Source organism: Paenibacillus sp. S25, from assembly GCF_019454085.1.
GTDB classification, from domain to species: domain Bacteria; phylum Bacillota; class Bacilli; order Paenibacillales; family Paenibacillaceae; genus Paenibacillus; species Paenibacillus polymyxa_B.
The window spans coordinates 3,203,873-3,259,459 of the sequence record NZ_CP073683.1 but is presented as its reverse complement, the minus strand read 5'-3'; the positions used below and the strand labels follow the sequence as shown (position 1 = coordinate 3,259,459).

Here is a 55,587-nt window from a genome sequence, read left to right as displayed (position 1 = left end):
TGAATGCGCGTTTATCTTCCATATCTTTTAGGATTATAAACATTCTCCATTCTTTAGCTCTTATTGCATCCATTTCGTGCAAAAGTAGGAGAGCAAAATTAATTGAAAAAATCATTAGTAAAATTGATGACAAAGTTACACCTCACTTATTGAATATACTTAGAGTTAATCATATCTCACTTTAAGTGAGTTCTGGTACAAACATTAAATAATTACGTTTCGAAACATGGAGAGTTCCATTAAATTGCCCGTTAGCTTAACGTCGCCGTTCAGTCTACAACTTTTCAGCAGACCGCCGTAAGATACTCACTATGAAGGATATGGAGAGAAAGACGGGGAGGCGCACAGAGGACATAAAGGCAGGTCTGCTAGCTCTTGAGAGTCTATGGGAAAACAAGAGTGACATGTGCCATATCGTAATCATAGAGGGCTGGGATAGGGGACCAAAAGATAGTCACGCCCCCGGGTGCAGCGAATAGATACTACAAAGAATATTAAAACCCCGGATTGCTCCGGGGCGTTTTTCAAGAATCGCGTTTCCGACTGTACTTAGTTAACAGTATTTGCTATAACGAGTTATTTACCTTTAATTCAATATTATAACAAGGTTTTTTTTGAAGTGTCTAGATGGACGTAACTTAGATGGTTTCCTCACTGTTTTTATCCATCTACAAATTAATCATCCAATATAGATCCTTATTGTCACTAATATTGATGCTGCCCCGTTTTTGTTCGTATAAAACCACTTTTAATGTCAATAACGTTGTTCCAGGAAAAGGCCATTATGCTATAAAATCTCTTGCTAACGCAATACACCGCTATCTTCTTTTCACGTAAGGAGGACAGGGAAGATGCTAGAAAGATTCTCGCGGCATATCGCGAGCGAAATAAAAAGAACTGATCGGGTGGATACTGGGTGATATTTTAAACGATGGCCCACACATTGAACTTAAAGGAGTTCTTTGAACAAGACTGATGTAGAGTTTTGAGATTAAACCATAATAGCGGCAAACTAAGGAACGGAGTAAATATCTTAGTTTGCCGCTATTTTCAAATTAACATATACCCGGTACCTTTTTTGAAGAGATTTTGATGCGCTTATCTATGACTTACTCTACGCCTAAATTTTTTCTTTTTTCATTCTATTTTGTAATATCTTATGAATGTTACTTAAGCCCCATTCTCGCATATACAAGATAACAGATCCTAAGGATTTTCCTAGCTCTGTTAGTGAATACTCAACCTTTGGTGGTATCTGTTTATAAACTTCTCTATGCACCAATCCATCCATCTCAAGTTCGCGTAATTGTAAAGTTAACATTCTTTGTGTCACATTTCCCATTAGCTTCTTTAATTCACTATGTCGTTTCACCCCGCTCATTAAATAATAAATAATAACTCCTTTCCACTTACCTCCAATAATGTCCATGGTAGCTTCAACGGAACAAGAATATTTATCAGAACAAGAATACTTCTCATAGAGTGCTTTTATTTCTATATCTTTTTTATCCATAGAGGAACCTCCTTTTCTTTATAAGAAAGTAGCTATATTTATTTCCTAAAACCTTATTCTAACACAACAATAACACACAAGAGGCCTTGATCTAGTTTAGTTACTCATTCATTGTTAGTTAAGCAAAGTATAAAAAAACATACTATGTATATAAAGTGTACCCATAGAACAAAATTGTACTTTTAGATCAAAAATGTGCTTACTTCTCAATAAGAACATACTCTTATATATTATTGTTAAAGCTTTAAAGGAGGAATAAAGTATATGGAAAAAAGTCGTTATCAAAAAGGCATAGACAAATTAATGGAATTTACTGTAAAGGAGAACAAGGAAGTATCGACGCACTTAAAAATCACTGATAGCTTTAAAAATATAGCTCCAGATTTAAGTAGATATATGATTGAGTTTACTTATGGTGACATTTATACTCGTCCCGAGCTAGACAACAAACAACGCGCCTTAATTACAATTGCATCCCTTGTAACACTAGGAACAGAACCACAACTTGAATTACACATAAATACAGGATTAACAGCTGGGTTAACCCCAGAAGAGATTATTGAGACCTTCATACACTTACTTTCATACACTGGTTTTCCCCGTGTTATTAATGCAATTGAAGTGGCTAAAAAAGTTTTTGAGCAACGGGGAGTGACTGTTGAATTACCTGAACAAAATGATTTAATTTGACATCGACTCCGGAAGAATTTGACTGTAACTAAACACAAAACGACCCTAACGCAAACCTAAACTGAACACCATCTGACGGATTTTCCATGTTACTATGATAGCGTGGAAATGAAGGGGACAGACGAAGGGCTGGCGAATGCGCCGGTCTTTTTTTTGTTACCTTTTTTTTCTAGCACACCACTTTAGGAGGACATTAATCATGTCTACAGAAGCAAGCGCAGTAAGACACGATGGGTACGCATATCTGAATCGGTTTAGAATCTTGCACTTCGAAATACATAGGAGGCAGCAGAGTCCAAGAGCGAGTATGGTACCGCCATTAAATTTGAATGCCAACACGCATACGGTCATCCGATTATTCCATCGAGTGGCAGCGAGTACTAGCAGTCGCAGTAACCATGCATACTGATGACGGAAAAGGACGGATTCACCATCCCAGCTCACGTTAAGGCAGCAGCTCTGGCGCTCAAGTAATTTTGCATCACCCAACATCATTCCCCAGACATTATTTAGGGATTTACGGCATGTGCAGGCAGCAAGACATCAGTTAACCAGCCGAAACATTAACAGCCTGGTCTGGTCGGACACCGTGCGCGGTTCAATTTCGTAGCGTGCCACGAGCCGGTACGTCTTTCTAATGTTGCAACACATTATTCTAAATCGTAAAGTACGTTTGCACGAGAAATGTCTATTGGTTCGTTTACAGGTATGTTAAGAAAATACTTTAACTGCCATGTTTGAGTTTTTTGAGCCTGAAGGTTTGTAGGCGTGTCCCATGGTGGATAAATACGTATTGCTCTTTTACCACCTTCACCTTTGTTAGATAATATTTTATGTTTAATCAGAATGGATTTTGGGAATACAAATTGCCCCAAGCTACTGTCTTTACGTGCACTAATAACCAAAAAGTCGATTGGATCTGATACGTCATAGGGTTGTATTGGTCTATCTCCAATTCTCTTATATACAGTCACAAATTGCCCGATCTTTTTTGGAGTTGTCTTTGCAATACGGAATCGTATAGAGTGGGCATTTAAATTAAAGAAGTAGGCCCCATAGTCAGCGTTTTGTTTTTCTAAAATTGGTCCAGTACATTTAAAATTGCATGGATTATAAACTGAAACTTTAGCGGCAAGCAGGTCGGTATGAATCTTATCAGATGCTGTCCAAGAATTTCGGTCACCAGAAGATATTTCTTTGTTAACCATTGTTATTTATTCTCCCCCATATATAAAACCGTTGTTTAACGTAGCATTCACTATATTAATGTAACCGCAGATGGTTCACAAGTTTGGTGTATATTCTGCCTAGTATAAATAAAAAGGGAGACGCGTAAACGTCTCCCCAATGACAATGGGAACAGACAACGAATAGCAAGAGACACTACTACAGCGCGAAATAGAGATCGTCGAGGGTATCATTGATCAATGGCGTAGTACCGAAAGATTGTTAAGGCTGGCATAGCTCAGTGGGTCAAAGACCTACAGGCTAGAAATATAAAAATGCAGATAGTGCAGAATCTGGATCGGTTGATTGAACTGGATTTTAAGCTACAGAAGGATGAGCTGTAATAATGCTAACACGATAGAGTCAGACCTATGCCTATTTTCCCAAGATGAAGTCAACAGCCCAATCTTTTTGGTTAATTGCACAATAAGCTACTTTGACTAGACTTTGGAGGTGATCATTAATTATGTTTCGACATTATTATTGGCAAAAGAAAATGCATCGGAGAAAATTTAGAAGATGTGTAGTTAAAAAAGTCAAAGTTTTACCGAAAGTTATTGTTAAAGGGATCCGAGGACCTCAAGGACCTCAAGGACCTCAGGGAGCACAGGGAGCACAGGGACTGCCGGGACCACAGGGAGTTCCAGGCGCTCAAGGACAGCAAGGGCTACAAGGTTTTCAAGGAATTCCTGGACCAACAGGACCTGCAGGAGCAGTAGGGCCAGCAGGAGCGATAGGACCAGCAGGACCAGCGGGAACGGTAGGGGCGGTAGGACCAGCAGGAGCAACGGGGGCAGCAGGGCCTGCTGGCGCCGGGATATCAGACTTCTTAAGTGTTTTCCGAGCAGATCCTGGTACGGGAACTGACACAGTTCCGGGTAACTCACCAATTACCTTTACTGGAGTTTTGGCTAATGTTGGTGGTGCATTTACTTTCACTCCTCCATCTCCAACGATAACAATCAACGAAACGGGGAGCTATCTAATAGATTTTACAATTCATAACCAAGGCAATGCTGACTTTAACCTTACCGTAAATGGATTCCCTGTTACCCCTGTTCCTTTCACGGGTAACGGTGGCGGACCAACTTCGGCAGAAGTCATTATTACTGTAGGGGTCGTTCCTACAACTATTCAATTAGTAAATGCAAATGCAACCCCAGCCCAACTTCATAACTTTACCAATACTACTCTTACTATATTAAAGTTGACTATTTAAGCCATTCTTAATGATATATAGAACATTATATGTAGCCGCTTTAGAAAAGACTGTACGATTTCATATCGTCAGTTTGTCTAATTACACTCATAGTAAGCAGACGTATTTATGGAGGGGATTGTGTAGCATGGCAAGAGAACGTAGTGGCAGTAATAAGATCCATTTAACATTACCACTACTCCAAAGCCTATCTTTAAAGTTAAAATGGAAAATCTGTAGTAACATGGTGAAAAGCAATGATATTATTCAGACATAGAAATATGAATGCTAAGAAGGTCAGGAAACTTTTCCTACCTTCTTTTTTGTTGTGACAAAATAGGAACTATTGCTTTGATCCGTCAGATACGACAACTCATGAGCGGCAATCAATATAAATTTTCTTTTTCGATTGGTCGCGAAAAATGGGAAGCTACAGAAGAACGGGCCGAGGTCGATTGGCCTAAAGTTTAGGCAATGCATAAGGAAGCCTTTAATCTTGTGTTGGTAGAAAGACTTTAGAATGGCAAAATATGACCATTCCAAAGATTAGAGCGCTCATGAAGGGCAAGAACAGAAACCGGGAATTCGAAATCTACATGCCTCGTCCCAGCAGTACCCTTTTTGAGGTACAGATCCACGGTCTTTTTAATCGTTTTGTCTGGCAGTTGAAATCATTTTTACAGCTAAGACAGGTCGAAGAATTGTAGTTGATTCAGCGGACTTGTGGCTTATGCCTTAACAGGACAAGAGACCATTTCTTTAGGTCGAAGTGGTTCGGGTAGTAGCTTAATGCTCTTGAATTTGTGGAAATCCTATAGGTGGAGGTAGCAGTTCATGTTCAACATAAATATTCACGACAATGTCTGCCAATAGTAATATTAGAACGAATAGACCATTAGCAGAGGCATTTAGATGAATAAAAAGATGTATATGTTTATAGGTGCTTTACTCGGGGTACTGCTGGCTACTTCTGGTGGAGCTGCGGCAGATCAAGTGAAATCACTAGTTGGGAAGACTGTTGCAGGAGAATACAATGTGAGAGTAAATGGAACAACACTGTCTGAAAACGCTATTGTCATCAATGGTACAGCGTATGTGCCTTTGCGCTTGATGTCAGACTCTTTGGGGGCGAACCTTGCGGTGAAAGGAAAAACTATTGTAATTGTAACAGGAACTCCTTCTTCTAATGTGGTTATTAAAGAGCAGTCACAAGCAATATCCTTGAAAGATAACACATATGCCAATTGGCCAAGGAACTAATTGTGAAGCATATTGGAACCTTGGAGGAATTGATCGGAATACTTAATAGTGATATTAAAAAAAATGAAAAGTCATTGACTGACACCGATAGAAGAATAGGTGTCAGTCAATGACCAAAGACTTCTTGAACGCATTGAAAAAAGCGTCACTGAGACGGAGAAAGAATTACAAGAATCCAAAGACAGCTTATTTGAGCACAAAAAAGAGCTAGAACTACTTAAAGCAGCATTGGCTACTAAATAAATATGTAGTAATCTAGTAACAAACAAATTATATACTATATACACAAAAGCCCTCTTAAACAGAGGGCTTTTACTCTTATATAAGTGAATAAGTTTAGACTGTCTTCAATAATCGAAACAACCTATATCTTAATACGTCTATTGAATCGGAACACAAATTTCGCAACAATGATTATTAATAAGTTTAACTGTATATCGCTCCAAGATAGGTCTGGTTTCATCTAAGCTGAATCTTTGATTTTCCAACTCCAGGAATATTTCAGCCCAAGCCCTTTGAACAGCTTTTGCTGTATGATTTATCTTAAAAACAGCGTATCTTCCTCCACTAATGTTGCTCAGGCCTACTTCATCAGCATTAACACAATAATCATCAGGAACAACCAAACACGTATCGTAGCGACAATTTTCCGGTTTTACAAATGCGGGATTATCTTGGGCAATACCGAGGATAATAGACGTACTATTAAATAATTTATTAGTTTCAACCCAGCATTTAAATTTCTCCATTAGTTGTGAATTTGCAATTCCATAAGGACCAATCTGTCTCATGTATGCAATTCTAAAAGACGGTATTTTTTCAATTTCAGCCTTCATATTTTCTTCTCTTTCTTTTTAAAGTACATCGATGTCTGAAACCATATTATAATGCTTTAAAATGATAAACAACTCAATTTTAAAAAAAGTCAAATTAGCGCCTAATGCACAAAGAATAGACTTATAGCGCCTACTGAACAATCATGCTTGTATTTGAATAGCCTTCGCCGTTTATACTCTGGTTAAGTAAAGTACAGAAAGTGATCATGCATAAAACGAGTCAAGGTATCCTTGATGTTTCTATGCCGTCTCATATACTGTAATAAGATATCCAAGTTGAGCACGGTTTTAGATTCCTTAATACTAATTGTCCAGGTTGGTGGCTCTTCAGGATTAACCTCCATATACCCGTTGATTAAGTCAACACGATAATCCGATTAACCCATTCTTTTAGGTGGTAGAAGATTTGTTGTCGAACCTGAAAGCCTAGACGGTTGCTAAATCAATTATCCTAACTGCAAAAATTGCCTTAGATGACTATCTATAACGAATGAATCCGGTTCGTTTGCTCCGATTCCAAAGCAATGTCCCCACTTGGATTCTATGGGTTGAAAAACAGCATTCGGCATATGTTGTACATCATACGCACTGTCCTCTGGAGTGAAAAACAAATCACTTGACCCCGGCATAACGAGTGCAGGAGAGGTGATTTTGCTTAACGCCTGTTCGAAGTTGCAGCGGTCCACAGGATTATCGCTAATGTCTCCATGTATTCCTGTACGCAACATGGCAATCAAGTCATTAGCATCAAAGGACAAAAATACCTGATCCCAGTAATCTTCTACATAAGACTTCAAGGAATAGTATCCCTCGGATTGATATAAATTCTCCATGTAATACGCCTGCGAAAAACCCCAGGGTGCATAGGCTCTTCCCATCGCTGCGAGACCGACAACCGGTGAATGCTCATACCTTCCTTTTTTAAAATTTGTATCCGCTTGTAACGCCGCGATCATTCCTTCAAATACCAGCTGTGCATGCGGTCTGGTCTTTGCCGTCCCGCCAAATGGTGCAATACGTTCGACCATTTCAGGATAACTCGTTCCCCATTGAAAAACTTGCAGGGCTCCTAGAGACCAACCCACAACTAGTTTGATTTTTGTGATACCGAATTTTTGAGTGATTAGTTGATGTTGAAAACGTACATTGTCATACATAGAGATGAGAGGGAAATTGGCCTTATCAAATGGAGCGGGAGTATTGCTGGGAGAGGTCGATAATCCGTTGCCCAACATGTTGGGCACGATGATAAAATACCGATTGGGATCGAGTGCCTTATTCTCTCCAATTAACCATTCGTTATCTGTGTGACGACCAGCAAACCAAGTTGGATATACAATAACATTGTTCTTTGCGATATTTAAGGTTCCGTAGGTCTTATATGCAATAAATGCTTGAGGGAGTTGCTGACCTGATTGAAGCAATATATCTCCAAGGGGAAATGTTTCATAATCGTTCATTGACGGATGCTCCTTCAAAGTAAAATTAGTGATAACTTGATTTTTACTCTACAATACGCATATCATCAAATCAACGAAACGTTTTTGAATATTACATTCAATTTTTTTGAACGAAGAAGGTGCTTAGTTAATGGAAATACGCCAACTAAAAACGTTTTGGACTCTTGCTTCTACATGCAGCTTTAGTCGCACTGCTGAACTATTGAACTATGTACCGTCTACCATTACCATGCAAATCAAAGCGTTGGAAGAAGAACTAGGCGTGAAATTGCTAGATCGATTAGGCAAGAATGTTGTGTTAACGGATGCCGGCCAACAATTTTTGCCGTATGCCACTAAAATTTTGAACGATGTAGAAGAAGCAAAATGTGTATCTAGTCAGCACGGAGAAACGACGGGAACCGTTATTATAGGGGCAGACGAAGTTCTTTGCGCATACCTTCTTCCCTCCTTGTTTAGACGGTTTCGTGAACACTATCCAGACGTTCGTCTTTTGTTCCGTCCATTGTCCGGCCAAGAGCTTAGACATAGTCTAAGAGAAGGGCTTGCGGATGTCGTTTTTGTATTGGATGAATTCGTTGTAGCCAAAGACCTTCATTCAGAGTTTTTGAAAGATGAGTCATTTCGAATGGTGGTATCTCCAGATCATCTGCTGGCATCTCGTTCCTCATTGATCATTGATGACTTTCACAAAGAACATTTTTTGTTGACCGAGAAGAGTTGTTCTTATCGCACTCTTTTTCACCAGTCCATTTTGAAAAAAGGAGCCGATGCCTTGACAGAACTAGAGTTTCTTAGCGTAGAAGCAATTAAACAATGTGCAGTTGCTGGCCTTGGGATTGCTCTGTTGCCTGAGATGGCGTTGAAGGAAGATTTGAGAGAGGGAAATTTGGTTGCTTTACCATGGGATTTATCGGATATATCATTTTCTGCGCAAATGCTCTGGCATCGGGAGAAGTGGATTTCCCCATCGATGGCTGCCTTAATACATGTTGCAAAGAGTGAATTAAAATCAAATGAAGCATCTGGCTCATAAGAGGAGCGCTTGCGCAGTTGTTTAAAGCACAAAAAGTTCCTCCGGAAATCAACGTTTAAAGACATTCATGCCAGATGTCATTTTTCGTTGTCTACCGTGAGAGAGGCAGAGCACTTAAATATTGCTTTTTGATAGCTGTCCACTTGACGGGGGAGCCAATTATAGTGAGAAATGCGTTAGTAGTTAATAGCGGGTACAATGGCGCGAAGGAAGCACTTTGAAGTTTTATCATCTGACTTGTGAATTTGAAGACCTCGAAGGTGAAGAAGTAAGTGTACCCGAAGAAAAGTATGGTCTATTTGTTGTTGGGCGATGAGGTTAAAGTTACAAAGCAGGGAGACTAGGTACAGGCAGAACGGATCTTAAAGTGAAGTGATAAGAATTAACCACACATAAAGTGTTAAAGTCGGATATCGAATTATTTGCAGCTGCGTTAAGTCTGGTAAGAGTATATGTAGTTCAGCCATTGGGAGAGGATTTAATATCGGTTATAGACTATGGTGGTACCCAGGAGAAGTTTTCTCCTGAGTTAATTAAGATTAACGGATCTTATTTCTTTCGTGAGCAGTTTGAATTTAGAGTGGACGCGAAAAAGAAGACTTAATCAAATGTGTATTTTTCATGTCAGACAAAGCTCCCCTTACTTTGACAGTCATTAAGCTGTATGTTTATTAATGAGTATTAAAAGAAGGAGAGGACAAAAAAATGAGAATGAAATTAGGAAGGAAAGCTACTTTATGTTTTTCCACAATCGCTCTCTTGTTTTCAGTTATTGCTCCGTTGTCAGCTTCTGCAGATGCAGCAACTGTAACGTTTGACACTTACAAAAATTTTACAAATAAAGAAATAGTTTTATCACAATCAGTAATATTTAAAGATGACACGGCATATACAGATGTATCAGTTACAGGGAAAAGAGTGAAATTTTCAATTAATGGTTTGGAGAATCCTTTTAATGCTAATTATTATAATCGTTTGGTCTGGACAAGTGATGAAAATACACCGAGTATAGAAAATACGTTATCAGTAAAAATTGCACCAAAAACAGGGAGTCTTTACGGTTCCAGTAGCTATGAGAACCTTTCTCTGATAAAACAAAAGATCAACTCTGATTCAAAAGTATATGGATGGATTCAATTAGAATCAAAAGAGTGGGCTAAAGCAGGATCAGCTATAATTAAATATTAAAAAATCCTTAACGTTTGAGGTAAGTGAATGCTCAAATAAAACAGAAATCTCTGCTAACCACAATTGGTCGGCAGAGATTTTTCGTTGAACAGTTTGAATTAGAGTAGATGTGAAAGGCTCAACCGGAACTGGTTGAGTCTTTTTTTATACCCAATAAAAAATAAATATACAAATATTTAGAATAAATTCATAGATAAGCAAGTTTGTGTTTATACAGGTTTTTAAGAATGATTTATCTTCGTAATAGTTCAATATATTGCTAGGAGGAGATCAAGTGATAAGTAAAATTAAAGCATTATGGAGTATTTTAATTGTAGTGATAGTGTTCTTGAATATGTCAGCATTAGAGGTAAAAGCAGAAGTTGTAAGCGATGAATGGTCGATTAAAACGACTACAGAAAATCCTAAGGCGGTAAGTGCTGTTTCTGAATTGAATGGCAAGATATATATTTTCGGTGGTTCTTCAGGATCAAACCCATATAAGGATGTTCAAATTTATGAGCCGAAAAATAATATATGGGCCTCAGGAAGTAGCATGCCTACGGCTCGTTCTACAGCAACTTCCGTTGTTTATGGAAATGATATTATGTTATTGGTGGCTATACAGGTAATGCCTTTAGCTGGACAGGAGGCTCCTCAGTAAATAATGTTGAAGTTTACAATACTCAGACAGATACATGGAGTGTTAGGAAAGCTATGCCGCAGGCTTTAGGTTCGTTGACAAGTGTTTTGCATAAGGGAAAGATTTATGTGTTTGGTGGGATGACAACAAATACGCGTTCAGTTGCTACTGTCCAAGTATATGATCCGGCTTCCGACAGCTGGTCAACGAAGAAACCTATGCCGAATACACTTCATGGTTCCTCTGCAGTTGTACATAAGGACAAAATCTATCTTGTAGCAGGTAGACATATTGATAATAATTCAAATGTTTCACTAAACACATTTCTTGAATATGATCTCGATAACGATAACTGGTCAACTTAACCCAATCTTTTGACAGCACGTGGAGGGGCCCAAGCTGTCATTTATTCCAATAAAGTATTTGCTATTGCTGGAAAAACTGAAGCAGGTGGACGTAGTTATGAACTTAATACAGTAGAATCCTTTGATTTTGAACAGAATAAATGGTCTCCTGAGGCTAGCTTAAAGCAAGCCAGAAGTGGGGCAGGGGCTATAACATTAGGTGGACAAATTTACGTTATTGGAGGAAGTCAGAGTACATTGGCTAATTCTCCGGTTAATACTATAGAGATATTCGGGAAGATTGACGGTTCCACACCTGAGCCGACACCAACTCCCGAACCAACTGATCCATCTCTACCAACTGGGGACCGTGCAATTCTGGTGGTTACTATGACAACTGGTTTGGAAAAGGAGTTTGACCTAAGCATGAAAGAGGTCAATGACTTTATCTCATGGTATGAGGGCAAGCAGGCTGGTTCTGGATCGGCTTCATACGCCATTAATAAACACGATAATAATAAAGGTCCATTCAGCAGCCGAAAGGATTACATGCTATATGATCGTATCCTAACATTTGAAGTAAGTGAATATTCTAAATAAATTTAAAAGCTCTGCTAACCTTAATTGGTCGGTAGAGCTTTTAACTGTTCACGCCTCTTATAATGTATCAAGGTATTCTTTCTGGAATTTGATAAAATCTTCCACACCATCATGATAGGTAAATCTACCGCCATTTTTATCAATAATCCAGTTGATCTTCTCGTCATTTAATAAGACTCCATACATGCAGTGATGAAGCAGTTCAATTTGTTTTTCATCCCTAATTCGGATCAAGTGTTTTTCTTGTTCGTCTATGAGGTACCATTTCGTTTCTGTTTTATCTACATCCGCATCCACATACAGTATTGATACCGACAAGGGAAATGGCCAGTCAAACCAATGTTCTCGCTCGTCTTCTCTATAGCCTTCAAATGCCATGGTTATTTCCTCCTACTTGGATAATTTCCTGATTAGTTAAATGTATCTAACGTGGTGCGATTGTACGCTTTATTGAAAACTGTTTTTTGGGAACTCGCAGCTATCCTCAGCCTTTGGTATCTTGGCACCAATGCGGTGAATGACCTGCCGTTTAAGGCTGGCACGAACTGCGATGCGTCTGTTTAGGCTGGGTTAATGGGGGGGGAGGTCCGAACTTTATTGTAAATCCCTCATTTGCTCAATTTGTAAAGGCGATGCTGGTTCAAGGGAGAATTTTCGGCAGCAGCTCCTTTGGACAATGGACGACGTAGGCTTTTAGGAATACACACATTAAATTTACTGCTATTCTTGTCTTATCCTATTGGCTCAGGAATATCGCCCCCATATTCTTTCCATGGCTTTACGTGCGCCATCGTAAACTTCCGCAAAAGTTTAGTGTAACTTTGGCAACCGTCTATTCCGCTATTGTTGCATAATAGTTGTGCCCGCTTTCGTCGTTCATTGTTCTGATCTGTAATAGTATACGGAAACGCCGGGTAACAAAGAAGTTGAACGCTTTGTTACCTGATATCGAACGCTACTACCAATACTCTACAATAATTCTGCTGAGCGAAGACGGGTGCCCAACATGAACGAACTGGAGATAAAGACAGGTAGCAGTGTAGTGGGGACATAAAGGCACGTGTTTGCTGGCTTTGGGAAGAAGGGGACAACAAAGCGATATGCGCTCTATATTGTAATCATAGAGGGCTGGGATGGTGACCAAAAGATCATTACATTTTCCTCGTCTAGAAATAGGCATTATACGGTATTAAACCTCCAATGATCTAGAGTTTATTTTTTGTACGCAGAATATAATTTGTGCATAACACATCAGGAGGCTACATACATGTCAAAAAGACTCGAAGGTAATGGATTATGGGTAAGCAGCCGCATCAACATACCGGAACATAAGGAAGCGTATCTAAAACTCATGAAAGACCGTCAAAATACGGCCTTTTTATCGTTGGGGATAAGATCAAAGTAACAAGCCAAGGTACTTGGAACTGGACAGAACGTTTAATATCGTAAGGCGAGCAGCCTGACCTTACATAAATTCTTTTGAAATATCACCAAATCGTTGCATAATCCGAAAGAATGGGTGATACCCTAATGGCATGCACTGACGGGGTGTTTATTGTTTTGGAATATAGTAGAATTCATTAATTGAATCTTGAGGAGTGAAAAATATATACTCGAAGCCATAACTCAATGCAATTAAATTGAATTAAGGCAGATATAAAGAAGGACTCTATCAGCTAAGTGCTGTAGGAGTCCTTCTTGTTGTTCTTTAGTTGTGGCAATAGTAAAAGTTCTTATCATTGGCACCTTGCTGGATACGCTGATAAGGTGTTTTTTTATTTTCCTAGAAGTCCATCCCATAAACAAAACCTCGCATAGCCTGTGGAGTAAACAAAGGAGGCGTTACGTGTGAGAGGAGTAGAAAGAGGCTACGAAGAAACGGCCGGGAAGATTTGGACATCGATAGCTGCTGTCTTGGCACTCTTCATTTTGTTGGTAATCATCTTGAAATTAATTCTTTTATAAAGATTATTAGGCTCTACCGGTTTATCTGGGTGTGAGCCTTTATTTTGTTTACCTGCATGCCCTATCACTGAACGTATTTATACATATATTAAGGTGAACGACAAATAAAGGAGGTTTAAGACATGGGTGCATATGAAGGTGCAGGTGGCGGCGGTGTATGGACTTCTACAGCGGCAATTTTAGTGCTCTTTATTCTCTTAGTTATCATCACTAAATCACTTTGGGTTTAATTCGTGAAAAGAACTGTTGGATAATACCACTTCACTCATGGATGGCAAATAGTTGAACTCAATGAGCGCATAAGCTATTTGGCAATAGCCACAGTATTCGCTTCTCTTTTGGCGAATACTTGGTGGATTTCCTGCCATAATAGATTTGCGCTTATTGTATTTTGTAAGAAGGGGAATGTTTCATAGAATGGGTACAATCCTTCCTAATACCTAAATCTAATCTCAGATAGGGCCTTATTAGTTTGCAACAATAACTGGTAAAAGTCTTTTATTTGGATAATACGCACGATACTTTGCATATCTTTCAGTATAGTATTAAGAAGATTCAATATACTTTTCCAGCGGTCATTTCTTAGCTTTTGTTTATATGGCAAATTTACATAACATTTTTCCCATTAGTGAGTTTATTATTAAAATTGATTCTTGAGATGGGGTTATAATTACGGCGATACAATTTTAGTAGGATTATTCATCCAAAACAAAAAGACTCTATCCAGATATCGACAGAGTCTTTTGTATGAATATTTGTTTTTAGGATGGAAAAAGTGTTTCGGAATCTGCGGAACCGCCGTCACCAAGCCAACGGTTAGGACCTGCAAATGAGAAAGTTTTCCCGTTTCCAGATATTTTGACATTAGCGATTTTCCAACCTGGTTTATACCCAGATCCATCAGTTCTAATAGTAATTTTTCTGATGTCACCTAGGTTACTAGTGCTGATTCTTGTTGTATCGGAATCTCCTTGTTCAAAGCTACCATTGAGTGTAGCGGTAGCATAATCTCCATTAGAACCATACAGAGTTATAGAGATGTTCGAGTCTGTTCCCGCATCTTTGAGATTGGCCGTATTTACAGTAACGACATATTCAACATTAGCAAAAGGCGTAACAGACTCTAAACTTCTATTTGAGTCTTGTAATGAACTATAAGTGTCACTTGTGACCTGATCTGCAAAAGAAGGTGCAGCAAAAGCTACAGAAGTGTTGATCGAATATCGAATTGTTTTCAGCTGCATTAAGTCAGATAAGAGCATCTGTAGTCCAGCCGCTGAGTAGGATATGATGGAGGTTGTGGAATACGGTGGTGGGCAAGTGGGGCCTTATAAAATTTAAAAATAAAAAATTGAGCAAACAATGCAGCAACGTACAAATCCTGGACGGATTTACAGCCAGAATACTTAAGTGAAAAAAGCTGAAGCAAGTTTGAGGGCTATAGGTGTGGTCAGTTGTACACAAAGTTTTTGAGTCAAGAATTTTGCTGCTTTGACTGGGTACTATTTCGCTTCTGTTTTAACTAGTGGAAGCATAGTTGAATATGTCGATGGTATTTAAAGGAAGGCAACTGAATTTAGCAGTTCTATGGAATTTAGGAGTTGGGTGTATCGTTTAACACAAAAAAAGCAGGAAGAATCCTTCCCGCTTTTGCTTGAAAACGATTATTAGCGTCTGCGTTGTCTATCATTTACGCTAAACAGATTAACAGCCAGTGCGTTACCTCTTGCACGCGCAATGGCTCTTTGAGTGGAACGGATGTTTAATCTTCTTCTTCTCAAATCACGTTTGCAATGTCTTCTGCTCATATTATCACCTCCCTTCAAAGAAATGAAGGTGCGGTTAAATCTTAGTGGCGTTTATGCTTACGCTTGGAAATTTTGATATTCAAGGCATTGGTTGCTAGTGCATTTCCGCTTCCTGTTTTAGCAGCTGCGGCTTGAAAGACTTTAACGACCAGATATCTGTTTTTCCCGATGCGATGCTTATACGTTTTAACTCTATTTCTGATCATCTGCATATCTCCTTTGCTTAGTTCTGCTATATACATATGTCAATTGTGATAGTAATGTATCAGCATAAATCTATTAAAAGCAAAAAGAAGCTAGTACCTATATTCCTAATGGTTAATAAAAAACTCATGCGAACCTGTCTTCGCCTTTTCAACTTTACGTTGCAGGAGAATGTTACAGGCAGGTCGGCATGAGTCTAATAGTATAGATAAAGATAATAGGCAGTTAGTATGAAAATGATTTACTATTAAGAGTGTTAAGTTTTTTCTCGTAGTACGCCTCTTGAGCAAGAATATGATTCAGTTGTTCAGAGAGCTGTTTATATTCTTGGCTGTCTTCTGGATAATTATTTCTTTCGAAAATTACAGCTTCGAGTTGCTTTTCTAAATACCTGAAATGGATAAGTATTTGTATGTACTGAATACGGTCGTAGGTTGTTATGTGGGAGTTCTCTTTTGCATACAAATGATCCATTGTTGGAACTACACAGCTTATGGCAATAAATATCACAACAAACGCTGAAATTACAAGTTTTTTCATTTAATTCCTCCTACAGAGCTATGAGTAATTAATATACCATATTTATCTAAAACAAAAAAAGATCTATTAGTTTTGCCCATGACAGTATAGCTGCTCAAGATCAGTGGGGGATTATTTGAGATGAGGAGGCTGATTTTATAGTAGAAAAAATAGGAATAGGTTGCTGAAATGAAAAAATAGTTGTGAGATACATAATAGCAATACAAAACCGGCTTGCCCTAGGCAGCCGGTTTTGTATTAGTGGAAAGAATAACGGGGAAGAAAGAACGAGAAATCAGTGGAAGTCCCGGAAGAGTCCTACAACCTTGCCCAAAATGCTGACGTGTGTCAGGCGAAGCGGTTCAAAGGCTGGATTTTCAGGTTGAAGCCGGATATGATCTTTTTCTTTGTAGAAGGTTTTAACTGTAGCTTCGTCTTCATCTGTCATAGCTACAACAATATCACCATTATCAGCGGTCTGCTGCTGACGTACGATTACATAGTCTCCGTTAGCAATCCCAGCCTCAATCATGCTTTCGCCTACAACAGATAACATGAATATTTTATCCTCACCAACAAAGTGTTGGGGAAGAGGAAAGTAATCTTCAATATTTTCTGTCGCCGTAATAGGAAGACCAGCGGTTACTTTGCCGACGACGGGGACACGACTAATGGAGTAATTAATCAAGTTGCTGTTATCCGATTCGTCTTGACCGAGTAACTCAATAGCCCGTGGTTTTGTAGGATCGCGGCGAATGAGTCCTTTTTTCTCTAAACGATCCAAATGACCATGAACCGTAGAACTGGAGGCTAATCCGACAGCCTCGCCTATTTCGCGTACAGAAGGGGGGTATCCCTTTAGACGCACTTCATTGCGGATAAATTCAAGAATGGCCTGCTGGCGGCTCGAAATCTTAGACATACCGTATCAACCCCATTTAGTAACGTTTGGGAAAATTATAGCATAGAACCTCCGTTCGTACAAACATAAGTTCTAAATAATCCCTGAAAATAATTGCGAACTTTTGTTCTCTTTTCTATTGAACAAAACAAATGTTCGTGTTATATTGTGAAAACATAAGAACAAACGTTTGGAGGACACAGCCAATGATGAAATATAGCACTTATCAAAGTATTTTTCCGATGAATTTAGAAAATTTACAGGAGACCCGAAAAGAGGGGAGAGCGCGTTTTATGCAGATTATTACCAATACTCTTTTACTTAAGCTTCTTATTATAATGATTGTTGCTTGGATTGCAGGGGCAGGTGTACTTACGGTTTTCGCAGCACCTTCAGCTTCCAAAGAAGAAGTGACTAAACTGACCGTACAACCTGGGGATACGTTGTGGGAGATTGCCGCAAATCATAAACCGGAACGAATGGATACACGGGTATATATAGAAGGAATTGTGCGGATTAACAGTTTGGAGGATCGGGGAGTGCAGGCAGGTCAGGTACTCAAGCTTCCTAACTTCTGATCTATAGACTATTAGAGCTTGTCAGGGAGCGCAATACGGGAGCCTTGACAAGCTCTTTTCTACATGTCAAAGTGTATTATATCTTTGCTTTTATGGAGGGGACACAATTTGGATATAGACAGCTTGGTACAGCGCATTAATGAATTAGCGCGCAAAGCAAAATCCGAGGGTTTGACGGAAGTGGAAGCCACAGAGCGCGCCAATCTTCGGGAAATTTATTTAGGTAACATTCGCCGTAATTTTAGGCAGCAGCTTGAGACGATTGAATTTGTGGACGATGATACATCGAAAGGGAATGACGGGCTGAAGCATTAATGTTGTTAAAGCGCCCAAGCCTGCAATTTGCCTTTTGTTTTAGGTACCTTTCATGGTATCTATATAGATCAGCTTTGAGGCAATTGTTTTAATGTAATATATCTGGGAAGGAATTGAGAGATGGCCCGATCATTTGAAAGAAAAGTACGCAAAAACACAGCGCATTTAAATAAATCGCGCAAAAAGCAAGGTATTCAAACCATTAGCGGCACAGGTTCTGCAATGGATATTTTCCGTGGCCGTAACATTACTGTGCCAATTATGCTGGCTGGTCTTTCTGTATTGTACATGCTTATGAGTTACTTTTTGACTAAGACCGGTATGCGAGGGATGGATTGGCTTGTATTCGGCCTGTACTTGATGCTGGCTGTTATCTTTTTTATCCGTCGTCCTTATCTGAAAGTGGGAAAGGATACTCTCTATATGCTGAAAGGTGGTAGAGAACGTCCAATGACGGCAGGGGACATGAAAGCCATCAAGATTGAAAAGGGTTACGTAACTGTTGAAAGAAAAGGTAAGGGCGGTAATTTTATTTTCACAAAATCATTAGGTCGCTATGACACGGATGCCATTGCAGAGCGACTTGAGAAGTTTGCGCTATCCAATCAGATACAGGTAGACAAGAAATAACTGATTTAGCCTGTAGCTCTGTAACAAAGGCCGTATGATGTTATTTCATATAACATGCTGCGGCCGCTTGCTTAATATGGGCACACATAACGATTCAAATGCTTAATCAAGCAAATAGGCGTACATATACTGTGGAAAGAGAGTGGATAATTCAGATGACGATTCAGGCGGTAATGTTTGATCTTGATGATACCCTTTTGTGGGATGAACGTAGTGTAGAAGAGGCATTTGATGCAGCGTGTCAAACAGGCTCCCGTGAAGCAGGTGTTGATCCAAAAACTCTGGAGGAAGCCGTACGTAAAGAAGCACGCGCTTTGTATGAATCCTATGAAACCTTTAGTTTTACTCAAATGATCGGCATTAATCCGTTTGAAGGATTGTGGGCGAATTTTACAGCAGGTGAGCAACCTGAATTCCGCCAATTGGAACAGTTGGCCCCTGTTTATCGAAAGGAATCATGGCGCAGAGGACTCCAGCAACTAGGGATAGATAATGAGAAGTTGGCGGAAAAGCTGGCAGCCCAATTTGCTTCGGAAAGACGTGCGCGTCCACATGTATATGAAGAAACGTTTGAAATTCTAGAACAATTGAAGGGACATTACAAGCTGTTATTGCTGACAAATGGCTCCCCTGATCTACAACAGGAGAAACTGGATGGAGTTCCTCAATTAGCTCCTTTCTTTGATCATGTTGTCATTTCAGGTTCATTTGGTCGAGGCAAGCCTGATCCGTCTATATTCCAGCATGCTTTGGGGCTTCTTGGTATTGAGCCTGAACATGCTTTAATGGTAGGAGATAAACTGACGACTGATATTCAAGGAGCGTTGGCAGCAGGTGTACACTCAGTCTGGGTGAACCGAAACGCTAAAACCAATACCACAGAGATCAAGCCGAAGTTCCAGATCAAGCATCTGTCTGAATTGGACGGAATTATTCAATCGTTAAAATAAGAAATCCATAGTCTTTAGAAACAAGTATTAAGAAAACTCCCTTCGCTCGATTGTTACAGAGCAGAGGGAGTTTTTTTATTCACACAAGGATAAATTCGTAATCATGCTTTAATGAAGGTTGGATCTTCATACGGTTCGGCAATCCAGCCATTTTCTTCGATGAACAAGCGGATTGCGACGATCTTTTGATTCTCCATTAAAGTGAAGAAGTGAGGTATATTTTCAGGTACGGAGATAACGTCCCCCGGTGAAAGCTCTACGTTAAAATAGCCGATCTCTTCAGGGCCTTTAATGATGAAGATGCCTTTACCAGCGACAATGGCACGGATCTCATCCTCGGTATGGGTGTGAATTTGCTCAAACTTGGCCAGTAGCTCGTCCAAATTCGGTGTTGCTTCAGATAAAGTGATAACGTCCCATATTTTATATCCGCGACGTGCGGCTAAATCCTTGATTTCGGGTTCAAATGTTTTGAGAACAGCGGCCTTTTGATCATCTGTTAAGGTAAAGTTTTCTTGCAGCTCCCCAGACAATTTGGAAGCATCCCAATGTTCATACAATATCTCGTGACTCTCCAGAAATTCACGTACTTGTTCTTCACCGCTAATTCGTTTGTTTGTATTACGTATTAAGATTTCGGCCATATATTTATTCCCTCTTTTCCACTTGGATTAATGTTGTATAAAGAATACCATGTCTTGAAACGTTGTACAATACAGGATTTCAACATTTTATAATGCAAATGACTATAGCTAAAGGTTGCAGGGTTAAGTGCGTTCTTTAATGCTACAAACTGTAAAAATGGATTAGAGAAGTCGTTTTTACAAAGAACAACCTGTATAAAACGTATGTTTTTACTTCAATCTATCTAAATGATACGGTTTCTGCTAAACTAGGATTTAACGTTTTGCGGGGGTGAAGAAATTTGGATAAAGTTAGCTTGCAGGATGCATTACAACGAAGAATACTCCTTCTTGATGGGGCCATGGGCACCATGATTCAACAGGAAGACCTTTCCCCCGATGATTTTGGTGGGGAAGAGTTGGAGGGCTGTAATGAAATGCTGGTCTTAACGAGACCGGATGTCATTCAAGGGATTCATGAAGCATACTTGAAGGCCGGAGCAGACCTAATTGAAACGAATACATTTGGAGCAACATCCGTCGTTTTGGCGGATTACGATATACCCGAACGTGCCCGTGAAATTAATCTGGTGGCGGCCAAACTGGCGCGTAACGCGGTGGATAAATACAGCACTGCGGACAAGCCACGTTTTGTAGTAGGAGCTATGGGCCCAACCACGAAAACCTTGTCTGTCACAGGTGGGGTTACATTTGCTGAGCTGATTGAAAGCTATCAAGAGCAGGCCTTGGCGCTTATTGAAGGCGGGGTCGATGTACTGCTATTGGAGACCTCACAGGATACGCTTAACGTCAAAGCTGGAAGCATCGGAATTCGGCAAGCTTTTGAGCAGACAGGTATCGAGCTTCCGCTAATGATTTCAGGCACGATTGAGCCTATGGGAACGACGTTGGCCGGACAAAATATCGAATCCTTTTCCATATCACTGGAACACTTACATCCAATTTCGATTGGGTTGAATTGTGCTACAGGTCCAGAGTTTATGCGTGATCATATTCGCTCTCTGTCTGAAATGTCCTCTGCAGCTATTAGCTGTTATCCAAATGCGGGCTTGCCCGATGAAAATGGCCAATACCATGAATCGCCTGATTCATTAGCACGTAAAATGGCTGCTTTCGCTGAAAAAGGTTGGTTGAATATTGCTGGGGGATGTTGTGGTACCACGCCTGAGCATATTCGAGTTATGAGTGAAAGTATGGCGCAGTTTGAGCCGCGTCCGCTGGTAGGTCATCATCCTCCTGCCGTATCGGGCATTGAGCCTGTATATATTGAACAGGACAATCGTCCGTATATGGTTGGTGAGCGAACGAATGTTCTGGGCTCCCGCAAATTCAAGCGTTTGATCGTGGAAGGCAAATATGAAGAGGCATCTGAAATTGCCCGTGCTCAGGTAAAAAGCGGAGCGCATGTCATTGATATTTGTGTGCAGGACCCGGATCGCGATGAAATGACGGATATGGAAGCATTTTTGAAACTGGTTGTAAACAAGGTAAAGGTACCTTTAGTGATTGATACTACGGATATTAAAGTCATTGATAAAGCACTTCAATATTCGCAAGGCAAGGCAATAATTAACTCCATTAATTTGGAGGATGGTGAAGAGAAATTTGAGAAAATGGCTCCTCTTATTCATAAGTACGGCGCCGCTGTTGTTGTTGGAACAATTGATGAACGTGGACAGGCTATTTCACGTGAGGATAAGCTTGAGGTAGCTAAACGTTCTTATGATCTGTTGGTGAACCGTTACGGTTTGGCAGCGGAGGATCTAATTTTTGATACACTCGTATTTCCAGTAGGAACAGGTGATGAGCAATATATCGGTTCAGCTAAGGAAACCATTGAGGGCATTCGCATTATTAAAGAAGCGCTTCCCGGGGTACATACCATCCTGGGCATCAGTAACGTATCTTTTGGTTTGCCGGAAGCGGGTCGTGAAGTGCTCAATTCCGTCTATTTATATGAATGCACCAAAGCAGGTCTGGACTATGCGATTGTAAACACTGAGAAGCTTGAACGTTATGCATCCATTCCAGAGCATGAGCGGAAACTTGCGGAAGACTTGATCTATAAAACAAATGACGATACTTTATCCGCTTTTGTAGCAGCTTTCCGTAACAAGAAAGTGGAGAAAAAAGAAAAGATATCAAACCTTTCGCTTGAAGAACGACTGGCTTCCTATGTAGTCGAGGGAAGTAAGGAGGGACTCATTCCGGATCTGGAGCAAGCGCTCGTGAAATATTCTTCGCTGGAGATTATTAACGGCCCGCTGATGAAGGGGATGGAGGAAGTAGGACGACTGTTTAACAATAACGAATTGATTGTTGCGGAGGTGCTGCAAAGCGCTGAAGTGATGAAGGCGTCCGTGGCTTATTTAGAGCCGTTCATGGAGAAGAATGAATCCTCAGTAAAAGGTAAGATTTTGTTGGCTACAGTCAAAGGTGATGTGCATGACATTGGTAAGAATCTGGTGGAGATTATTCTATCCAACAATGGTTACCATATCGTGAATCTGGGTATAAAAGTACCACCAGAACGCATTATTGAGGCTTACCGTGAAGAAAAGGCCGATATGATTGGCTTATCCGGACTGCTTGTTAAATCGGCACAACAAATGGTGCTGACCGCACAGGATTTGAAAAATGCGAATATTGATATTCCAATAATGGTTGGTGGAGCTGCTTTAACACGTAAGTTCACTAAAAATCGTATCCGTCCTGAGTATGATGGTCTGGTTGCCTATGCAAAAGATGCTATGGATGGTCTGGATATTGCCAACAAGCTAATGAATCCTGAGTCCCGCAAAAAAATGGCTGAGGACATGGAGGCTGAGCGGGAGGCTGAAGCGGCAATAGTCGTGGAAGCCAAGCCGCTCCCTAAGCTCACTCGGGCTGTGCGCTCTAACATTGCTCAGGATCTGCCCGTCTATATTCCACCAGATACGGATCGTCATGTACTGCGTAATTATCCACTGAATTATATTTTGCCTTACGTGAATATGCAGATGCTAATGGGGCATCATCTTGGTTTAAAAGGAAATGTTGAGCAGCTGCTGGCTTCGGAAGATCCGAAAGCGATTCAGTTGAAGGAAACCGTGGACAGCATCATGTTTGAAGCTGTGACAGACGGAATCATCCAGGCACATGCTATGTATCGTTTCTTTCCAGCGCAGTCCCAAGGAGACCAAATTCTGATCTATGATCCGTCGGATGTGAGCAAGGTACTGCACACATTTACATTCCCGCGTCAGCAGGTAGAGCCTTATCTATGTCTGGCTGATTTTTTGAAATCAGTGGAATCCGGGGTTATGGACTATGTAGGTTTCATGGTCGTTACAGCTGGTCATGGGATTCAGCAGATTTCTACCCGGTGGAAAGATAAAGGGGATTATCTGCGCTCGCATGCACTTCAAGCGGTAGCACTCGAAGTAGCAGAAGGGTTAGCGGAACGGCTTCACCATATTATCAGGGATAGCTGGGGGTTCCCAGACCCTGCCGATATGACAATGAAACAGCGACACGGTGCCAGATATCAAGGCATACGGGTATCCTTTGGCTATCCAGCATGTCCAGATCTGGAGGATCAGGGACCGTTGTTCCAGTTGTTAAAACCTGAGGATATTGGCGTTGAGCTGACGGAAGGGTTTATGATGGAACCGGAGGCTTCTGTATCAGCCATGGTGTTCAGCCACCCTCAGGCGCAGTATTTTAACGTCGAAAAGGTTTAACACCTTTATCAGATGGGATAGCAAATACCCTCCGAGCTTCGGAGGTTTTTTGCTGGTCAGCAGGAAGAAGGTTAATGTTATGGAATTTTATTTTCTCGGTACAAATGCAGGAGTGCCTACGATTCAGCGAAATGTAACGTCCATCGCTCTTCGTTTGCTGGAAGAACGAAGAAGCATGTGGCTGTTCGACTGCGGGGAAGGCACTCAACAAGAGGTATTGCGTTCGCCGCTCAAACTAAGCAGACTTGAAAAAATATTTATCACCCATTTGCATGGGGATCATCTTTTTGGTCTGCCGGGACTGCTGTCGAGCAGGGCGTATCAGGGGGGAACGACACCACTGACGGTATATGGACCGCCTGGAATCCAGCAATATATCGAGCTATCTTTAGGGATCAGCCAATCGCGTATCAATTACCAACTACATATTGTGGAGCATACGGGCGGGGTTCTGTTTGATGACGGTCAATTCCGGGTGGAATCAGCTTTGCTGGATCATCGGATCGACAGCTATGGCTACCGAGTTATAGAGATGGATAAGCCCGGTAAGCTTAACCAAGAGCTGTTGGAGCGATATGGTATTAAGCCCGGCCCGGTGTACGGTAAGTTAAAGCGTGGGGAAAGCGTGGAGGTAGAAGGTGGAGTTATTTTGCATCCTCAGGATGTACTGGGTTCGCCGAAAAAAGGGCGTATCATCACGATTTTAGGGGATACGAGACCTTGTCCGAATACGGTAGTGCTGGCTCAAGATGCAACTGTTGTCGTGCATGAAGCCACTTTTCTGCATGAACTGGCAGATACAGCATACGAGTATCATCATAGTACGGCGCTTCAAGCAGCGGAAGCTGCAAAAGCCGCAGGTGCGGGTCAGCTAATCATGACGCATTTTAGTTCTAGGTATAAAGATCAGGAGCAGCTTCAGCCATTGCTGGAGGAAGCGCGAAGCATATTTCCCAATTCATTGCTTGCAGAGCAGCATGTGTTGTTACCGGTACCCGATATCGGTTAATAAACGATTGGAGGAGATATGTTCATGGGTGCCGGGGCTTGCCCCGGTGCCTTTGTTTTTCACCCAAATTATTTTCCGGGAAAGCGCAGGATGCGACAAGAGATGAGAACCCGTACACGGTGGTGGGGGATGAATTTGTTCTACCACATATAGAGGCGTGTCATATTCGAGTTTCTATATATCGAATTTAAAGGATTCTATTTCTTAAGCATGACCAGGAAATACAGGAGATTTCCTTTGAGGAAATAGCTCCTTCGATGGATTTCGACGAAGAAGTGAACTTATGTCATGTGAAAGCGACGGCTTTTAGCGAGGAATGGCGCCATTTTGGAGGGTTTACCAGCAATTCATGGACTTCATAAGCATTTTTGACTTAAGATAGATGAGATGAATGGAGACGGCCGATTATTTTATGACCTGAATAATTAAGGTGGTTAAATAAGAAGGAGAACATCGTTCATGGGATGAATTATAATTTTCAATGCTATGATGTGAATGGATTTGAAGTGGGGGAGGGGATTGCGATAAAATCGTTACTAATTGATCTGGATGGAACACTTTATCATGGAAATCGGATGATCAAGGGTGCGGATCTGTTCATATCCCGATTGCGTACAGACCAGATACCTTATGCTTATGTTACAAACAATGCTTCACGTACACCCGAATCGGTGGCTGAGCATTTGGTTGGTATGGGAATTGAAGCGGCCAGCCATGAAGTATATACTTCGGCGTTAGCAGCTGCACAATATGTTGCACAGCAAAGTCCTGGAGCTCGTGTATATTGTATTGGTGAAACAGGATTACGCGATGCACTCACAGGAGCCGGTTTGCAGCTTGTTGAGAACCATCCTGATTATGTGGTGCAGGGGATAGATCGTCAATTTACATATGATGCGCTGGCCGCTGCCATGCGTTGGATTCGGGAAGGAGCAACTTTTATTTTGACAAACCCGGATCTCCAATTGCCTTCACATGATGGGCTAACGCCAGGTGCAGGTACGATTGGAGCTGCAATTGAAGCGGCTTCACAGGTAAAGCCTATTGTCATCGGCAAGCCTTCAAGCGTATTAATGAACTATGCGCTGAACCGCTTAAACATTAGGGCGGATGAAGCTCTGGTTGTGGGCGATAATATGCTTACAGATATTGCGGCAGGTGCAGCAGCAGGTTGTAAAACAGCTCTGATCCTGTCGGGCGTGACGACCCGCGCTAATATGGACGAACATGTGCGTACCGTTGGAGTGAAACCTGACCTGATGTTTGAAAATCTCGCTGAACTGCAGGACTGGATGAAAGAAGAGCTGAAATAATAGAAAGTATATGTCTTACAAAACTTGCGAGAATTAAAAGCTATGTAGCTACGAAAGGAAAGATGTTGATATGCCGGAACTTCCTGAAATGGAAAACTACAGAATCTTATTATCAAAACAAATTTTGGACATTCCGATTACTGGAGTGACGGTTAGCCGTGAAAAGTCCATTAATACTGAAGTGGAAACATTTGAGAAGCAATTGCTGGGAACGACTGTTGTATATTTAGAACGTCGAGGCAAGCATTTGATTTTTCATTTAAACACGGGCGGGCGGCTTGTACTTCATCTGATGTTGGGAGGGCTGTTATTTCTGGGAACGGAGGAGCAGCGTCCAGATCGTACAGTACAGATCGAATTAGATTTTAGTGGAGTAAAGCTTTATTTTATCGGACTGCGCTTAGGTTATCTGCACTTGCTAACGGCTAAAGAAACAGAAGAAGCTTTGTCAGACCTGGGACCTGATCCGTTAGACCGACGCATGACGTTGGAAAAGTTTACAGCGCGGCTGAAGGGACGCCGGGGGATTTTGAAAACAACACTGGTGAATCAGCAGATTTTCTCGGGTATTGGCAATTGTTATTCGGACGAAATTGCTTATATCGCCGGATTTACACCGGGTTCCAAAGTACAAAACATTGTGCAGTCGCCAGAAAAAGTGGAAAAGCTATATCATGCCACTCAATCCGTACTACGTGAAGCTACTGCGGAAGGCGGGTACATGGAAATGCCTCTAATGGAGGGGGACACGCTAACAGGTGGATTTGATCATCAGTGTCGAGTATATGACCGCGAAGGAGAAGAATCTCCAAGTGGCGGAAAAATTGTAAGGGTTGAACTGGCGGGGAAAAAAGCATTTTATTGCCCGGTACAGCAGCATGATGCCTAAATTGCTCATCGGCTCCCATGTGAGTACGCGTGGTGGCTTTTCCAAAGCCGCTATGCGTGCGCGAGAGCAGGGGGGACGTTCATTTCAATATTTCCCGAAAAATCCTCGTAGTCTTAGGCTGAAGGAATGGAGTGCTACTGATGCTGCTGCTTGCAACGCTTACTGTTTAGAGCACCAGCTTCAATCCATTGCTCATTCACCATATCCCGTTAACCCGGCTCATGGGTCCGAGCGTGGTCAGGAACTTTATGAGTTGACGATTGCTTCATTACGCAATGATCTGGATATTGCTGAAGCCTGTGGGTCAAAAGGGATCGTCGTTCATTTTGGGCATATGCATTCGTCGGACCCACTAGAGGGCTATCGTAACATTATTAACTGTTTTAATGATGTGCTGGAAGGCTGGCAAGGAAAAGCTAAAATATTGATTGAAAATCAGGCGGGGGATCACGGGCCTATGGGAACCACGCTTGAGGAAATGGTGCAAATCCGTCAGTTGTGCCAGAATCCTGACAGTATCGGCTTTTGCTTGGACACTTGTCATGCGTATGCAGCGGGATTATGGAACGGTGGAATGGACGAGGCTTTGATCGAAAAAGGAGATCGTCTCGGCTATTGGTCAGCTCTGTGCGGAGTTCATTTGAACGATTCTAAATACCATTATGGCTCTAAAAAAGACAGACACGCCCGTGTGGGTCAAGGCTACATTGGTACTGAGGGTATGCGTTGGATGACAAATCAGGAGGCTGTAAGAGGTATTCCTATCGTTTTGGAGAGTGAGACGGGACCTGATGGGACACATCAGGAGGATATTCAAATGATTCTAAGCTGGGAGTAAATCGGTCTAATTGATAATAACTATCTTTGAGGCTTGTGAGCTTGCATTTATGGGAAAAAGGAGGAGAAGTTGATGTATTTGTTTATGGACGACTATCGGCCTTGTCCTCCGGGCTTTAAGCTGGCAAGAGATGCGGATGAGTGTCTGCTGCTACTTCATGAATACCCTATTTCAATACTATCGCTAGATTATGATTTGGGTCCAGGTCAGCCTACGGGAAAGGATGTGGCTGCTGCTATCGCAGGGAAACGGTTATATCCACGTGAAATTTACTTGCATTCCTCCAGTCCAGAGGGGCGGCGAGCCATGTACGAGCTACTCTATGCGAATAAGCCAGAGGGAGTCACCGTGCATAATGGGCCCATACCCGAGGAGCGTATGCGAGAGATCAGAAATGGGTCTGAACGATGAAAGAGATCGGACAAAAAGAGGTGCGCCGTGCCATATGGGAGGGATGCAAGCTGGCTTTGTTTGTGTACACTCCCATGTGCGGAACATGCGCGGCTGCCCGTAAAATGCTGGAGGTAGCAGAGCATTTGCTTCCTGAAGAAGCAGTGGTGCAGAGCAACATTAATTATATTCCTGAACTGGTACAGGAGTACCGGATATCCAGTGTTCCCGCGCTTCTTATATATAATGGTGAAAACAAAAATCCTGAAATCATCTACAAAATGGAATCTGTAGAACACTTGCTGAGCAAAATAAGGAGCGTGATGGAATGATATCCATGAAGAGCATTACGTTGCAACGGGAAGAAAGACGGATTTTGGACGATGTAAGCCTGGACATACGAGAAGGTGAACATTGGGCTATTCTGGGTCGCAATGGTTCCGGTAAAACAACATTGCTGGAAATGATGACAGGATATATGTTTCCAAGTCGTGGTACGGTTGAAGTGCTTGGGCAAATGTATGGTCAATGTGATGTGCGGGAAGTTCGCAAACAAATCGGATATATCAGCCAGACTTTGTTGGAAAAGCTGGCGCTAAAAGATCCCGTTTGGGAAGTGGTCGCTACAGGTGCGTATGCTTTTTTGCGCTTTTATCAGGAAATTCCGACTGAGGCAAAAGAAAAGGCCATATCTTTGCTGGAGGGTATGAATTTAGGCGACTTGATTCATCACCCACTGGGGACGTTATCTCAAGGAGAACGTAAAAAGGTGATGCTGGCCCGCTCACTGATGGCAGAACCTCGTCTGTTAATTATGGACGAGCCTTGTGCTGGTTTGGATCTATTTGAGCGGGAAAAAATGCTGGTCGAGATTGATCGGCTCCGCAAGCGGGATTTATCAGTGGTCTATGTGACTCATCACATTGAGGAGATTGTTCCCCTCTTTACGCATGTTGCATTGATTCGTGATGGTAAGGTCGCGGCAGCTGGACCGAAAAAAGAAGTTTTAACGAAAGAATTGATTATGCACACATATGAAGTTCCGGTTGAGCTGGATTGGGATGGAGAACGCCCCTGGATTCGGGTGTGCACTGGAGGGTAATGTTATTTTGGAGGAACTATATATGAGTACAGATGAACAAAGTGAATCTACTTTGTCATCATCAAGATTTGTTTGTACAGCTAATCACGGTTTTGCACCCTATGCTCAAGAGGAGCTTAGAAGAATATTTGGCTCTGTTAAAAGCACGATGCTTTTACCTGGTGAAATTTTTCTGGCTACATTACCAGCGGAAGAAATTGAGGCAGTGAGGACAATTACAAGTCAGCCGCCAATGTTTTTACGTCACTTGTTTCCTGTTCATTTTCAGGAAGAAGGAACGGACCTGGTTCAGGTGCAGGAGCGTCTGGTTGCATTCATCCGTAACCGCAAGGAACTGATTGATCAACGTGTTTCTTTACAAGTGCGCAAAGGATCTAATAGCAGTTGGACTGAAAGCGCAGGTGCGCTCAAGCAGGCATTGAGTGAACAATTAAGTGATCTACCTATGGAGCAGACAGTACAAGGCGCCGATGTTATTGTGTCCGTTTTTGCAGATACAGATACGTGGTATGCAGGTGTATCGCGTCCTGAGGACAATCTATCGGATTGGAGCGGAGGCGCGGTTCGTTTTCAAAAAGAAGATGGACAAATTTCTCGTGCCAAATTCAAGCTATTGGAAGCAGAAGCAACGTTCGGCATAGATTTTGGCGCTTTCCATCAGGGACTGGATATTGGGGCAGCACCGGGTGGATGGACTTCCTTCTTACTGGAACGGGGATTGAAAGTTACAGCGGTTGATCCGGCAAAGATGGAGCCATCACTGATGAAGTACGCCAATCTGACTTTTTTGCGTAAAAATGCAAGTGAAGTCAAATTTAAAGAGAATTCGTTCGATCTGCTGGTTTGTGATATGAGCTGGAGTCCTAAGCAAATGGCAAGGCTCGTTACTGATTTACTATATAGTTTGCGAAGTGGTGGTACTGCTATCGTTACGGTCAAGCTAATGCATAAAAAGCCCTTGGCGCTCATTCATGATGTAATTGCTTCATTTGAGGAGTCCGGCATGCAGATTCAGCGAGCTAAGCAGTTATTCCATAACCGAGATGAGATCACCCTGTACATGATCAAGTATGGAAAATAATACTTTACAATGGATACAGGTGTGCTATATAATAAATCCAAATTGTTCCTTAAAAAATAATAATCACGTTTAAATCAAGGGAAAGCATCCCGCGAAAACGATTTTCATGGCGACATGGAAATTTGATTTTGCGGTAGCTTTCCCTTTTTTGCGTTGTCTGCTTAAGAAAGGAGGTAGGAGAAAATGAAGCAACCAACACAGTTGGAATTCGGATCAATTGTCGGTGAGCGTTACCGCATTGTTCGCACATTGGGTTCGGGAGGAATGAGCCGCGTGTTCATGGCAGAGGATTTAAAACTGCCAGGCAAGCAATGGGCGGTGAAGGAATCGGTTGCCGGGCCACAAGTGATGAAGCTTGTACGCACGGAGGCAGAGATGCTGATTTCGCTAAGTCATCCACGTTTACCGAGAATTGTTGATTTTTTTGAGCATCCCCCATCTGGTGCGGTATACCTGGTCATGGATTACATCGAAGGAATTACGCTGGAAGCATACATGAAGGGCTACCAAGGCTATATTCCACATGAGCAAATCGTCCCATTCGCTTTGCAGGTACTGGATGTGTTGGATTATTTGCATACCCGTCAACCGCCAGTCATTTACCGGGATCTGAAACCAACGAATATTATGCTGACACCGGAAATGGAATTTATACTGATTGATTTTGGAATAGCGAGGAGCTATAAGGCTGAACTGGATCAAGATACGGTAAAGCTGGGCACAGTGGGCTTCGCTGCTCCGGAGCAATATGGAGCTGGTCAGACGGATGCTCGTTCAGACTTATACAGTTTGGGAGCGCTGCTATTGTATCTCTGTACAGGAGGCAAATATAGCGAGTGGACTGCGGGAGTAGAAGGGTATATACGGGGGGAATTGCCTCGCCATTTGATTCCGGTGATTCGAAAACTGCTGCGTCAGCATCCTGAGGAACGATTTCAATCTGCCGGGGAGGTCATTGGAGAACTGCGGCGCAGTGCTGATTTTCAGCCTGCTCTACAAGGAATATCCGTTAATGATGCCTCAATGGATTATGCAGGTACAAGGGTAGTGGCTGTACTGGGTGTATCTGCTGGCTCCGGTGCTACTCATACAGCAATTGCGGTGAGCCACTATCTGGCTCGAAGGTCCCGCTCCGTAGCTTTGGTTGAGCTACACTGCACAGCCAAAGCATTTGCTCGACTTCAAGAAGTCGTAGAAGGCACATCCGTTGGACAATCGAGTTCAAGTCGGCGTTTTGAAGTTGATGGAGTACATTACTGGCGACAAACATCTCGTGCGGATGTCATTTCTTTGTTGGGTGGTTCCTACAAATTTATCGTACTGGATCTGGGGAGTGGGCAGGACAATGAACGACTGGAAGAATTCTTGAGAGCTGATTATCCGCTTGTCGTTGGTTCAGGGGCCGAATGGAGAGTTCAGGATATAGCAGGGCTAGCCCGATCTCTTCAGCGCCACCCACAGCACAAATGGAATTACTGCTTGCCATTGGCAACCTCGGAGGCGGTCCGCAGGCTTCGTAAGGAGCTGGATCACGATAAAGTATTTGCTCTACCGTTTCACTCAGATCCCTTCGAACGGGATGATGAGATGGATCAGGTACTGGACGAGCTGTTTCGCGGAGTCATTCCAGATACCCGGATAAGACGCTTTGCATTCCTTAAGCGACGGCGCTAAATAGAAGGTATATATCAAAAAGAGGCAGGGGAGAAGTTGTGTGTCCAAGCTAAGAAAAAGCAGTAAACAAAAACTATACGCCGGATGCATTGGCGCTGGGATTGTTGGCATTATCTTTGTCGGCTACCTTATGGTTAATATCCATCAAATGAATGAGGTCAGGAAACAGGCTGAGGTAGAGGCAGAACTGAAATGGAAAGTGTATGAACAGGAGCAACGAACCGCGAAAAAAGGCTGGGTGGTTGTCCGTGACATTTCTCCAGGTGAACAGATTGCATCTAATGATTTGAAGGGAATTAAAGTTCCCGGTTCTCAGGCTCCATCAAATTTGCTGGCAAATAAAAGTGAAGTTCCCGGAACCATAGCCAAGATTGAGCTTAAAAAAGGATCTGTACTTACATCGGCTATGATTACTGCTGATGAACCTACACCTAAAGATTTACGCAACCGTGAGCTGAAGGTGGTGGTACTACCCAACAGCCTGAAGTCGGGGGACGAAGTGGATATCCGCATTCAATTTCCAACAGGTCAGGATTACATTCTATTATCCAAAAAGAAGATTTCCCGACTGGAAGGTCCGATTGTCTGGGTCACTTTGAATGAGCAGGAAATTTTATCGCTTTCGAGCGCGATTGTTGATGCCTATCTGCATAAAGCATCCATTTATGCTCTGACATATGTCGATCCCCAATTTCAGCCCAAGGCAATCCCGACCTATCCGCCTAATGCTCAGGTGTTAGCGTTAATGAATAGTGATCCGAATTTGATACACATTGCTGAACAAAAGCTGTCCAAGCAGCTGCGGGATTCGCTTGAAAATGCAATTAATTCATCAAACAATGTGATTTCAACGCCCGTGGAAAGGAGTCTGAGTGAGGAAATTGCAGCTCAGCATGCGGGTGTTACTATAGAAAACCCAGCAAGCGGAATTGATGATACAAGAAATGAATATGAGAACGAGCAGGATCATCAAGAACAAACAAAGATTCTGACGCATGACGGAAGCTCTGATCCGTATGCCAAATAAATGAGAGAAAAGGAACGGAAGTATGAAAACATGGATATTTGCCGGGCTTTGTGACAAAAGCGATACCTTGTTATACATCAGCAGCATATTAGCAGCTTCCGGCCAACAGGTACTGCTTGTGGATGCTACGTTGCGGGGACGGTATCGGTATAGCATAGGGATGCTTGACAAACCACTTCCCATTACGCAGTTTAGTGGTTTTGATGTAGCAATTGGATTTACAGCATGGGAAGACCTGCATATAGGTATGACGGCTGATCAGAAGGCAGAGCAGGCTTATGACATTGTTATTTTGGATGTAGAGTTACCTGATTTTTGCCCAATTTCTGTTTGGAAAAGGGCAGAACTGCGAGTTTGGGTCAGTGATTATAGCCGCATGCTAATGCATAACGGACAGAATTGGCTTGAGCATTTATTCAGTCAACCTGAATTTCCTAAAGATCTTGTATTTCACAAGCTATTTTTACAGGCTGTGGATTGTGGTGTGGAGGAGCCGTACCTGTGGGAATACATGAACCATTTCCCAGCTTCTTGGCAGCAAGAGCCATATGTACTGCCATGGGATGAGGGGCTGCTTGCTCTGAAACTGGAAAATGAGCATAAAAAACAGCTACTACTAAAACCGCTATCCAGAATGTATAAGAAACAATTATGCCTTTGTATTGGGGAATGGATGAGTTGGGAATTAAAAGTGAGTCGTCGTGCGCTAAAGCGTGCGGAAAGGAGTAGAGCATGAGTACCATTTTGTTTTGGAGCCCCATTAAGGGGGCTAGTGGAAGCAGCTCTTTGGCGGCAGCAATAGCAATTACCATAGGCAATCTATATCGAGGAAGGCTATTATTGACTCATTTGGGTCGTAAATATACCGGTATTGAATCAGGATTACCTATACAAGAGTATGGTATGGACGATCCAACCCTACAGCTTCAGGAAGGAGGCTGGGATGCTGCCGCACGTTTAGTTCTGCGAGGGACACTTTCTAAAGAAAATATTCGTAATTATACGACGCCTGTACTCGAACATGCTTTGGATGTACTTGAGGGAACCTCCAGCTTTGGAGCTGCACCGCCGTTACTATCTCCAGGACTTGTAAGGGCTGTAATGGATACAGCGAATCAATATTATGATTTAACGCTGATTGATGCAGGAAGTGGAGCAGGGTGGGGGGCTGTACAGCATGAAGCATGTGCACGAGCCAAACTGGCCGTTCTTTCACTCACTCAGAATATGCGAGAGTTAGACGCTTATTTTGAATCTGTGTCTCCGTTATCTACCTATTCATCGTTACCCTTATTGATAGTACTTGGGAAATATGATGTGCATTCTCAAGTGAATGAAACGAATATTCGCAGGAGATATGGCTACAAAGGTGCTTTGTATACAGTCCCTTATAGCACCGAATTTATGGACGCATGGAACCGCAGGGATGTGATCGGCCATGTGCAGCGTGAGGTGCGAAGTGGAAAAGAGCAGCACCGCAAGCTTTTTATGCCCGTGGGATGGGCACAGAGTATACGGCATATCAGCAAAGCTATTCTGGAGGCGGCAGAGTCCGATCTTCGGCTCAAGGCTTTGGAGAGGGGCGCTTAAATGCTGTCCGCTCAAATGATCAACGGATTGATTCTTACCTGTATAGTACTGATGTGCATCGTACTGATTATTGTTAAATACCGAGGGAATCTTCGCTCGCGACATTCAACCCTTCGGGTAGAAAAAAAGAACGAAGATGCCACATTCGAAACATTAATAGAGTATATCAAAAATGCACTTCATGAACTAAGTCATAGCCAGATGGCGGATGCCGGATTGCATGAAGAGGAATATAGACGGCGTATCCATCAAAGGGCGGAACTACGCAGGGTGTTAAAGGACTGTGCCAATGGCAGCATTGGTGATAAACGTTTTGTTAAAAATCTGATGGCTGAGCTTCTGATTAACGGTTACGGCTTAAACGAGAAAATCGTCGATACTGTTATGCCATTCTCCAGACCTGAGTTGTTTAGCATACAGGATCAATTCGAAATTATATTTTACCAATACCAGCAGAAGTTTGGCGCTGATGCACTATCACGTTTACTGGATACTTATGACTTGGCCGAAATGAGGTACTCACAACAAGGTGAAGAAGATGGAAGTTATCTCGTTACCGCAGTGGATATTCGTTATATCTATGACTGTGAGTACCGCCCTCTTTCCTTTTTGGAGAAAGTGGATATTATTGTCCAGCGGATTTATCAGCATTATAAAGGTTATACGTTGAAAATCCCTTATACCGTAAGGGATATAAGGGATGAGATTCATTGAAATCACAGAAAAAATCACTTTTCTTGCAATTCTGTTGAACTTAGTATGTCTGCATAATGTATTTTAATTTTACTTGATGTATCTCTTTTCATTTTATTTGTAACGTGAGTGTATACCTGTAGAGTTGTCTTTGCATTTGTATGTCCGACTCTACTCATTGTTGATTTAAGATCAGCACCCGCTTCTGCTAGCATACTAATGTGAGTATGGCGAAAAATATGTGGAGTAGCAGGTTTCGATATAGATGTATTTACAAGAATTTTTTTCATACGGCCAAGTAAGATTTTTGGAAAAAAAGGAGAGCCATCGATCCTACAAAAAACAAAGTTCTGATCTTGGTAATTTGTTGTCCTTGTTGTCTTTTTTTGAAATTCTCTATGTTCCTCTAATAATTTCATGATGTTAATATCAATGTCAATAGTTCTTATGGAACCCACTGTTTTTGGTGGCGTTAAAATATACGTCCCGCGATTGTCATTCCTACTATAGATGGTTTTTGTAATTCGAATTTCATTTGTTGCAAAATCAACGTCTGTCCACTTCAGGGCACAAATTTCTCCAGGTCTTATTCCTGAAAAAGTCAACAAGTAGAACATTTCAGTATCTTGATACTGTCCATATTTTTTGGTTGCTTCTAAAAATTCTATCAATTCATTCTTTTCGAAGTATTTCTCTGCAATAACATCGTTCTCTATTTCTTCAACAGTTCTAACTTTTTTAGGAATTACTACTCCGAAGCAAGGATTATCAAGTCTGTATTTATTTTTTATTGCGTACTTAAAAATCATATTGGCTACACTGTTCATAGTAATAATTGCACTTGTTGAATATCCTTTATTGTCGTAATCGATAAGCATGTTTTGATACTGTTGATGTGTAACTTTATCTATCCTTACCTGTCCAAGGTACTTACAGATTGAATTAATAGTAGTTACTCTTTGATCAATTGTACGTTGCTTTACTTTCCTTTTTGAATAAATAGATAGCCATTCAGCTGCTACCATTGCAAAAGTAAGCTTTTTATTTTTCTGTACATCAACTCCATAAGATGTAATATCAGAAATAACCTTGTTAACACGCTTTTCTGCTTCCTTTTTTGTATCCGCTCGTCGGGAAATTTGTTTTCTTTTCCCTGTGGAAGGATCAGGAGGGGCATCACCCACACAGACCCATTTATAGCCTTGTTTATTGTTAGATGCAACTTTGTAGAAATATGCCAATGAAATCACCTCATGCAATTGTCTTGTTTCACTTGATTTCGTAGCTGTAGTGGTAATCGTTCTGTTTCAAATGATGTCTGTATTGATTTGGGTTGATACAGCGAAGCAGAAATTTTTAAGGCTGACCTAGTTGCATGTAAACCTTCACGAAAATAGGTGAGCCCTGAATAAATTTGCTCATTATTCTTGTTTGCTGTTTGCTTTAATTTTAGTGAAAGATGCCATACATTCTGTCTCTTTATATAGGTACAAACGTTCGCTTTAATGGTGAAAAGAAAAGCCCAGAAGGGCTTTAGCTGTGAATGATTTGAAATTAATGTTATTGTACCAAAACTTAAAACGTTTGAGAATTACTCAGCTCTGCTTGCTCTAAAAATAACTCCATAATTGGTCATCATAATTTTATACTCAATATTATTCTTTGTAATTTTCTTCTGGTCTTCGGAAGTTTTATTAGAAAGAGAACTTATCAAATCTGAATTGATGTCTACTACTTCGTCTCGAGTTAAATTCTGATTTGTAAGAATAGTTACAATGCCCATTACATTTGAAAAGTCATCTAAACCATCCCCATTTTTCCCTGGTACCATTAAAGCCTCGATAAATGATAGCTTTTTGTTCTCCTTACTAACTGCGCCCATGATACCAACACGATCAGTGAACTGATACTTAAACATATCAATATTAGCCTGACCATTCTCAATGCGAAACTGATTAATTTCATAATCTAAGTTTTCATATTTAGCTACAGAGTTGAATTTATTCAGAAATTCTTGGGCTGTAATGTCTAACCCGCTCAAAGAATTTATTGATTCGGAAGAATTAGTTTTTACTTCTGATGCATTTGTTACCTCTGTTTCTTGTTCTGTAATTTGATTGTTCGCTGGTGTAGAAGTTACTTCACCTTCTTTGCTCGGTGTAACAATAAACAATACTACTAAGCTTAATAATGAGGCGAGGAGTTTCCACCTTGATTTCTTCTTTTGGATCTTAGAGACTATACCCCAAATCAAGAACATAACAAAAGCAGTAAAGCTGACAACAAAAATGAATGCCATTATTCGTTTCATCCTTCATGTGACCCCATCGGTTGAGGGAGTTGCTCATTTCGTCTTGCTAAAACTATTATCGAATAATGAATTTAATTATACAATACTTTGTAGGTTGTTACATGCTGTTCTATGATGAAATAAAAACAACAGGAGTAGTCAGCATGATAGTAACGTGCGTAAAAATTCATGATCGTGACGGAACTGACTCAGATTTTGTCGAAATTTCGCTATACGATGTGAATTACATTGATTTGTGGCGGCCAACGAAGAGTAGGGAATCCTGTCCTGCCTACCATACCTCAACGGGTTCATACATAGGTTTGAGAACATTAAAAGACATTTCGAAGGCATATGCAAAGTATGGCTTCAAATCATATGATCGCTCAACGGTTGTGAATGAGAATATGATTAAACGAACTGAAACGGACGATCGGGGCAGTAAAGTATTCTTTGATGATGGGAGTTTTGTACGAATAAGAACAAAACTATAGGCTTGTCAATCCCCTTAAACATGGTTTAACCCCCCTTAAAACAGCCTGATCGGTGCTACATTTCGACAGACTCCGACCATTCAGTCATGTTAAAGTTAACTCTATAAACGTTTGTACAACATAATGTCTTAAAATTCGACAATCAGTGGCTTTAAATGAACCTGAGGGGAAGATCGGCAAGGGGAGTTCGCTCAACAGCGAACTTTTACCCGGCCGGAGTGACATAGTGTCACTCCGTGCTGCTGAATTCGTTTCGCTTATAAAGATCATCAATGTGACAGCCGATTGATGCAGCAAAATTCATAGCAGTTGTCAGGAACATCAGCCGCCTATTGTTGACGCATTTGGAGATCTGAGACTTGGTAATCCCAGTAATGTCACTCAACCATTGTTGATCTTTTCGTATTTCGCGCAACCTTTGTTTCAGCAGGCAACGACCAGGTTTTATGGACATGATCATGACTCGCAGAGTTATTTTTAAAGTTGACTCTAAATTTAATACAAGGAATTTAGGTATATGGGTATATACTTGAAGAGATGTTATGCATAATAGTTAGATTTATTGAGTATTGAACAATGAAGTTTGTGAATTAATCTTAAAATTGAACGGAAGTGACCATCATGAATGATGAAGATAGAATAAAACAACAGAGACTCGAAAACTTGCGTCCTGATTTAATTCTTATCCTTTCCGCGTGCGACACGGATGATTTCCATGCTATCCTTTACCATCTCGATGAACTTAGGATCAGAGAGGGTTAAGCCCACTTTTTGGGCTTCTTCTTCCAAAAGACGAATAGTTTCATCAACATTATTACGCGGCTGTCCGACCTCTATATAGCCTACCGCTTGCATTAAATCATCGTAGTCAACATCCTTTAAAAAAGGAGCTAGAATCTTTAAATTTTCTGGGGAAACTTTATGCGAGCCCGACTCAATACGATTAATTGTTGAATGGCTTACCCCAGATCTCTCCGCAAGTTCCCTTTGGCTTCTATATCCGCTTCGCTCTCTTAATTTGGCGAAGTAAATCCCAAACTCTTTTAAGTTCATTAACGATCACCCATCTTTAGTTTAACAGAATGTGTTTCATCTATGAAACAAATTATGTATCACAAATGAAATTTATTGTTGCATGAATGTTACAGTAGTGCTATATTTAATTTGTAACAAGCGTGATACATGAAGTGAGGTGAAAATTATGAAAGTTGCTCCTTTACCTGGAGTGCTTCAGCAACTACAAGACACAGTTGATATGACAGATGAAAAATTTGCTGAGTACCTTGAAACATCAAGATCTTCACTCTGGAGGGCGAAGTTACCCGTTGATGATTCACGGTTTTCTTTGGGACAGGATGTAATGGCAAAAATATTGAAAAAGTTCCCCGAAATGAAGTTCGAAGAGCTATTTTTTTTAGTCAAATTGTCTCATGGTTGTTACGAAAGTGAAAGTGAAGTCAGATCAGCAATGAAGGGAGATGGGAGAAGTAGCCCAATTTAGAAAGTTGTTTATCTTGAATTGGTGGAAATTATTGTTAAAGGAGTGGATGAGCAACTCGAGGCTCTGTGAGAAACGATGCTCCAAATTCAAGATTTTTGAATTTGTTATGCAGCCCCGTAAAAGCTAAATCTCCATTTTAGTTGGAACGTTTTCTTTCACTGGACAGCATGATTTTCCGCAATGAAAATCTGAACCGAAATCCACATACAGTAAAGAATAATAACTATCGTCAACCAATTTATATTTGGCTACGACTGAATGATTGTCTTGCAGGATTGGACAGTAACCGTTGAAGGTTTTAAATGTTACGTATCTTATTATCATCATCCCAATCTGAGTGAAAAATTGAGCCTCGATATCCTTATCTTATCAGAAAGATGGAATAAGTGCTGTCACTTATTATGCAGGCAAAGGAGGTCTCAAATATGTTCAAGCTGGAAATTGACCCGCAGCAATTGCAACAACTTATTACGGAAGCTGTTGAAAAAGCACTTGAACGAAATAGCTTTTCCAACGTTAATCAACCGACCTTATTTGATAAAAAACAGTTGATGGGTTTTCTCGGGATTGGTAGTACCAAGGCGAGTGAGCTTCTCAATAGAGAAGACTTTCCGGTCATTAGAGAGTTTGGTCATCCGAGAGTCCCGCTCCACGCTCTGATGATCTGGATTGACGAACATACCGAATGGGTTCGGGCTAATGCCAAAGGTTATTGGGAGCACAAGGGAAGTATTGCTTAAGCAAATGAAGAAACCCGCCGGGCTGTACCGGCTCCAGCGGGTTGAGGGGATACGGGGGGAAGAACTTACAACCTAATACTACATCAGCCCTCTGTCCGTAATAAACGTGTCAATCGGACAAAGGAGAGGAAAAAAACATGTCAATTGGACAGTTTGGTCCTAATCTTCAAGAGGTTTTGAAACGACGGGGTGAAACGCGTAACGCAGCCGGACAAGTTGCCCACGTGGATGCCTCATTAATTGGAAAGATCATCAACGGCTCCCGTAAACCATCGAAAGAGCTCATGCAACAAGCGGCGGAGCATTATGATGACGGCCAGCTTTACATTGCAGCAGCTGGGGAAGTAACAGGCGGTGCCTTTGCACCCTGGCTGGACAATGTAGACCTACATAGGGCAAGTGTACTGTTCAAGACGGTTGAAGAAATGAGGGAAGTTCTTGTTCTGTCTGCTGAGGTTCCAATTAGCAAAACGGCTGACCAGCTTACTGATTCTGAGCGCCAGAACATGAAACGTCTACTGATGGAGACGGTTGAAGCTATTACTGCTCTTACTCATTTTGCAGCAGTGCTATGTAAGGAATATTCGTTCTCCTGGTTGAGTACGTGGAAAGAACATCGCGCTGAGCTGAAGGCTAAAAAATATATGAAATGAGGTTTAGCTATGAACATAGTAGAACAACGCATAGATGAGTTAGTTTCCATGCGCCAACGTTTATCGGAAACGCAAATTGAGGATGGGAAATGGGATTGGTTTCTGAACAGGGAGATTATAGAGCTGGAACAAAAGAAAAACGCTCGGCTGGCGGGCCGAACGCTTGGTTTGAGAACTCGATTAAAGTCTCTTGTGCTGCTTATTCTATCTCCTTCTGCGAGAGAAAGCAAGGGTGAGGGCGCATGACGCAGCAGTTAAAGGAACGTCTCATTCAAAACTTTCTTGATAAGAAGGCAGGAACGCAGGCCAACACGGATGCAATAGAAGCTTTTCTGCAGGCGGGCGGTTCAGTGGTATCACCTGAGTTTCAGGAGCTACTACAGGAACGGGAAGAAGCTTACTTTCAATGGAACAATGCTTTGATGAGTTTGAAAGTCCTTCCTTCAGATGACATAACACAATTTCTCGGTAACATATTGCAATCGACGTAGTGAGGATATATGTGGTGGACAGGCCATGTCGGCCTTGTCTTCGACCACCGGACGGTAATATAACCTACTCCCGTTCGAGGGTCGAAGATGCGGCTGACGCATCACAAAGTAGCGACACGATGGTACGTGTACACGCGATGGTGAGAATATTAGGCGAAAAACGACGGAGCGCGCCTGACTGCTGGTTCGAATCCAGTCTGTTTTGTAAGTACATAGGGAAGGAGGAGAGATATGCAAATCATTCATAAATTGACGGTGGTCAGCAATCCAACACGAGTATTTGAAGTGGGTACGGAGCTGGATGATCGTGAAGTAATCGAGATTAGGCCAGTTGGTACAGAATTTGAAAACAGCATTCATTCCGAATTTACGATTCATGACGAAAATGGCGACCTTATCGCCAGCATTGAAAATGCACCTGTCATTGTGGAGTACCGACAAATTGCAGAGCACGATGAAGTTGAAACTGTGGAAGGGGAATAGGTATGAATCCAACACAAAAAAAGGTATTGGATTTCTTCACGGAAATGACGGTGGATGAGTCCGTGGATATGGACAAATTTGTGGAGGCTTGTTCGTTGAATTTAGGATTATATACTTCTTTGAAATTTGAAAAGGGGTCGCAAAGGAAGGTTATTTCAAAGGCTGAAAAGACTCTTCATCATGGGCTTGAAATTGGCAATAATCTCTCAACTCTGCGAAATATTCAAGTTCTGATTATACGCAAATAGCCCGCTGGAACGGGCTATCTCGGTTCTTTGAAAACTTAAAATTTGCTTGCCCCTATCGTAGCAGATAGGGGCTGATCAAACAAGAGGGAGCGATTTGGATGGCTATGAATGTAGCAGCCGTTACCAAAGGCATCGAACGTGACGAATGGTTAAAACTGCGTAAGCGTGGTATCGGTGGTTCGGATGCGTCCGCGGTGGCCGGGTTGAATCGGTATAAATCACCTGTTGGTGTGTTTCTTGAGAAAACGGATCAGATCGTACCAGACGAACCAGGCGAAGCAGCTTACTGGGGCAACCAGTTAGAGGATTTAGTCGCTCGTGAGTTTATGAACCAAACCGGATTACGTGTGCAACGCAGCAATAAGATGTATCAGCATCCTACACATAAATTTATGTTGGGTAACGTTGACCGCCTGATTTTAGACAAGGGCGGTCGAGGACTTGGCATCCTGGAATGTAAAACGGCCAGCGCATATAAGCTGAGCGAATGGGCCGACGATCAGGTTCCTGACGAATACGCCATTCAACTCCAACATTACATGGCTGTGCTTGGTGTGGATTATGGTTACTTCGCTGTTTTAATTGGTGGTCAGAAATTCCAATACAAGCTGGTCGAACGAAACGAAGGTATCATTGAGTCCCTTATTCAAATCGAAGACGAGTTTTGGAACAAGCATGTAATTCCGCGGGTTCCACCAATGGTAGACGGTAGCGCTGCTTCGACTGAGCTACTGAATCGCTTGTATCCTGCTTCTCGGCCAGCGACAGAAATTACGCTGGAGAAAGATCAGGCATTGCTGGTGGACAAGCTTATTGCTGCCAAAGAAGACGCGAAAGTGGCTGAAGAACAGGTCAAGCGATTGGAAAATGAGCTGAAGGCAACTATCGGTGAAAATGAGGTTGCTACGTATAACGGAGAACCTTTGGTGACTTGGAAGTCCAGTCAAACAACGCGCCTAGACACTAAGCGCTTAAAGCAAGAACAGCCACACATCTTTGAAAAATACGCAAACACCACGTCATCAAGACGTTTTTTGGTGAAGTAAGGAGGCAATTATGGCAGGACAACGCAGTGCCGGCAATCAATTGGAGAAGAAGCTGCAAGACAAGGCGGCTGGAGCAAACAAAGCCCCAGCTCCTACACCTTCTCAAACTATTGCAGCCTATATGGATAAGATGAAACATCAGATTGCGGAGGCTATGCCGAAGCATATGAGCATTGATCGGCTCAGCCGTATTGCCCTGACGACGATTCGTACGAATCCGAAGCTACTGGAATGCTCTATGCCGTCACTCATGGGGGCGGTCATGCAAGCCGCGCAGCTTGGTCTGGAACCAGGCCTGATCGGTCATTGCTACATCATCCCATACGGTACAGAAGCCACATTCATCATTGGCTACAAGGGCATGATTGATCTAGCACGACGGTCTGGAAACATCAAGTCTATTGCCGCCCACGAAGTCTATGAAAATGATTTCATTGAGCTGACATATGGGCTGGAGGAAAAATTGCAGCACGTTCCATGGTTTTTGCGCAAAGATGAACAACCAAAGGAGTCAGGCAAAATCATCGGAGCTTATATGATTGCCAAGTTTAATGATGGCGGTCATTTCATTCACTATATGCCGATCAGCGAGATTGAAGAGCACAAGAAGCGTTCCAAAGCATCCAGTAAAGGCCCTTGGGTGACTGACTATACCGAAATGTGCAAGAAGACGGTTGTACGTTCCGGGTGGAAGTGGCTACCCATCAGCGTGGAGATTGCTACTGCGGTTAATCAGGATGAAACGGTGCGTAAAGATATCACTCCAAACGATGAACCTTTAGTCTTTGATATGCCAACTGAAGCTAAAGAAGGTGAAACACCTCAGACAGGTGATGCAGCTCAGCCGAATAACACTGATTCGCAGCAGCCTGCTGATGGGTCGGATCAGGGCGAACTGGAATTTGAATGAGTTCTATAGATGAGATTACTGGCAAGCTGCTATTACGCAGCATGGTCGGTGAACACATTTGGCGAATTAAAGAGTCCGATCCTGTAGCCTTTAAGCGCGAGGTGCGTGAATACTTCGTGCGGGGCTATCCAGGCTGGACAGTGGTTCGTGCTAAATACCCTTATATATTTCTGCGGGATGATAGGGAGCAGAGTGTGTAAATGATTCTGGGCAGTGTGAAGAAGCGAACGATATTTATATAAAAATCGCAAGAGATTAGGTGGTGAAGCCGGTGGACTCCAATGTAAATCCTCAGCCTACGGACGCACATATACGTATATCACATGAAATACATCGAGAGCTGATCCGGCGGAAGTTTACTCAGCGGCAGCGGGATATTATTGATTTTGTCCTCACGCTGAGCTGGGGATGCGGGAAGCCATCGGCCAAAATCCCTATGCTTAAACATTTTGAGCTATGTGGTGTCCGCAAGGAACATATCAAAAAGGAACTAAAAAAACTGATTGAGAATCATGTGCTTTTTTGGGACGAGCATATGAATGTATTCCAGATCAACAAACATTATGATATGTGGGCTATAGATGTGGTGGAGCGATTTGACCCTAAAACGATGAACGATTTAATCAAAATTAACATTGAAACGCATACCCCAAATCTCGGCAAACCAGTTACTAAAAAAGTAACTGAGTTACCTAAAAGGCAACCGATTCGAGTTACTAAAAAGGTAACTCAGTTACACAAAAGGCAACTGTTCAGTTACCAAAAAGGTAACTCGCCAGTTACTAAAAAGGTAACTGTGAATCGTGATTTTTCCTGTCATACCAAGGGATTTCGGCTCTCTAAAACAATCTTTAAAGCAATTATTAAAAAAACCACTACTACATCTTTAGATACTGTACAGGAATTAGATACAGAGCAAAGGGGAGGAGGAGGGCTTCCTTCAGATCATTCCTTTGGCTATATCTACCGCGCTTACGAAAACAATTTTTCAGATTCAGGAAAGGTCACCCCGTTTGAAACCGAAGACTTGGGAGCCCTTTTCGACGATTACGGTGGAGAATGGCTTCTGAAAGCCATGAGGGAAGCCGTTCGACAGAAGAAAAAGAGCTTGGCTTACGTCCGGGGCACGCTGGAAGGATACCGCAAACGTGGTGGACCGGAAACAGACCGCCGAATGGATCGGGCTTCACCGACAGAGGTTGGTCTTCTGGAAGATGACCCAATTACGATTTTGATGAGAAAGGCAGATGAGCAACGACTTGCTGAATACGGAGTTACTTGAGGCTGAAATATTAGGTTCCTTTTTTCGAGATCCTTCCCTTGTGAGCGAAGTTGCCGTAACACTAGAGCCAAGCTTATTCACACAACCTTGGCATCGCAATCTGCTGAAAATGATACTAGAACTGCATCGGACTGAACAAGAACTATCCATGACTATGTTGGTGACAGTATTCGAAAAGCATCTTGAAAAGGTGGGTGGAGTTTCCTACCTGTCTAAATTGGCCAGCTCTGCCGTTGCAGTTTCGATGCTGGAGCAGAATATCAGGAAGCTCATTGAAACCGATGCTCGTCGTAAAGCATTGGATTTGGTCGGTGAATACCGCGATAAATTTTTGGATTTGTCATCAGGCGGGTTTGAGGAATTACTGGATGAATTTGAACAGCGCTCACTGGATATTCGACCTAAAGCTTTGCTAAAGGATACGGCGGTTGATGACATCATCCAGTGGTATGAGGACTTGGTACTTAAAACGCAAGACCCTTCCCGAGCGCTTGGCATTATGACGGGCTGGTCAGCATTGGACCGACTGACGCTAGGGTTCCAGCGTACTAACCTGATTGTCATCGGAGCTCGAACTAGCATGGGTAAGTCAGCCGTTGCCAATGAAATTAAGATGCGGGCCACCCAGCGGGGGCATAAGGTGGCTGACTTTAGCTTGGAAATGTCCAAGGCACAGATTTATGACCGTATGATCGCTAATCTGTGTAGTATTCCTCTGCAAGCCATACGTTCAGGACATCTGAAACCTGAACAGATCGAGCGCATTTCTATGCAGATGGAGTTTTTACGAAAAATTCATATCGACGATAATCGTGGCGTGACTGCGGAGTACATTTGTTCCGAGATGCGTCGATTGAAGCGCCAAGAAGGGCTTGATTTGGTCATTGTTGATTACTTGCAAGAAGTGGTTGAGCCTGCTGAACGTAACGACAACAGCGGTTCTGGATTGCATCGTGTATGCCAGAAGCTTCGGAAAGCTGCAAAGGACTGTGATTGTGCATTGATCGGTTTATCTCAGGTCAAGCAGGATGTGGAGAGCCGACAGAATAAAAGGCCGTTCGTTTCGGACTTATCAGGCAGCGCGGCAATCAGCGCGGTTGCTGACGATATCATGCTGCTGTACAGGGACGAATACTACAATCCTGACACACCGGACCCAGGTATTTTGGAAATCAACCTCGCAAAACAACGTAATGGTCCTACTGGGGTGGTGAAACTCAAATTTGAGAAAGAAACACAGCAAATCGCATAAAGGGAGGAACGGACATGGGGAAACAGACACGGCCATCGCGGCCGACCCGCCGCCAGAAAGAAGAAATGAAGGCTTGGAAGCTCAAGCCTAGCACTTGGTTGGTGGTGCTAGATACGGATTTGGAAATGGTTCTTATCAGCAAGTCTGGGATCAAAAAACGTGTCATTCGGCGGGGAGCCTGATGCAGCCGTCATGCTGGACGCGGTGGAGCGTCTACGAGTACATGAAACATCGTTTTGTCTGCACTGGACAAGTTCCTGACGAGAGGGAATTACTCGAGGAGCTACGGGACATTGATCAGAACGAGTTGACCGAGGGGATGGCTGAGTTTCGTTTGATTCTTGGTAACTGGCCCATCGTAGGATGTGACAAGTCATGCGACGTCAGATAAAAGACCCGCTGTATCAAAATCAGTTAAAGCAAACTGTACGTGACCGAGGCGGCAGAGTGATAGGCGAGGTATTTGTCCTTGAACACAGTATGTTGCTGGTCAAGCAGTCACGTAGGCGTAAAAAGAGGGGGAAGCAGCTTTGAAGATTATGGGGATTGACCACGGCACGAATTTTGCTGGTTGGGCCACAATGCGAAATGGTAAGCCGATAGACTTTGGATTAAGGGACTATTCGTCAATTACAATGCCTGGTGTTTTGGACGCCATCTACCAGGACACATTCCGACTGATCGAGCAGGAAGAACCGGAATTGATTGTATTGGAGCGTCCTGTTCACTTTAAAAATGCCAACAGTGTACTAGCACTTGTCGGGGCGTATACTTCTGTTTCCTTGGCTGCCCTTCATTTGGACAAGCCGATTGTGGGCATCCGTCCTTCAGAGCTCAAAATTCAGACTGGCAAAGGGAATGCGGATAAAGAGACAGTCGCTATGGAAATGCAAATGTTGTTCGACCTCGACTATGACGAAATTGCGGTACCTGTTTTATACAAGAGAAATGACCCACAGGGCAAGTACAAAATCGGGGACGTGAGGGAACGCCTTTTTGATCCGTCGGACGCTATTGCACTTTGTTGGGCCTATCATCAAAATTTCATTAAGGGAGTGGCTTAAAGATGAGCTATATAAATTTCAAAGGTACGGTTAAAAAGATCAACCTCAAATCATCGGAAGAAACGGAAATTACCATTAGCATCCCAGCTTCTGAACTGGACGGCCAATATAATACGCTTCAAAGCATGCTGGAACTAAAAGTTATCGGAGGTCTGGATTCACAGATTGTCACGTACAAAGTTTTGAAGAATGCCAGAACGGGCAAGCCAATCACGAAATACACCGTGGATGATGTTGGTGTGGTATCTGTAGCGAAGCCAGAAGGGGAGCAGCTCTCCATGGATCTTGGGCTTCCTCCTGAGAAAGTGGAGGTTAAAGCTGATCCAGAGCAAATTGACCTTGAAGTTATTCAGGACTTTATACTCAGCGGCCTGGCTCCGCGCTTTGACGACATGCAGTATGACTTTTTGGAAATTACAGAGCGTTTGGCCGCCGGGGACACCTATCTGAAAATAGCCGCTGATATTGGTATGGGCGTGGACGTGTTCGTAGTTATGGTGGATGAATACCGGAAGCGGGTCGCGCCAATGGCTGCCAAGTGGGATGAATGGCGCAAAGGTCAAGTCAATACGGTACCGCCGAAAGATGGGGAGAGAGTAAACAGTCAGCAAGAAGAACAACAAAATGACGATCAGCCGGAAGAGCAAGAAGGTGCTAATACTGATTCGTCCGAGCAGGCTGGAGAAAATGAATCTAAGGACGACAACAAGCCAGAGGATGATCAAAATCCTGCTACTGACACAGATTCTGAACCGGTAGTCGATAAAGAGGAACTGGAGGAATACATTCTAAAAGTTCGTCCTAACTTCGACGATATCCCTGTTGATTTCCCTACATTGCTTCAACAGCGTCGCGAAGAAGGCAAGACATGGATGCAGATTGCTAAAAGTATCGGCTTGACCAGTGGCCAGATCACTACCAAATGGACGGCTTACAAGAAGATGGTTGCCAAACAAATGAACGGGGGAGCGGCGTAAGCCATTCCTTTAATAAAGCAGCGTGGCCCCTACCCTCACGGGCTACGGCGGCCACCTGCATTTTATAAACGGAACATCTAATCCTCTTTCATTTTCATTTCAACTAAATGTCTGCAATGAGGGCACTGGGTAGTCAATGAAAAAGTTTTCTTCTCATTGATGTTAAGCAGGGATACTAGTTGAACAACTATTCCCGGCAGTGAAAGCATTCCTAATATTAATGCAATTGAGTTAACAGCTGGAGTACTTACTAGCGCTTTTTTGTCAGTAAGCACATCAAATATTAGATAGCCTATAAAAACAACAAGTCCCGTCACATTCAGGATAAAAAGTGATTTTAAAACGATCTTCGTCCAGCGTTTTATTTTTTTGTACGCCATAATATCACCTCATTTGTTATAACGGCAAAGTTGATAGAAAGATTCATATTTCCCAAAAAGAATTTTGAAAGGGTGAGTGACATGGAACAACCACTAAAAAGCTCTAAGACTACGGTAAACATCTTGGAAGAGTGATGACTAAAGTTTGAAATTAAGAGGACTTTGCTATTAAGGAGGTGTGAACCTTGGCAAATGTTAACGCGGCGATAGAACGGTTGAAGGATATACGTGTGGAGCTGGACGAGTCCCTTCGGTTGCTTGGGCATGATCCTGAAGCAGCGGAGTGCCAGCAGGCAGGAACGATGGAGCGTGTGTTGCTGCACTTACAGGATATTTATTCGGCACTCAGCCGAGAAACGCCCAGTGTCGATTATGCAAAGGCGCTGGTTCAGGAGGCTATGACATTCTGTAAGGCTATCTAAATTATATGATTATTGCTCAATGGTAGGCACCGTGAAGTAGTGTATAGCCGGAACACAAGGTAATGTGCACACAATATCATACTCCCGATAATTTTAACTTTCTATTTTAGAAATATACGTTGACATATTCTCGTTCTTTAAAGTATTATTTATCCAATAAATAACTTGAGAAGAGATGATAAATATGTCAGAAAACAATGTGGGACTTACAATAAAGCAATTTCGTGAGGACAACAATCTTAACCAAATTGAGGTCGCGAAGTCTGTAGGTATTACGGAATCTGCCTTGTCAAAAATAGAGAACGGGAAACAAAAAATTGATGCATCTTTACTTGTTGCCCTTACTCGAGTTTTTCAATGTACAACTGACCAGTTACTAGGACTACAGAGAGCTCCCGTCCTATCTACAAAGATTGAATTCAAGTCTGATAACAATATCTCATTGCGAAATAAGTTTCTTTATATTCTTAGTAATTACTTAGCAGCAACACAACAAGAATTTAAAGGACACCGAGTAGGTGAATTTGTTAGAGGAGAGGCTGCTCAGGCAGTCGGCCAAGCTGGGCAACTCAATGATCCATTTAAGGTAGTGGGTTCAGTAGGACAAGGGAGATGGGCAGAGGTCCCATGGATAGCTATTTTTAATCAACAAATAACAAGTGGCGCCCAACAAGGATTCTATATTGTTTATCTTTTTAGTGCTGATTTAAAACGTGTTTATCTTAGTTTTAATCAAGGTTACACCTATTTTGGGGAGAAATATGGTAGAAAAATGGGCCGAGGCAAGATTGCGCAAATTTCGAAAACATTGCGATCTGACTTGCATACAATACCTGAAAATTTGAAAATTTCTAGTATAAGACTCGAAGGAGACGGACATTTAGCTCGGGGTTATGAATTAGGGCATATCTGTGGGGCTGTCTATGAAACTAGTAGTATGCCTTCTGATGAGACGCTTGCTAAAGACTTGTCTGATATGCTGATTGTTTACCAAGAGCTATTCTCTATGATGCAAGGAAGAACGGTGAAACAGTTTAATGACTATTTACTCCTAAAAGACGATTTGAAATATATTGAGGCGGAAGAACAGGATGCAGATTTTCAAGAAGCAGTCGAGAAATCAGCTACCAATTTAGGCTATGTAGAAGACGAGGAGGAGAAGCTAGAAGAACGAAGGGATCCACTAATTGATAATGGTGGAGGTAAACATTGGCCTAGGGACGCTCAAAGAGCGGCCAAGGCGCTAATTATGGCGAATTTTAAATGCGCAGTCGATGCGAATCATGCCACCTTTACCTCAAAAAAAACTAATAAGCCGTATGTTGAAGCGCATCATTTACTACCCATTTATCTTCAGCAAGATTTTGATAAGAATCTTGATCGGGTGACTAATATTGTTTCACTATGCCCTAATTGCCACCGACTTTTGCATCATGGAGATGATATTGAACGACATTCTTTGATTTTAAAATTATTTAGTGAACGAAGAGATGCTTTGGAACGGCTTGGAATTGAGATTACACCTACGCAGTTGTTAAAAGCATATAACGTTGAAGTGGATTAAACCGGGAACATTGGGGAATGGTCTTCCGGAACTTCAATCCTCACCAAATTATATCATATGGGTGAGGGGATTTTATGGGGAAGAGAAGAAAAAACAACTTACAACTGACTTTTAACATTCTGCCGATTGATGAGAGAGCTACCCGCCTTGCGGTGGAAGAATATGTGGAGACGGTCCGGCAGTATCGGCAGATTGGTTTTGTACGGCGCGAGGCGGCAATTACACAGGCGTATTCATATAGAGAGCATCAGTCTACCAATACAATCAGTAAGCAGACGGAGGAAATTGCCACATACAACGTGGACAAGGAAGCAGAGCTGGCTACTAAGGATAAGTTGCTGGAGCTGGCAATGAGTAGATTGGGCAGTGTGCAGCGTGAGGTTATTCAGCGGAGCTATTTGGATGATGAGGGGATATATGATGCAATCATTTGTCACGAAATGAATCCTCCTATGAGTGACCGGACATTTCGCAGAATTAAAACTGATGCGGTATTTATACTGGCTACTGCTTTAAACCTGACCAAATTCATAAATGGGACAGAGGAAGATACTGATATTGCAGCCGGTTAAAATGCCGGCTCTTTTTATCTATATTCTCTTGGTTTTGAATTGTCTATTTAAATGAAGGACGTCAATGAGTAGAGGATAAGTTAAAGCTGTTACCTTCTTTTAGCTTATACCTTCACAAAGATAGGATAATGTTATTATCTATATGTACATCAGCAGGGAAATAGGACTTTTTTAGGATATCTTTAGTACCATATAGATTGAAATTTTTGTATAATTAAGTTGAATTATAAAGAAATAAAAAAGAACACAAATAAGGAGGGTAAAATGGCAACTACAGTTAACACAGCATTTAGTGAATTTATAAGATACACAGTTAATTTGGATTCAGAAGTAACAAAAACTGCGCGGAGGAGTAGGGATTGGTTAATTGGACAAATAGATAAGTTTGACTCAAAAATAGGCTTTCCAACTTTATATAATGATATTGATATTCACTTTGGTTCTTTTGCAAGAAGGACCAAAATTCGTGAACTTAATGACATTGATTTAATAATAGGATTGAGGTCCCAGGGAAGTACATACTTACAAGATAGCTGGGGCAGGATTGAAATGACTGTTCCAGACACAGCTACGGATCTTATAAAACTTTGTCATGATTACACTAACAAACTAAACTCTAGGAAAGTTATTAATAAATTCATAAGTGAACTTAGTACAATACCCCAATATAAGAAAGCAGAAATAAAAAGAAATCTTGAGGCTGCCACATTAGAGCTTACTACACATCCATGGAACTTTGATATAGTACCAAGTTTCATCACAGTTCCAGAGCCTGATGGCAGAACTTATTATATTATCCCTGATGGGAAAGGTCATTGGAAAAAAACAGATCCAAGACTTGATCGTAGCAACATCTCAAGGATAAATCAAAAACATAATGGTAAGATATTGAATGTTATTCGGCTAATAAAGTATTGGAATAACAGGCCAACTATGCCTTCAATGGGTTCATATCTTCTTGAGTGCATGCTCGTATCTTACTACGATAATAAAGATACGGTGAGTGATTATGTTGATATTGAAGCTCGTAACATATTTGCGCACATATCTTCTGCAATTCATAACAATGTTTATGACCCTAAGAATATACAAGGAAATTTGAATAATCTTTCTTTTGATGAAAAGCAAAAAATTTCTGCTAAGGCTCTTTTTGACTATCGTAGTGCCTTGGAAGCGGGTCACTTTGAAGGGTCTGGGGACCATAAATCAGCGATAATTAAATGGAGAGGAATATTCGGAAGTGCTTTTCCCGAATACACACAGTAATATATGGAAAGCAAATCGAATGATATTTTTCTTAGACAAAATGAGGATGGGAATATTGACCTTCTCGCTGCACAACGTCAGATGTACTCTGAAGCAAAACGTGCATCAAATTATCAGTTTGCCATTTGCGTAGTTGTACCTATACTAGTTCCTTTTTTGAAAGCAGTTGCTCTATCAAACATGATATATTTAGGTTTTATAACGCTTCTGCCATTAGTAATTATTGTTGTAAATCAGTATTTTTTTGAAAAAATTATTAAAAATAAAAAAGAAAAGGCTGCAAAATTTCAGGAATTATTTGATACTAATGTATTCAAACTTAGTTGGAACAACAAATTGAGCGGTTCTAAAGAATTTGCTACAAAAGATTTAAGCAATACGGCACAAAAATATAAGAAGAAACATGTATCACTAAGCAATTTGAAGAATTGGTACCCAAAAGAGTATTCTACAGTAGATCTATCTGCTGGTAGGGTGATGTGTCAAAAAGTAAATGCTTCTTGGGATGGCGAAATCAGAGCATCATTTCAGAGTTTCCTAATAAAATTGCTTTTGGGATGTATATTTCTGATAATAGCTATCTCAATGTTACTAAACAAAACATTTGCTGAAACACTAATCTCCATAATTGCTCCGCTATTTCCAATCGCTTTTTATATCTTTAAACGATATTCAGAAAATAAAGAAACAATAGTTCGTCTAGATAAATTAACTGATAAAGCGGACCGGCTTTGGGAGAATGTACTGAGTGGGATTGTGGAACAGAATGACTTACAAATTCAGTCTCGACAACTGCAGAATGAAATCTATAAACACAGAAGCAATGCATTGCTAATATGGGATTGGTTTTACTTGAGAAATAGATCCAAACAAGAAAATAATATGAACGATAGTGCAAATTTAATTGTCGATGAATATTTAACAGGGGGCTTAACTGAGGAAACAAAGAAAAGTATGACCGTTATTTGACCGGAAAATGTCCTGTTTATGGCCCGCCACTGGACTTTTGATATGGTAAAGTTATATCATGGAAAATCAAATAAGGAACGCATCGCAGCTTTCAAGCCTCGGTGATCAGGTCGGCCAATGTGCCGGCCTTTTTGATTTTTCTATAAAACCCTATTAGGAGGACATGATTATGTCTGCAAAACCACGTTTCGCATTTTTGAGTGAGGATGGAATATTACGCCTACACGAGGAAGAACACGCTTCACAGCACGGTAAGCATGTACAAACAAGCCTAACTGACGACGAGAGCGGCTATCCAGTCGTTGAGGGTCAGGGCGTTGTGTATTATGCCTATGAGGACAAAGCTTACGTCAAGGGCAACAAGAAAGATGGACAACTCATCCCAACACCGCCAATTCTCAAGCAACTCGCAGCAGAGCTCCTGTAGTTTTTGAATGTGGTGGCGGAAGAGAGACGCTACAACGTAGGATGACACTTGCATACTAAAGGCTGATAGTCTCGACGATCCTGCAAGGGGATAGAGGGACATACTGCTCAGTGGCATTGACCAGTGCGCGCAAGGGAAAGCCCAAATATGTGGCCGCGAACAAGGATAGATCCTTGCACCCCTTAGGGGCACCCGTAACGCACAGCGGTAGATCGGTAGCGGTATGCAGGCTGCGGTTAAACGGTAAGTCATTCCATGCGGGGGAGAGTGGCCCCCGCCCACATTATTCATGGCACGTGCAGGTGGCAAGGAACCAGTTAACCAGCGGAAACATGAACAGTCTGGTCAGAACCCTTGCGCGGTTCAATTCCGCAGCGTGTCTATTAAAGTAGCTAATCAACTTCCCTTTTCTGTCGATATAAACAGAAAAGGGAGGGATTAGCAAATGAATAACAGAAAACCGATGTTATTTATTAAATTTGGGCAGAAAGAGCACTTGGAATCGTTGCAAAAAGGAAACTTATATTTAAATAATTTAGACTACTTTATACAAATGGAAAAAAAGAATAACAAAAAGGGAATGGGTGATAAGTCAGAAGCATCTTTGATGTTGACAAATGTATCACTTAAATTTTTTCACCATGATACACATGAGCTTGCTTTTACATTTGATTCTGCCAAAACAAGTTTACGGATGGATGAGGTTCTTACAAAACCCGTTTTCTGTATTATGTGGGTCG

Annotated in this window: 68 protein-coding genes and 3 pseudogenes (2 of these 71 only partly in view); 54 read left to right on the top strand and 17 right to left on the bottom strand. The window is 41.9% G+C overall.

Translation table 11 applies throughout. The features are described 5' to 3' along the window. Together KAI37_RS26700 and KAI37_RS14075 are read right to left on the bottom strand one after the other, a co-directional pair. Positions 1–115 carry the 5' portion of a DUF6713 family protein gene (locus tag KAI37_RS26700; RefSeq protein WP_071644319.1) on the bottom strand. It extends 233 nt beyond the left edge of the window, so only the first 115 of its 348 coding nucleotides appear in the window; it begins with the start codon at positions 113–115; its stop codon lies off the left edge, out of view. Positions 116–1,120: 1,005 nt separating this feature from the next. Continuing rightward, the gene (locus tag KAI37_RS14075; RefSeq protein ID WP_071641182.1) at positions 1,121–1,513 is read right to left on the bottom strand and encodes a winged helix-turn-helix transcriptional regulator; all 393 of its coding nucleotides are present in this window, start codon (positions 1,511–1,513) and stop codon (positions 1,121–1,123) included. A gap of 264 nt (positions 1,514–1,777) precedes the next feature. On the opposite strand from KAI37_RS14075, the gene KAI37_RS14070 reads away from it, so the two are divergent. Then, positions 1,778–2,203: a carboxymuconolactone decarboxylase family protein gene (locus KAI37_RS14070; protein ID WP_220029669.1), complete on the top strand. Its 426-nt coding sequence runs from the start codon at positions 1,778–1,780 to the stop codon at positions 2,201–2,203. Between the two features lie 650 nt (positions 2,204–2,853). Here KAI37_RS14070 and KAI37_RS14065 read toward each other — a convergent pair. Next, positions 2,854–3,411, bottom strand: coding sequence for a MepB family protein (locus KAI37_RS14065; protein ID WP_220029668.1), 558 nt, complete (start codon positions 3,409–3,411; stop codon positions 2,854–2,856). A gap of 485 nt (positions 3,412–3,896) precedes the next feature. Here KAI37_RS14065 and KAI37_RS14060 point away from each other — a divergent pair, with 485 nt between their 5' ends. Further along, positions 3,897–4,649, top strand: a complete 753-nt coding sequence (locus KAI37_RS14060) for a collagen-like protein (protein WP_071641174.1) — start codon at positions 3,897–3,899, stop codon at positions 4,647–4,649. An 891-nt stretch (positions 4,650–5,540) separates the two neighbouring features. Further along, the gene (locus KAI37_RS14055; protein ID WP_071641172.1) at positions 5,541–5,888 is read left to right on the top strand and encodes a stalk domain-containing protein; all 348 of its coding nucleotides are present in this window, start codon (positions 5,541–5,543) and stop codon (positions 5,886–5,888) included. Positions 5,889–6,268: 380 nt separating this feature from the next. Here the strand turns inward: KAI37_RS14055 and KAI37_RS14050 are convergent, their stop codons facing one another. Further along, complete coding sequence (locus tag KAI37_RS14050; RefSeq protein WP_071641170.1) at positions 6,269–6,724, bottom strand: AraC family transcriptional regulator; 456 nt, start codon at positions 6,722–6,724, stop codon at positions 6,269–6,271. A 446-nt stretch (positions 6,725–7,170) separates the two neighbouring features. After that, the gene (locus KAI37_RS14045; RefSeq protein ID WP_220029667.1) at positions 7,171–8,184 is read right to left on the bottom strand and encodes an alpha/beta fold hydrolase; all 1,014 of its coding nucleotides are present in this window, start codon (positions 8,182–8,184) and stop codon (positions 7,171–7,173) included. A 130-nt stretch (positions 8,185–8,314) separates the two neighbouring features. Between KAI37_RS14045 and KAI37_RS14040 the strand changes: the two genes are divergently transcribed. From KAI37_RS14040 to KAI37_RS26785, 7 genes and pseudogenes are all read left to right on the top strand, one after another. Beyond that, positions 8,315–9,220, top strand: coding sequence for a LysR family transcriptional regulator (locus KAI37_RS14040; protein ID WP_220029666.1), 906 nt, complete (start codon positions 8,315–8,317; stop codon positions 9,218–9,220). A gap of 397 nt (positions 9,221–9,617) precedes the next feature. After that, positions 9,618–9,824 (top strand): hypothetical protein, encoded by a 207-nt coding sequence (locus KAI37_RS26400; protein WP_076293582.1) that lies wholly within the window; start codon positions 9,618–9,620, stop codon positions 9,822–9,824. 101 nt (positions 9,825–9,925) lie between these two features. Further along, on the top strand, positions 9,926–10,408 hold the full coding sequence (locus tag KAI37_RS14035) for a hypothetical protein (RefSeq protein ID WP_220029665.1): 483 nt from the start codon (positions 9,926–9,928) through the stop codon (positions 10,406–10,408). Positions 10,409–10,682: 274 nt separating this feature from the next. Then, positions 10,683–11,051, top strand: coding sequence for a Kelch repeat-containing protein (locus KAI37_RS14030; protein ID WP_220029664.1), 369 nt, complete (start codon positions 10,683–10,685; stop codon positions 11,049–11,051). Beyond that, entirely contained in the window at positions 11,000–11,395 is a 396-nt protein-coding gene (locus tag KAI37_RS14025; protein WP_481856619.1) for a Kelch repeat-containing protein, read from the top strand. The genes KAI37_RS14030 and KAI37_RS14025 overlap by 52 nt, the downstream gene beginning before the upstream one ends. Before the next feature lie 9 nt (positions 11,396–11,404). Beyond that, a pseudogene (locus KAI37_RS26790) lies at positions 11,405–11,656 on the top strand (hypothetical protein); the annotation flags it as partial. 72 nt (positions 11,657–11,728) lie between these two features. Further along, positions 11,729–11,974, top strand: a pseudogene (locus KAI37_RS26785) (fibronectin type III domain-containing protein); the annotation flags it as partial. Positions 11,975–12,031: 57 nt separating this feature from the next. Here KAI37_RS26785 and KAI37_RS14015 read toward each other — a convergent pair. Next, positions 12,032–12,352, bottom strand: coding sequence for a hypothetical protein (locus tag KAI37_RS14015; protein ID WP_071641158.1), 321 nt, complete (start codon positions 12,350–12,352; stop codon positions 12,032–12,034). Positions 12,353–13,241: 889 nt separating this feature from the next. Between KAI37_RS14015 and KAI37_RS14010 the strand changes: the two are divergent. Together KAI37_RS14010 and KAI37_RS14005 are read left to right on the top strand one after the other, a co-directional pair. Further along, positions 13,242–13,340: pseudogene (locus KAI37_RS14010) on the top strand (YolD-like family protein); the annotation flags it as partial. Between the two features lie 721 nt (positions 13,341–14,061). Further along, positions 14,062–14,169 (top strand): hypothetical protein, encoded by a 108-nt coding sequence (locus KAI37_RS14005; protein ID WP_023989007.1) that lies wholly within the window; start codon positions 14,062–14,064, stop codon positions 14,167–14,169. A gap of 531 nt (positions 14,170–14,700) precedes the next feature. Here the strand turns inward: KAI37_RS14005 and KAI37_RS14000 are convergent. The 5 genes from KAI37_RS14000 to lexA form a co-directional block, all read right to left on the bottom strand. Continuing rightward, the gene (locus KAI37_RS14000) at positions 14,701–15,201 is read right to left on the bottom strand and encodes a PLAT/LH2 domain-containing protein (RefSeq protein ID WP_258382973.1); all 501 of its coding nucleotides are present in this window, start codon (positions 15,199–15,201) and stop codon (positions 14,701–14,703) included. Between the two features lie 405 nt (positions 15,202–15,606). After that, positions 15,607–15,747: a hypothetical protein gene (locus KAI37_RS13995; RefSeq protein ID WP_167348633.1), complete on the bottom strand. Its 141-nt coding sequence runs from the start codon at positions 15,745–15,747 to the stop codon at positions 15,607–15,609. Positions 15,748–15,788: 41 nt separating this feature from the next. Next, a complete protein-coding gene (locus KAI37_RS13990) occupies positions 15,789–15,953 on the bottom strand; it encodes a hypothetical protein (RefSeq protein WP_013310546.1) in 165 nt (54 codons plus the stop codon). 223 nt (positions 15,954–16,176) lie between these two features. Continuing rightward, complete coding sequence (locus tag KAI37_RS13985) at positions 16,177–16,491, bottom strand: hypothetical protein (protein WP_071641155.1); 315 nt, start codon at positions 16,489–16,491, stop codon at positions 16,177–16,179. Between the two features lie 274 nt (positions 16,492–16,765). Beyond that, a complete protein-coding gene (gene lexA, locus KAI37_RS13980; protein WP_013310545.1) occupies positions 16,766–17,392 on the bottom strand; it encodes a transcriptional repressor LexA in 627 nt (208 codons plus the stop codon). 188 nt (positions 17,393–17,580) lie between these two features. Here lexA and KAI37_RS13975 point away from each other — a divergent pair, with 188 nt between their 5' ends. The 4 genes from KAI37_RS13975 (at position 17,581) to KAI37_RS13960 (ending at position 19,844) form a co-directional block, all read left to right on the top strand. Further along, the gene (locus tag KAI37_RS13975) at positions 17,581–17,949 is read left to right on the top strand and encodes a LysM peptidoglycan-binding domain-containing protein (protein WP_220031483.1); all 369 of its coding nucleotides are present in this window, start codon (positions 17,581–17,583) and stop codon (positions 17,947–17,949) included. Positions 17,950–18,057: 108 nt separating this feature from the next. Next, positions 18,058–18,264, top strand: coding sequence for a DUF896 domain-containing protein (locus KAI37_RS13970; RefSeq protein WP_076293586.1), 207 nt, complete (start codon positions 18,058–18,060; stop codon positions 18,262–18,264). A 120-nt stretch (positions 18,265–18,384) separates the two neighbouring features. Beyond that, positions 18,385–18,894 (top strand): hypothetical protein, encoded by a 510-nt coding sequence (locus tag KAI37_RS13965; RefSeq protein WP_220029662.1) that lies wholly within the window; start codon positions 18,385–18,387, stop codon positions 18,892–18,894. Between the two features lie 155 nt (positions 18,895–19,049). Further along, entirely contained in the window at positions 19,050–19,844 is a 795-nt protein-coding gene (locus KAI37_RS13960; RefSeq protein ID WP_220031482.1) for an HAD family hydrolase, read from the top strand. Positions 19,845–19,945: 101 nt separating this feature from the next. Here the strand turns inward: KAI37_RS13960 and KAI37_RS13955 are convergent, their stop codons facing one another. After that, positions 19,946–20,488, bottom strand: coding sequence for a 1,2-dihydroxy-3-keto-5-methylthiopentene dioxygenase (locus tag KAI37_RS13955; RefSeq protein WP_025724120.1), 543 nt, complete (start codon positions 20,486–20,488; stop codon positions 19,946–19,948). Between the two features lie 281 nt (positions 20,489–20,769). Here KAI37_RS13955 and metH point away from each other — a divergent pair, with 281 nt between their 5' ends. The 14 genes from metH to KAI37_RS13885 all read left to right on the top strand — a co-directional run bounded on the left by metH (position 20,770) and on the right by KAI37_RS13885 (position 35,837). After that, complete coding sequence (metH, locus tag KAI37_RS13950; RefSeq protein ID WP_071641151.1) at positions 20,770–24,210, top strand: methionine synthase; 3,441 nt, start codon at positions 20,770–20,772, stop codon at positions 24,208–24,210. Positions 24,211–24,289: 79 nt separating this feature from the next. Next, positions 24,290–25,219 carry a ribonuclease Z gene (gene rnz, locus KAI37_RS13945; protein WP_071641149.1) on the top strand — a complete coding sequence of 310 codons (930 nt, stop codon included), beginning with the start codon at positions 24,290–24,292 and terminating at the stop codon, positions 25,217–25,219. Between the two features lie 464 nt (positions 25,220–25,683). Then, entirely contained in the window at positions 25,684–26,532 is an 849-nt protein-coding gene (locus KAI37_RS13940; RefSeq protein WP_081384262.1) for a TIGR01457 family HAD-type hydrolase, read from the top strand. Between the two features lie 70 nt (positions 26,533–26,602). Beyond that, on the top strand, positions 26,603–27,421 hold the full coding sequence (locus tag KAI37_RS13935) for an Fpg/Nei family DNA glycosylase (protein ID WP_025724124.1): 819 nt from the start codon (positions 26,603–26,605) through the stop codon (positions 27,419–27,421). Further along, positions 27,411–28,259 carry a deoxyribonuclease IV gene (locus KAI37_RS13930; protein ID WP_179085932.1) on the top strand — a complete coding sequence of 283 codons (849 nt, stop codon included), beginning with the start codon at positions 27,411–27,413 and terminating at the stop codon, positions 28,257–28,259. Before KAI37_RS13935 ends, KAI37_RS13930 begins: the two co-directional genes overlap by 11 nt. Positions 28,260–28,331: 72 nt before the next feature. Beyond that, positions 28,332–28,670, top strand: coding sequence for a cyclic-phosphate processing receiver domain-containing protein (locus tag KAI37_RS13925; protein ID WP_071641144.1), 339 nt, complete (start codon positions 28,332–28,334; stop codon positions 28,668–28,670). Beyond that, positions 28,667–28,981, top strand: coding sequence for a thioredoxin family protein (locus tag KAI37_RS13920; RefSeq protein WP_076264869.1), 315 nt, complete (start codon positions 28,667–28,669; stop codon positions 28,979–28,981). Before KAI37_RS13925 ends, KAI37_RS13920 begins: the two co-directional genes overlap by 4 nt. Continuing rightward, positions 28,978–29,751 carry an ABC transporter ATP-binding protein gene (locus KAI37_RS13915; protein WP_013310533.1) on the top strand — a complete coding sequence of 258 codons (774 nt, stop codon included), beginning with the start codon at positions 28,978–28,980 and terminating at the stop codon, positions 29,749–29,751. Before KAI37_RS13920 ends, KAI37_RS13915 begins: the two co-directional genes overlap by 4 nt. A 22-nt stretch (positions 29,752–29,773) precedes the next feature. Further along, positions 29,774–30,832: a 23S rRNA (cytidine(2498)-2'-O)-methyltransferase RlmM gene (locus tag KAI37_RS13910; RefSeq protein ID WP_076293591.1), complete on the top strand. Its 1,059-nt coding sequence runs from the start codon at positions 29,774–29,776 to the stop codon at positions 30,830–30,832. 183 nt (positions 30,833–31,015) lie between these two features. Continuing rightward, positions 31,016–32,506: a serine/threonine-protein kinase gene (locus KAI37_RS13905; RefSeq protein WP_220029661.1), complete on the top strand. Its 1,491-nt coding sequence runs from the start codon at positions 31,016–31,018 to the stop codon at positions 32,504–32,506. Between the two features lie 40 nt (positions 32,507–32,546). Continuing rightward, the gene (locus KAI37_RS13900; RefSeq protein ID WP_220029660.1) at positions 32,547–33,533 is read left to right on the top strand and encodes an SAF domain-containing protein; all 987 of its coding nucleotides are present in this window, start codon (positions 32,547–32,549) and stop codon (positions 33,531–33,533) included. Positions 33,534–33,555: 22 nt separating this feature from the next. Further along, positions 33,556–34,269, top strand: coding sequence for a hypothetical protein (locus KAI37_RS13895; protein ID WP_071641131.1), 714 nt, complete (start codon positions 33,556–33,558; stop codon positions 34,267–34,269). After that, positions 34,266–35,123, top strand: coding sequence for a hypothetical protein (locus KAI37_RS13890; protein WP_076293595.1), 858 nt, complete (start codon positions 34,266–34,268; stop codon positions 35,121–35,123). The genes KAI37_RS13895 and KAI37_RS13890 overlap by 4 nt, the downstream gene beginning before the upstream one ends. Further along, positions 35,124–35,837 carry a hypothetical protein gene (locus KAI37_RS13885; RefSeq protein ID WP_258382972.1) on the top strand — a complete coding sequence of 238 codons (714 nt, stop codon included), beginning with the start codon at positions 35,124–35,126 and terminating at the stop codon, positions 35,835–35,837. It abuts the gene before it with no gap. 14 nt (positions 35,838–35,851) lie between these two features. Here KAI37_RS13885 and KAI37_RS13880 read toward each other — a convergent pair whose 3' ends face one another. Next, positions 35,852–37,057 (bottom strand): tyrosine-type recombinase/integrase, encoded by a 1,206-nt coding sequence (locus KAI37_RS13880; protein ID WP_220029659.1) that lies wholly within the window; start codon positions 37,055–37,057, stop codon positions 35,852–35,854. Between the two features lie 350 nt (positions 37,058–37,407). After that, a complete protein-coding gene (locus KAI37_RS13875; protein WP_220029658.1) occupies positions 37,408–38,115 on the bottom strand; it encodes a hypothetical protein in 708 nt (235 codons plus the stop codon). Positions 38,116–38,192: 77 nt separating this feature from the next. Between KAI37_RS13875 and KAI37_RS26780 the strand changes: the two genes are divergently transcribed. Next, complete coding sequence (locus KAI37_RS26780) at positions 38,193–38,600, top strand: LytTR family transcriptional regulator DNA-binding domain-containing protein (RefSeq protein ID WP_481856539.1); 408 nt, start codon at positions 38,193–38,195, stop codon at positions 38,598–38,600. Positions 38,601–38,829: 229 nt separating this feature from the next. Here the strand turns inward: KAI37_RS26780 and KAI37_RS26775 are convergent, their stop codons facing one another. Both KAI37_RS26775 and KAI37_RS13865 read right to left on the bottom strand, forming a co-directional pair. Then, on the bottom strand, positions 38,830–39,054 hold the full coding sequence (locus KAI37_RS26775; RefSeq protein WP_481856538.1) for a helix-turn-helix domain-containing protein: 225 nt from the start codon (positions 39,052–39,054) through the stop codon (positions 38,830–38,832). A 221-nt stretch (positions 39,055–39,275) separates the two neighbouring features. Next, positions 39,276–39,653 carry a helix-turn-helix domain-containing protein gene (locus KAI37_RS13865; RefSeq protein ID WP_220029656.1) on the bottom strand — a complete coding sequence of 126 codons (378 nt, stop codon included), beginning with the start codon at positions 39,651–39,653 and terminating at the stop codon, positions 39,276–39,278. Positions 39,654–39,801: 148 nt separating this feature from the next. Here KAI37_RS13865 and KAI37_RS13860 point away from each other — a divergent pair, with 148 nt between their 5' ends. The 16 genes from KAI37_RS13860 to KAI37_RS13785 all read left to right on the top strand — a co-directional run bounded on the left by KAI37_RS13860 (position 39,802) and on the right by KAI37_RS13785 (position 49,247). Beyond that, positions 39,802–40,101 carry a hypothetical protein gene (locus tag KAI37_RS13860; RefSeq protein WP_220029655.1) on the top strand — a complete coding sequence of 100 codons (300 nt, stop codon included), beginning with the start codon at positions 39,802–39,804 and terminating at the stop codon, positions 40,099–40,101. A 425-nt stretch (positions 40,102–40,526) separates the two neighbouring features. Beyond that, the gene (locus KAI37_RS13855; protein WP_220029654.1) at positions 40,527–40,841 is read left to right on the top strand and encodes a DNA-binding protein; all 315 of its coding nucleotides are present in this window, start codon (positions 40,527–40,529) and stop codon (positions 40,839–40,841) included. Positions 40,842–40,978: 137 nt separating this feature from the next. After that, complete coding sequence (locus KAI37_RS13850; RefSeq protein ID WP_110455551.1) at positions 40,979–41,494, top strand: helix-turn-helix domain-containing protein; 516 nt, start codon at positions 40,979–40,981, stop codon at positions 41,492–41,494. A gap of 9 nt (positions 41,495–41,503) precedes the next feature. Next, positions 41,504–41,740, top strand: a complete 237-nt coding sequence (locus KAI37_RS13845) for a hypothetical protein (RefSeq protein ID WP_220029653.1) — start codon at positions 41,504–41,506, stop codon at positions 41,738–41,740. Continuing rightward, the gene (locus KAI37_RS13840) at positions 41,737–41,985 is read left to right on the top strand and encodes a hypothetical protein (RefSeq protein ID WP_110455549.1); all 249 of its coding nucleotides are present in this window, start codon (positions 41,737–41,739) and stop codon (positions 41,983–41,985) included. Before KAI37_RS13845 ends, KAI37_RS13840 begins: the two co-directional genes overlap by 4 nt. A 231-nt stretch (positions 41,986–42,216) precedes the next feature. Then, the gene (locus KAI37_RS13835; RefSeq protein ID WP_013372048.1) at positions 42,217–42,468 is read left to right on the top strand and encodes a hypothetical protein; all 252 of its coding nucleotides are present in this window, start codon (positions 42,217–42,219) and stop codon (positions 42,466–42,468) included. Between the two features lie 2 nt (positions 42,469–42,470). After that, positions 42,471–42,716: a hypothetical protein gene (locus tag KAI37_RS13830; RefSeq protein ID WP_220029652.1), complete on the top strand. Its 246-nt coding sequence runs from the start codon at positions 42,471–42,473 to the stop codon at positions 42,714–42,716. A gap of 98 nt (positions 42,717–42,814) precedes the next feature. Then, positions 42,815–43,762, top strand: a complete 948-nt coding sequence (locus KAI37_RS13825; protein ID WP_220029651.1) for a YqaJ viral recombinase family nuclease — start codon at positions 42,815–42,817, stop codon at positions 43,760–43,762. Between the two features lie 10 nt (positions 43,763–43,772). Continuing rightward, complete coding sequence (recT, locus tag KAI37_RS13820) at positions 43,773–44,672, top strand: recombination protein RecT (protein WP_220029650.1); 900 nt, start codon at positions 43,773–43,775, stop codon at positions 44,670–44,672. Continuing rightward, positions 44,669–44,872, top strand: a complete 204-nt coding sequence (locus KAI37_RS13815) for a hypothetical protein (protein WP_220029649.1) — start codon at positions 44,669–44,671, stop codon at positions 44,870–44,872. The genes recT and KAI37_RS13815 overlap by 4 nt, the downstream gene beginning before the upstream one ends. A 71-nt stretch (positions 44,873–44,943) precedes the next feature. Further along, on the top strand, positions 44,944–45,954 hold the full coding sequence (locus tag KAI37_RS13810; RefSeq protein ID WP_220029648.1) for a replication protein: 1,011 nt from the start codon (positions 44,944–44,946) through the stop codon (positions 45,952–45,954). Then, positions 45,920–47,206 (top strand): replicative DNA helicase, encoded by a 1,287-nt coding sequence (locus KAI37_RS13805; RefSeq protein ID WP_220029647.1) that lies wholly within the window; start codon positions 45,920–45,922, stop codon positions 47,204–47,206. The genes KAI37_RS13810 and KAI37_RS13805 overlap by 35 nt, the downstream gene beginning before the upstream one ends. Before the next feature lie 14 nt (positions 47,207–47,220). Continuing rightward, positions 47,221–47,388, top strand: coding sequence for a DUF6906 family protein (locus KAI37_RS13800; protein ID WP_175405276.1), 168 nt, complete (start codon positions 47,221–47,223; stop codon positions 47,386–47,388). Between the two features lie 41 nt (positions 47,389–47,429). Then, the gene (locus KAI37_RS13795) at positions 47,430–47,597 is read left to right on the top strand and encodes a hypothetical protein (protein WP_220029646.1); all 168 of its coding nucleotides are present in this window, start codon (positions 47,430–47,432) and stop codon (positions 47,595–47,597) included. A 148-nt stretch (positions 47,598–47,745) separates the two neighbouring features. Then, positions 47,746–48,270: a crossover junction endodeoxyribonuclease RuvC gene (locus KAI37_RS13790; RefSeq protein ID WP_258383092.1), complete on the top strand. Its 525-nt coding sequence runs from the start codon at positions 47,746–47,748 to the stop codon at positions 48,268–48,270. 2 nt (positions 48,271–48,272) lie between these two features. Next, complete coding sequence (locus tag KAI37_RS13785) at positions 48,273–49,247, top strand: hypothetical protein (RefSeq protein ID WP_220029644.1); 975 nt, start codon at positions 48,273–48,275, stop codon at positions 49,245–49,247. Positions 49,248–49,324: 77 nt separating this feature from the next. Here the strand turns inward: KAI37_RS13785 and KAI37_RS13780 are convergent, their stop codons facing one another. Continuing rightward, positions 49,325–49,627, bottom strand: coding sequence for a hypothetical protein (locus tag KAI37_RS13780; protein ID WP_220029643.1), 303 nt, complete (start codon positions 49,625–49,627; stop codon positions 49,325–49,327). Positions 49,628–49,812: 185 nt separating this feature from the next. Here KAI37_RS13780 and KAI37_RS13775 point away from each other — a divergent pair, with 185 nt between their 5' ends. From KAI37_RS13775 to KAI37_RS13745, 7 genes are all read left to right on the top strand, one after another. After that, a complete protein-coding gene (locus KAI37_RS13775) occupies positions 49,813–50,049 on the top strand; it encodes a hypothetical protein (RefSeq protein ID WP_220029642.1) in 237 nt (78 codons plus the stop codon). A gap of 184 nt (positions 50,050–50,233) precedes the next feature. Then, entirely contained in the window at positions 50,234–51,613 is a 1,380-nt protein-coding gene (locus KAI37_RS13770) for an MrcB family domain-containing protein (protein WP_220029641.1), read from the top strand. 74 nt (positions 51,614–51,687) lie between these two features. Continuing rightward, a complete protein-coding gene (locus KAI37_RS13765; RefSeq protein WP_220029640.1) occupies positions 51,688–52,185 on the top strand; it encodes an ArpU family phage packaging/lysis transcriptional regulator in 498 nt (165 codons plus the stop codon). Positions 52,186–52,449: 264 nt separating this feature from the next. Continuing rightward, positions 52,450–53,451, top strand: coding sequence for a nucleotidyltransferase family protein (locus KAI37_RS13760; protein WP_220029639.1), 1,002 nt, complete (start codon positions 52,450–52,452; stop codon positions 53,449–53,451). A gap of 3 nt (positions 53,452–53,454) precedes the next feature. After that, entirely contained in the window at positions 53,455–54,420 is a 966-nt protein-coding gene (locus KAI37_RS13755; RefSeq protein WP_220029638.1) for an S-4TM family putative pore-forming effector, read from the top strand. Between the two features lie 169 nt (positions 54,421–54,589). After that, entirely contained in the window at positions 54,590–54,847 is a 258-nt protein-coding gene (locus tag KAI37_RS13750; protein ID WP_220029637.1) for a hypothetical protein, read from the top strand. 445 nt (positions 54,848–55,292) lie between these two features. Next, positions 55,293–55,587: the beginning of a hypothetical protein gene (locus KAI37_RS13745; protein WP_068941120.1), read on the top strand. The gene runs 452 nt beyond the window's last position; the window shows 295 of its 747 coding nt (coding positions 1–295); the start codon lies at positions 55,293–55,295; the stop codon falls past the right edge of the window.

Coding starts and splice junctions, on each gene's coding strand:
- KAI37_RS14075 (WP_071641182.1), bottom strand. CDS start 1,513: ATGGATAAAAAAGATATAGAAATAAAAGCACTCTATGAGAAGTATTCT.
- KAI37_RS14070 (WP_220029669.1), top strand. CDS start 1,778: ATGGAAAAAAGTCGTTATCAAAAAGGCATAGACAAATTAATGGAATTT.
- KAI37_RS14065 (WP_220029668.1), bottom strand. CDS start 3,411: ATGGTTAACAAAGAAATATCTTCTGGTGACCGAAATTCTTGGACAGCA.
- KAI37_RS14060 (WP_071641174.1), top strand. CDS start 3,897: ATGTTTCGACATTATTATTGGCAAAAGAAAATGCATCGGAGAAAATTT.
- KAI37_RS14055 (WP_071641172.1), top strand. CDS start 5,541: ATGAATAAAAAGATGTATATGTTTATAGGTGCTTTACTCGGGGTACTG.
- KAI37_RS14050 (WP_071641170.1), bottom strand. CDS start 6,724: ATGAAGGCTGAAATTGAAAAAATACCGTCTTTTAGAATTGCATACATG.
- KAI37_RS14045 (WP_220029667.1), bottom strand. CDS start 8,184: ATGAACGATTATGAAACATTTCCCCTTGGAGATATATTGCTTCAATCA.
- KAI37_RS14040 (WP_220029666.1), top strand. CDS start 8,315: ATGGAAATACGCCAACTAAAAACGTTTTGGACTCTTGCTTCTACATGC.
- KAI37_RS14035 (WP_220029665.1), top strand. CDS start 9,926: ATGAGAATGAAATTAGGAAGGAAAGCTACTTTATGTTTTTCCACAATC.
- KAI37_RS14015 (WP_071641158.1), bottom strand. CDS start 12,352: ATGGCATTTGAAGGCTATAGAGAAGACGAGCGAGAACATTGGTTTGAC.
- KAI37_RS14005 (WP_023989007.1), top strand. CDS start 14,062: ATGGGTGCATATGAAGGTGCAGGTGGCGGCGGTGTATGGACTTCTACA.
- KAI37_RS14000 (WP_258382973.1), bottom strand. CDS start 15,201: ATGCTCTTATCTGACTTAATGCAGCTGAAAACAATTCGATATTCGATC.
- KAI37_RS13995 (WP_167348633.1), bottom strand. CDS start 15,747: ATGAGCAGAAGACATTGCAAACGTGATTTGAGAAGAAGAAGATTAAAC.
- KAI37_RS13990 (WP_013310546.1), bottom strand. CDS start 15,953: ATGATCAGAAATAGAGTTAAAACGTATAAGCATCGCATCGGGAAAAAC.
- KAI37_RS13985 (WP_071641155.1), bottom strand. CDS start 16,491: ATGAAAAAACTTGTAATTTCAGCGTTTGTTGTGATATTTATTGCCATA.
- lexA (WP_013310545.1), bottom strand. CDS start 17,392: ATGTCTAAGATTTCGAGCCGCCAGCAGGCCATTCTTGAATTTATCCGC.
- KAI37_RS13975 (WP_220031483.1), top strand. CDS start 17,581: ATGAAATATAGCACTTATCAAAGTATTTTTCCGATGAATTTAGAAAAT.
- KAI37_RS13965 (WP_220029662.1), top strand. CDS start 18,385: ATGGCCCGATCATTTGAAAGAAAAGTACGCAAAAACACAGCGCATTTA.
- KAI37_RS13960 (WP_220031482.1), top strand. CDS start 19,050: ATGACGATTCAGGCGGTAATGTTTGATCTTGATGATACCCTTTTGTGG.
- KAI37_RS13955 (WP_025724120.1), bottom strand. CDS start 20,488: ATGGCCGAAATCTTAATACGTAATACAAACAAACGAATTAGCGGTGAA.
- rnz (WP_071641149.1), top strand. CDS start 24,290: ATGGAATTTTATTTTCTCGGTACAAATGCAGGAGTGCCTACGATTCAG.
- KAI37_RS13940 (WP_081384262.1), top strand. CDS start 25,684: ATGAATTATAATTTTCAATGCTATGATGTGAATGGATTTGAAGTGGGG.
- KAI37_RS13935 (WP_025724124.1), top strand. CDS start 26,603: ATGCCGGAACTTCCTGAAATGGAAAACTACAGAATCTTATTATCAAAA.
- KAI37_RS13930 (WP_179085932.1), top strand. CDS start 27,411: ATGATGCCTAAATTGCTCATCGGCTCCCATGTGAGTACGCGTGGTGGC.
- KAI37_RS13925 (WP_071641144.1), top strand. CDS start 28,332: ATGTATTTGTTTATGGACGACTATCGGCCTTGTCCTCCGGGCTTTAAG.
- KAI37_RS13920 (WP_076264869.1), top strand. CDS start 28,667: ATGAAAGAGATCGGACAAAAAGAGGTGCGCCGTGCCATATGGGAGGGA.
- KAI37_RS13915 (WP_013310533.1), top strand. CDS start 28,978: ATGATATCCATGAAGAGCATTACGTTGCAACGGGAAGAAAGACGGATT.
- KAI37_RS13910 (WP_076293591.1), top strand. CDS start 29,774: ATGAGTACAGATGAACAAAGTGAATCTACTTTGTCATCATCAAGATTT.
- KAI37_RS13905 (WP_220029661.1), top strand. CDS start 31,016: ATGAAGCAACCAACACAGTTGGAATTCGGATCAATTGTCGGTGAGCGT.
- KAI37_RS13895 (WP_071641131.1), top strand. CDS start 33,556: ATGAAAACATGGATATTTGCCGGGCTTTGTGACAAAAGCGATACCTTG.
- KAI37_RS13890 (WP_076293595.1), top strand. CDS start 34,266: ATGAGTACCATTTTGTTTTGGAGCCCCATTAAGGGGGCTAGTGGAAGC.
- KAI37_RS13885 (WP_258382972.1), top strand. CDS start 35,124: ATGCTGTCCGCTCAAATGATCAACGGATTGATTCTTACCTGTATAGTA.
- KAI37_RS13875 (WP_220029658.1), bottom strand. CDS start 38,115: ATGGCATTCATTTTTGTTGTCAGCTTTACTGCTTTTGTTATGTTCTTG.
- KAI37_RS26780 (WP_481856539.1), top strand. CDS start 38,193: ATGAATTTAATTATACAATACTTTGTAGGTTGTTACATGCTGTTCTAT.
- KAI37_RS26775 (WP_481856538.1), bottom strand. CDS start 39,054: ATGTCCATAAAACCTGGTCGTTGCCTGCTGAAACAAAGGTTGCGCGAA.
- KAI37_RS13865 (WP_220029656.1), bottom strand. CDS start 39,653: ATGAACTTAAAAGAGTTTGGGATTTACTTCGCCAAATTAAGAGAGCGA.
- KAI37_RS13860 (WP_220029655.1), top strand. CDS start 39,802: ATGAAAGTTGCTCCTTTACCTGGAGTGCTTCAGCAACTACAAGACACA.
- KAI37_RS13855 (WP_220029654.1), top strand. CDS start 40,527: ATGTTCAAGCTGGAAATTGACCCGCAGCAATTGCAACAACTTATTACG.
- KAI37_RS13850 (WP_110455551.1), top strand. CDS start 40,979: ATGTCAATTGGACAGTTTGGTCCTAATCTTCAAGAGGTTTTGAAACGA.
- KAI37_RS13845 (WP_220029653.1), top strand. CDS start 41,504: ATGAACATAGTAGAACAACGCATAGATGAGTTAGTTTCCATGCGCCAA.
- KAI37_RS13840 (WP_110455549.1), top strand. CDS start 41,737: ATGACGCAGCAGTTAAAGGAACGTCTCATTCAAAACTTTCTTGATAAG.
- KAI37_RS13835 (WP_013372048.1), top strand. CDS start 42,217: ATGCAAATCATTCATAAATTGACGGTGGTCAGCAATCCAACACGAGTA.
- KAI37_RS13830 (WP_220029652.1), top strand. CDS start 42,471: ATGAATCCAACACAAAAAAAGGTATTGGATTTCTTCACGGAAATGACG.
- KAI37_RS13825 (WP_220029651.1), top strand. CDS start 42,815: ATGGCTATGAATGTAGCAGCCGTTACCAAAGGCATCGAACGTGACGAA.
- recT (WP_220029650.1), top strand. CDS start 43,773: ATGGCAGGACAACGCAGTGCCGGCAATCAATTGGAGAAGAAGCTGCAA.
- KAI37_RS13815 (WP_220029649.1), top strand. CDS start 44,669: ATGAGTTCTATAGATGAGATTACTGGCAAGCTGCTATTACGCAGCATG.
- KAI37_RS13805 (WP_220029647.1), top strand. CDS start 45,920: ATGAGCAACGACTTGCTGAATACGGAGTTACTTGAGGCTGAAATATTA.
- KAI37_RS13800 (WP_175405276.1), top strand. CDS start 47,221: ATGGGGAAACAGACACGGCCATCGCGGCCGACCCGCCGCCAGAAAGAA.
- KAI37_RS13795 (WP_220029646.1), top strand. CDS start 47,430: ATGAAACATCGTTTTGTCTGCACTGGACAAGTTCCTGACGAGAGGGAA.
- KAI37_RS13790 (WP_258383092.1), top strand. CDS start 47,746: ATGGGGATTGACCACGGCACGAATTTTGCTGGTTGGGCCACAATGCGA.
- KAI37_RS13785 (WP_220029644.1), top strand. CDS start 48,273: ATGAGCTATATAAATTTCAAAGGTACGGTTAAAAAGATCAACCTCAAA.
- KAI37_RS13780 (WP_220029643.1), bottom strand. CDS start 49,627: ATGGCGTACAAAAAAATAAAACGCTGGACGAAGATCGTTTTAAAATCA.
- KAI37_RS13770 (WP_220029641.1), top strand. CDS start 50,234: ATGTCAGAAAACAATGTGGGACTTACAATAAAGCAATTTCGTGAGGAC.
- KAI37_RS13765 (WP_220029640.1), top strand. CDS start 51,688: ATGGGGAAGAGAAGAAAAAACAACTTACAACTGACTTTTAACATTCTG.
- KAI37_RS13760 (WP_220029639.1), top strand. CDS start 52,450: ATGGCAACTACAGTTAACACAGCATTTAGTGAATTTATAAGATACACA.
- KAI37_RS13755 (WP_220029638.1), top strand. CDS start 53,455: ATGGAAAGCAAATCGAATGATATTTTTCTTAGACAAAATGAGGATGGG.
- KAI37_RS13750 (WP_220029637.1), top strand. CDS start 54,590: ATGTCTGCAAAACCACGTTTCGCATTTTTGAGTGAGGATGGAATATTA.